This is a genomic window from Pseudomonas sp. PDM13, from assembly GCF_025685765.1.
Lineage (GTDB): Bacteria > Pseudomonadota > Gammaproteobacteria > Pseudomonadales > Pseudomonadaceae > Metapseudomonas > Metapseudomonas solani.
Genome location: NZ_JAOTQU010000017.1, coordinates 54,850 through 109,595 on the forward strand (window position 1 = coordinate 54,850; position 54,746 = coordinate 109,595).

52 protein-coding genes (2 of these 52 only partly in view) are annotated in these 54,746 nt (G+C 67.7%); 31 read left to right on the forward strand and 21 right to left on the reverse strand.

Annotated elements, in window-relative coordinates; genetic code table 11:
- On the forward strand, window positions 1–2,716 hold the 3' portion of the coding sequence (locus OEJ36_RS18025; RefSeq protein ID WP_263402677.1) for a LuxR C-terminal-related transcriptional regulator. Its footprint begins 23 nt before the window's first position; only the last 2,716 of its 2,739 coding nucleotides appear in the window; its start codon lies off the left edge, out of view; the stop codon is at window positions 2,714–2,716.
- A 3-nt stretch (window positions 2,717–2,719) separates the two neighbouring features.
- Here the strand turns inward: OEJ36_RS18025 and OEJ36_RS18030 are convergent, their stop codons facing one another.
- Entirely contained in the window at window positions 2,720–3,574 is an 855-nt protein-coding gene (locus tag OEJ36_RS18030) for a hypothetical protein (RefSeq protein WP_263402678.1), read from the reverse strand.
- 89 nt (window positions 3,575–3,663) lie between these two features.
- Here OEJ36_RS18030 and OEJ36_RS18035 point away from each other — a divergent pair, with 89 nt between their 5' ends.
- Window positions 3,664–4,329 carry a TetR/AcrR family transcriptional regulator gene (locus tag OEJ36_RS18035; RefSeq protein ID WP_263402679.1) on the forward strand — a complete coding sequence of 222 codons (666 nt, stop codon included), beginning with the start codon at window positions 3,664–3,666 and terminating at the stop codon, window positions 4,327–4,329.
- 70 nt (window positions 4,330–4,399) lie between these two features.
- Window positions 4,400–5,341 carry an alpha/beta fold hydrolase gene (locus OEJ36_RS18040; protein WP_263402680.1) on the forward strand — a complete coding sequence of 314 codons (942 nt, stop codon included), beginning with the start codon at window positions 4,400–4,402 and terminating at the stop codon, window positions 5,339–5,341.
- A 366-nt stretch (window positions 5,342–5,707) separates the two neighbouring features.
- Here the strand turns inward: OEJ36_RS18040 and OEJ36_RS18045 are convergent, their stop codons facing one another.
- The gene (locus tag OEJ36_RS18045; RefSeq protein WP_263402681.1) at window positions 5,708–6,541 is read right to left on the reverse strand and encodes a metal-dependent hydrolase; all 834 of its coding nucleotides are present in this window, start codon (window positions 6,539–6,541) and stop codon (window positions 5,708–5,710) included.
- Between the two features lie 133 nt (window positions 6,542–6,674).
- Between OEJ36_RS18045 and OEJ36_RS18050 the strand changes: the two genes are divergently transcribed.
- From OEJ36_RS18050 to OEJ36_RS18075, 6 genes are all read left to right on the forward strand, one after another.
- Window positions 6,675–7,694, forward strand: coding sequence for an AraC family transcriptional regulator (locus tag OEJ36_RS18050; RefSeq protein ID WP_263402682.1), 1,020 nt, complete (start codon window positions 6,675–6,677; stop codon window positions 7,692–7,694).
- A 48-nt stretch (window positions 7,695–7,742) separates the two neighbouring features.
- Window positions 7,743–8,387 carry an MBL fold metallo-hydrolase gene (locus OEJ36_RS18055; RefSeq protein WP_021222290.1) on the forward strand — a complete coding sequence of 215 codons (645 nt, stop codon included), beginning with the start codon at window positions 7,743–7,745 and terminating at the stop codon, window positions 8,385–8,387.
- Between the two features lie 82 nt (window positions 8,388–8,469).
- Window positions 8,470–9,168, forward strand: a complete 699-nt coding sequence (locus OEJ36_RS18060) for an OmpA family protein (RefSeq protein ID WP_263402683.1) — start codon at window positions 8,470–8,472, stop codon at window positions 9,166–9,168.
- A 191-nt stretch (window positions 9,169–9,359) separates the two neighbouring features.
- Entirely contained in the window at window positions 9,360–13,091 is a 3,732-nt protein-coding gene (locus tag OEJ36_RS18065) for a response regulator (protein WP_263402684.1), read from the forward strand.
- Window positions 13,072–15,207 (forward strand): putative bifunctional diguanylate cyclase/phosphodiesterase, encoded by a 2,136-nt coding sequence (locus OEJ36_RS18070; RefSeq protein WP_263402685.1) that lies wholly within the window; start codon window positions 13,072–13,074, stop codon window positions 15,205–15,207. The genes OEJ36_RS18065 and OEJ36_RS18070 overlap by 20 nt, the downstream gene beginning before the upstream one ends.
- Window positions 15,208–15,350: 143 nt before the next feature.
- A complete protein-coding gene (locus tag OEJ36_RS18075; protein ID WP_263402686.1) occupies window positions 15,351–15,662 on the forward strand; it encodes an EthD family reductase in 312 nt (103 codons plus the stop codon).
- A gap of 231 nt (window positions 15,663–15,893) precedes the next feature.
- On the opposite strand, the gene OEJ36_RS18080 is transcribed toward OEJ36_RS18075, so the two are convergent.
- From OEJ36_RS18080 to OEJ36_RS18095, 4 genes are all read right to left on the reverse strand, one after another.
- Window positions 15,894–16,802: an acyltransferase gene (locus tag OEJ36_RS18080; protein ID WP_263402687.1), complete on the reverse strand. Its 909-nt coding sequence runs from the start codon at window positions 16,800–16,802 to the stop codon at window positions 15,894–15,896.
- Between the two features lie 164 nt (window positions 16,803–16,966).
- Window positions 16,967–19,045, reverse strand: a complete 2,079-nt coding sequence (gene pta, locus OEJ36_RS18085; RefSeq protein WP_263402688.1) for a phosphate acetyltransferase — start codon at window positions 19,043–19,045, stop codon at window positions 16,967–16,969.
- A 9-nt stretch (window positions 19,046–19,054) separates the two neighbouring features.
- Window positions 19,055–20,239 carry an acetate kinase gene (locus OEJ36_RS18090; protein ID WP_263402689.1) on the reverse strand — a complete coding sequence of 395 codons (1,185 nt, stop codon included), beginning with the start codon at window positions 20,237–20,239 and terminating at the stop codon, window positions 19,055–19,057.
- On the reverse strand, window positions 20,239–20,538 hold the full coding sequence (locus OEJ36_RS18095) for a DUF3565 domain-containing protein (protein WP_021222298.1): 300 nt from the start codon (window positions 20,536–20,538) through the stop codon (window positions 20,239–20,241). Before OEJ36_RS18095 ends, OEJ36_RS18090 begins: the two co-directional genes overlap by 1 nt.
- On the opposite strand from OEJ36_RS18095, the gene OEJ36_RS18100 reads away from it, so the two are divergent.
- From OEJ36_RS18100 to OEJ36_RS18120, 5 genes are all read left to right on the forward strand, one after another.
- Window positions 20,537–21,022: a peptidylprolyl isomerase gene (locus tag OEJ36_RS18100; RefSeq protein ID WP_021222299.1), complete on the forward strand. Its 486-nt coding sequence runs from the start codon at window positions 20,537–20,539 to the stop codon at window positions 21,020–21,022. The genes OEJ36_RS18095 and OEJ36_RS18100 overlap by 2 nt on opposite strands.
- Before the next feature lie 136 nt (window positions 21,023–21,158).
- Window positions 21,159–21,641 (forward strand): glutathione peroxidase, encoded by a 483-nt coding sequence (locus OEJ36_RS18105; RefSeq protein ID WP_021222300.1) that lies wholly within the window; start codon window positions 21,159–21,161, stop codon window positions 21,639–21,641.
- A gap of 535 nt (window positions 21,642–22,176) precedes the next feature.
- Window positions 22,177–22,767: a TetR/AcrR family transcriptional regulator gene (locus OEJ36_RS18110; protein ID WP_184487417.1), complete on the forward strand. Its 591-nt coding sequence runs from the start codon at window positions 22,177–22,179 to the stop codon at window positions 22,765–22,767.
- 55 nt (window positions 22,768–22,822) lie between these two features.
- Entirely contained in the window at window positions 22,823–23,932 is a 1,110-nt protein-coding gene (locus OEJ36_RS18115; RefSeq protein WP_263402690.1) for an NADH:flavin oxidoreductase, read from the forward strand.
- A gap of 213 nt (window positions 23,933–24,145) precedes the next feature.
- On the forward strand, window positions 24,146–25,105 hold the full coding sequence (locus OEJ36_RS18120; RefSeq protein ID WP_263402691.1) for a DegV family protein: 960 nt from the start codon (window positions 24,146–24,148) through the stop codon (window positions 25,103–25,105).
- Here OEJ36_RS18120 and OEJ36_RS18125 read toward each other — a convergent pair whose 3' ends face one another.
- Together OEJ36_RS18125 and cysZ are read right to left on the reverse strand one after the other, a co-directional pair.
- A complete protein-coding gene (locus OEJ36_RS18125) occupies window positions 25,106–26,320 on the reverse strand; it encodes a glycosyltransferase family 4 protein (RefSeq protein WP_263402692.1) in 1,215 nt (404 codons plus the stop codon).
- Window positions 26,321–26,388: 68 nt separating this feature from the next.
- Complete coding sequence (gene cysZ, locus OEJ36_RS18130; protein ID WP_263402693.1) at window positions 26,389–27,138, reverse strand: sulfate transporter CysZ; 750 nt, start codon at window positions 27,136–27,138, stop codon at window positions 26,389–26,391.
- Window positions 27,139–27,415: 277 nt separating this feature from the next.
- On the opposite strand from cysZ, the gene trxB reads away from it, so the two are divergent.
- Entirely contained in the window at window positions 27,416–28,363 is a 948-nt protein-coding gene (gene trxB, locus OEJ36_RS18135) for a thioredoxin-disulfide reductase (protein WP_263402694.1), read from the forward strand.
- A 116-nt stretch (window positions 28,364–28,479) separates the two neighbouring features.
- Here the strand turns inward: trxB and OEJ36_RS18140 are convergent, their stop codons facing one another.
- From OEJ36_RS18140 to OEJ36_RS18170, 7 genes are all read right to left on the reverse strand, one after another.
- Window positions 28,480–29,082 carry a putative glycolipid-binding domain-containing protein gene (locus tag OEJ36_RS18140; RefSeq protein WP_263402695.1) on the reverse strand — a complete coding sequence of 201 codons (603 nt, stop codon included), beginning with the start codon at window positions 29,080–29,082 and terminating at the stop codon, window positions 28,480–28,482.
- Window positions 29,083–29,253: 171 nt separating this feature from the next.
- The gene (locus OEJ36_RS18145; protein WP_021217034.1) at window positions 29,254–29,592 is read right to left on the reverse strand and encodes a HopJ type III effector protein; all 339 of its coding nucleotides are present in this window, start codon (window positions 29,590–29,592) and stop codon (window positions 29,254–29,256) included.
- A complete protein-coding gene (locus OEJ36_RS18150) occupies window positions 29,589–29,882 on the reverse strand; it encodes a DUF1244 domain-containing protein (RefSeq protein WP_263402696.1) in 294 nt (97 codons plus the stop codon). Before OEJ36_RS18150 ends, OEJ36_RS18145 begins: the two co-directional genes overlap by 4 nt.
- A gap of 100 nt (window positions 29,883–29,982) precedes the next feature.
- A complete protein-coding gene (gene folX / locus OEJ36_RS18155; RefSeq protein WP_031286921.1) occupies window positions 29,983–30,354 on the reverse strand; it encodes a dihydroneopterin triphosphate 2'-epimerase in 372 nt (123 codons plus the stop codon).
- A 2-nt stretch (window positions 30,355–30,356) separates the two neighbouring features.
- Window positions 30,357–30,917 carry a GTP cyclohydrolase I FolE gene (gene folE / locus OEJ36_RS18160; protein WP_263402697.1) on the reverse strand — a complete coding sequence of 187 codons (561 nt, stop codon included), beginning with the start codon at window positions 30,915–30,917 and terminating at the stop codon, window positions 30,357–30,359.
- Between the two features lie 22 nt (window positions 30,918–30,939).
- A complete protein-coding gene (gene folM, locus OEJ36_RS18165; RefSeq protein ID WP_263402698.1) occupies window positions 30,940–31,647 on the reverse strand; it encodes a dihydromonapterin reductase in 708 nt (235 codons plus the stop codon).
- Window positions 31,648–31,783: 136 nt separating this feature from the next.
- Window positions 31,784–32,353, reverse strand: coding sequence for an antibiotic biosynthesis monooxygenase (locus OEJ36_RS18170; protein WP_263402699.1), 570 nt, complete (start codon window positions 32,351–32,353; stop codon window positions 31,784–31,786).
- Between the two features lie 285 nt (window positions 32,354–32,638).
- Here OEJ36_RS18170 and OEJ36_RS18175 point away from each other — a divergent pair, with 285 nt between their 5' ends.
- Window positions 32,639–33,589 (forward strand): MerR family transcriptional regulator, encoded by a 951-nt coding sequence (locus OEJ36_RS18175; protein ID WP_263402700.1) that lies wholly within the window; start codon window positions 32,639–32,641, stop codon window positions 33,587–33,589.
- Window positions 33,590–33,787: 198 nt separating this feature from the next.
- Here OEJ36_RS18175 and OEJ36_RS18180 read toward each other — a convergent pair whose 3' ends face one another.
- Window positions 33,788–34,231 carry a PAS domain-containing protein gene (locus tag OEJ36_RS18180; protein WP_263402701.1) on the reverse strand — a complete coding sequence of 148 codons (444 nt, stop codon included), beginning with the start codon at window positions 34,229–34,231 and terminating at the stop codon, window positions 33,788–33,790.
- A 102-nt stretch (window positions 34,232–34,333) separates the two neighbouring features.
- Here OEJ36_RS18180 and OEJ36_RS18185 point away from each other — a divergent pair, with 102 nt between their 5' ends.
- Window positions 34,334–34,786 carry a flavodoxin gene (locus tag OEJ36_RS18185; RefSeq protein ID WP_184487426.1) on the forward strand — a complete coding sequence of 151 codons (453 nt, stop codon included), beginning with the start codon at window positions 34,334–34,336 and terminating at the stop codon, window positions 34,784–34,786.
- Between the two features lie 22 nt (window positions 34,787–34,808).
- Here the strand turns inward: OEJ36_RS18185 and OEJ36_RS18190 are convergent, their stop codons facing one another.
- Window positions 34,809–35,699 (reverse strand): LysR family transcriptional regulator, encoded by an 891-nt coding sequence (locus OEJ36_RS18190; RefSeq protein WP_263402702.1) that lies wholly within the window; start codon window positions 35,697–35,699, stop codon window positions 34,809–34,811.
- Between the two features lie 98 nt (window positions 35,700–35,797).
- Here OEJ36_RS18190 and OEJ36_RS18195 point away from each other — a divergent pair, with 98 nt between their 5' ends.
- From OEJ36_RS18195 to OEJ36_RS18230, 8 genes are all read left to right on the forward strand, one after another.
- On the forward strand, window positions 35,798–36,178 hold the full coding sequence (locus OEJ36_RS18195) for a CidA/LrgA family protein (protein WP_021217024.1): 381 nt from the start codon (window positions 35,798–35,800) through the stop codon (window positions 36,176–36,178).
- Window positions 36,168–36,854, forward strand: a complete 687-nt coding sequence (locus tag OEJ36_RS18200) for an LrgB family protein (RefSeq protein ID WP_263402703.1) — start codon at window positions 36,168–36,170, stop codon at window positions 36,852–36,854. Before OEJ36_RS18195 ends, OEJ36_RS18200 begins: the two co-directional genes overlap by 11 nt.
- Before the next feature lie 101 nt (window positions 36,855–36,955).
- Window positions 36,956–37,738: a class II aldolase/adducin family protein gene (locus OEJ36_RS18205; RefSeq protein WP_263402704.1), complete on the forward strand. Its 783-nt coding sequence runs from the start codon at window positions 36,956–36,958 to the stop codon at window positions 37,736–37,738.
- Window positions 37,738–38,622, forward strand: a complete 885-nt coding sequence (locus tag OEJ36_RS18210; RefSeq protein ID WP_263402705.1) for an alpha/beta fold hydrolase — start codon at window positions 37,738–37,740, stop codon at window positions 38,620–38,622. The genes OEJ36_RS18205 and OEJ36_RS18210 overlap by 1 nt, the downstream gene beginning before the upstream one ends.
- Window positions 38,619–39,149, forward strand: coding sequence for a DUF1569 domain-containing protein (locus OEJ36_RS18215; protein ID WP_263402706.1), 531 nt, complete (start codon window positions 38,619–38,621; stop codon window positions 39,147–39,149). The genes OEJ36_RS18210 and OEJ36_RS18215 overlap by 4 nt, the downstream gene beginning before the upstream one ends.
- A 135-nt stretch (window positions 39,150–39,284) precedes the next feature.
- Entirely contained in the window at window positions 39,285–39,536 is a 252-nt protein-coding gene (locus tag OEJ36_RS18220) for a hypothetical protein (RefSeq protein ID WP_263402707.1), read from the forward strand.
- 150 nt (window positions 39,537–39,686) lie between these two features.
- Window positions 39,687–40,598 (forward strand): SDR family oxidoreductase, encoded by a 912-nt coding sequence (locus OEJ36_RS18225; protein ID WP_021217018.1) that lies wholly within the window; start codon window positions 39,687–39,689, stop codon window positions 40,596–40,598.
- 122 nt (window positions 40,599–40,720) lie between these two features.
- Window positions 40,721–41,491, forward strand: coding sequence for a crotonase/enoyl-CoA hydratase family protein (locus tag OEJ36_RS18230; protein ID WP_263402708.1), 771 nt, complete (start codon window positions 40,721–40,723; stop codon window positions 41,489–41,491).
- A 668-nt stretch (window positions 41,492–42,159) separates the two neighbouring features.
- Here the strand turns inward: OEJ36_RS18230 and OEJ36_RS18235 are convergent.
- From OEJ36_RS18235 to OEJ36_RS18245, 3 genes are all read right to left on the reverse strand, one after another.
- On the reverse strand, window positions 42,160–42,504 hold the full coding sequence (locus OEJ36_RS18235) for a cupin domain-containing protein (RefSeq protein WP_263402709.1): 345 nt from the start codon (window positions 42,502–42,504) through the stop codon (window positions 42,160–42,162).
- Between the two features lie 56 nt (window positions 42,505–42,560).
- Window positions 42,561–43,967 (reverse strand): NAD(P)/FAD-dependent oxidoreductase, encoded by a 1,407-nt coding sequence (locus OEJ36_RS18240; protein WP_263402710.1) that lies wholly within the window; start codon window positions 43,965–43,967, stop codon window positions 42,561–42,563.
- Between the two features lie 98 nt (window positions 43,968–44,065).
- Complete coding sequence (locus OEJ36_RS18245; RefSeq protein ID WP_263402762.1) at window positions 44,066–44,797, reverse strand: AraC family transcriptional regulator; 732 nt, start codon at window positions 44,795–44,797, stop codon at window positions 44,066–44,068.
- Between the two features lie 293 nt (window positions 44,798–45,090).
- Here OEJ36_RS18245 and OEJ36_RS18250 point away from each other — a divergent pair, with 293 nt between their 5' ends.
- The 3 genes from OEJ36_RS18250 (at window position 45,091) to OEJ36_RS18260 (ending at window position 51,007) form a co-directional block, all read left to right on the forward strand.
- On the forward strand, window positions 45,091–46,884 hold the full coding sequence (locus OEJ36_RS18250; RefSeq protein ID WP_263402711.1) for a DUF1302 domain-containing protein: 1,794 nt from the start codon (window positions 45,091–45,093) through the stop codon (window positions 46,882–46,884).
- A 19-nt stretch (window positions 46,885–46,903) separates the two neighbouring features.
- Window positions 46,904–48,271 (forward strand): DUF1329 domain-containing protein, encoded by a 1,368-nt coding sequence (locus OEJ36_RS18255; RefSeq protein WP_263402712.1) that lies wholly within the window; start codon window positions 46,904–46,906, stop codon window positions 48,269–48,271.
- 186 nt (window positions 48,272–48,457) lie between these two features.
- Window positions 48,458–51,007: a LuxR C-terminal-related transcriptional regulator gene (locus tag OEJ36_RS18260; RefSeq protein ID WP_263402713.1), complete on the forward strand. Its 2,550-nt coding sequence runs from the start codon at window positions 48,458–48,460 to the stop codon at window positions 51,005–51,007.
- 133 nt (window positions 51,008–51,140) lie between these two features.
- On the opposite strand, the gene OEJ36_RS18265 is transcribed toward OEJ36_RS18260, so the two are convergent.
- A complete protein-coding gene (locus tag OEJ36_RS18265) occupies window positions 51,141–51,950 on the reverse strand; it encodes a SirB1 family protein (RefSeq protein ID WP_263402714.1) in 810 nt (269 codons plus the stop codon).
- 123 nt (window positions 51,951–52,073) lie between these two features.
- On the opposite strand from OEJ36_RS18265, the gene OEJ36_RS18270 reads away from it, so the two are divergent.
- The 3 genes from OEJ36_RS18270 to OEJ36_RS18280 all read left to right on the forward strand — a co-directional run.
- A complete protein-coding gene (locus OEJ36_RS18270) occupies window positions 52,074–53,093 on the forward strand; it encodes a Glu/Leu/Phe/Val dehydrogenase family protein (RefSeq protein WP_043239942.1) in 1,020 nt (339 codons plus the stop codon).
- Window positions 53,094–53,215: 122 nt separating this feature from the next.
- Window positions 53,216–54,310 (forward strand): pyruvate dehydrogenase (acetyl-transferring) E1 component subunit alpha, encoded by a 1,095-nt coding sequence (pdhA, locus tag OEJ36_RS18275; protein ID WP_263402715.1) that lies wholly within the window; start codon window positions 53,216–53,218, stop codon window positions 54,308–54,310.
- A protein-coding gene (locus OEJ36_RS18280) for an alpha-ketoacid dehydrogenase subunit beta (RefSeq protein ID WP_263402716.1) crosses the window boundary here: on the forward strand, window positions 54,303–54,746 show its 5' end (the start). Its footprint extends 555 nt past the window's final position; only the first 444 of its 999 coding nucleotides appear in the window; the start codon lies at window positions 54,303–54,305; the stop codon falls past the right edge of the window. Before pdhA ends, OEJ36_RS18280 begins: the two co-directional genes overlap by 8 nt.

The following is a 54,746-nucleotide window of genomic DNA, read 5'->3' on the forward strand; positions in this document are numbered from 1 at the left end:
TTCCTTCGCGCCCGCTGCCGTACCGGTAGCCGGCGAACGCTTTTTCCGCCCCCCGCTGCCGGCCGGGCACCTCTCGCGCCCGCGCCTGTGCGACCGCCTGGCCGCTGGCCTGGGTGGCCGTCTGTTGCTGGTCAGCGCCCCCGCCGGGTTCGGCAAGAGCTCGCTGGCCATCGAGTTCTGCGAGGGGTTGCCGGAGGGCTGGCAGGCGCTCTGGCTTGGATTGGGGCGACGCGACATCGACCCCGGACGCTTCCTCGAACGCCTGCTGGAAGGGCTGCGCCAGTTCTTCCCGGGCATGGGCGAGGAGGCCATGGGCCTGCTGAAGATGCGCCAGCGCCACCAGCCCTTCGCCTTCGAGGAATGGATCGACGGCCTGCTCGACGAGCTGGGCCAACGCCTGGACCGCCAGCAGCCACTGTTGCTGGTGCTCGACGACTACCACCTGGCCCAGGGCGCGGTGCTCGACCGCTGCCTGCAGTTCTTCCTCAACCACCTGCCGGAAGGCCTGGTGCTGCTGGTCACCAGCCGCCAGCGCCCCGACTGGCACCTGGCGCGCCTGCGCCTGTCGCGGCAACTGGTGGAACTCAACGAACACGACCTGCGCTTGACCGATGCCGAAAGCACCGCGTTGCTCCAGGCCCAGGGCGCGCGGCTGGATGGCGCCCACCTGGAGAACCTGCTGCAACGCAGCGAGGGCTGGGCCGCCGGCCTGCGCCTGTGGTTGCTGGCCAGCCAGGACGAAGGCGACGCCCATGCCCTGGCGCGCGGCCCCCACGGTGACGAGGGGCTGATCCGCGAATACCTGCTGGAAGAGGTGATCGACCGGCAGAGCGCCGAGGTGCAGGCCTTCCTTTATGAGACCGCCTGCCTCGACCGCTTCTGCGCCGAGCTGTGCGATGCGGTGCGCGACGGCCATGGCAGCGCCGGCATCCTCCAGCACCTGCAGGCCCACCAGGTGTTCCTGGTGCCGCTGGACGAGCACGGCCACTGGTTCCGCTATCACCACCTGTTTTCCGATTTGCTGCGGGCCCGACCGGCCCACGCGGCGACCATTCCCCAGGCCAGCCTGCACCTGCGCGCCTGCCGCTGGTTCAGTGCCCAGGGGCTGCTGGACGAAGCCATCGAACAGGCCCTGCGCGCCGGCCAGCCGGATGTCGCTGCCAGCCTGGTGCAGAACCTCTCCGAAGAACAGCTGCTGGCCGAGCAGAACATCGCCATGCTGCTGCGCTGGAAGATGGACCTGCCCGACAGCCTGCTGGTCAGCACGCCGCGGCTGATCATGCTCTACAGCATGGCCCTGGCCCTGGCCTGCCAACTGGACGCCGCCGAAGAACTCGGTGGCCAGCTGGCGCGCTTCCTGCCGGCCCCCAACGCCCAGACGCAACAGGGGCTGATCGCCCAGTGGCTGGCCCTGAGCGGGGTCATCGCCCGGGGCCGTGGCGATATCGTCCTGGCCGAGCGGCACTGCGCCGAGGCACTTACCGCGTTGTCCCAGGAGCGCTATGGCCAGCGCCTGCTGTGCCTGTCCACCCTGGCCAACATCGCCGTCGCCCGGGGCGACCTGTGGCGCGCTCGGGGCCTCAACCGCGAGGCGCTGGAGCTGGCGCAACGGGTTGGCAACCCGCTGTTCGAAGCCCTGGCCCATTACGACCGCGCGCGGGTGTTGCAGGCCCGTGGCGAAATCCTTCGTGCGCTGGATGAGGTGCGCCAGGGCCAGGAGCGCCTGCGCGGCCTGCCGTCCCAGCGCTTCTATGCCGCCCGGGCACGGCTGGCCATCTACGAGGGCTACCTGCTCTGCGTGCGCCTGCAACCCCAGGCGGCGCGCAGCCGCCTGCTGGCCGGGATCGCCGAGGCGCGTGCCTGTCGCGACATCAGCCTGTTGATCGGCTATGGCGTGCTGGCCAGCCTGGAGGGCCGGGAAGGGCGCCTGTCCGCTGCCTTCGCCCTGCTTGGCGAGGCGGAGCGGCTGATGCACATCTGGGACGTGCCGCCGGTCTACTACCTGGCCATGGTCACCCTGGTGAAGTGCGAACTCTGGCTGGTGCAGGGGCAGGTCGAACTGGCCTCGGCCTGGCTGTCGCGCCTGGCGGAAACCTACAGCGGCGAGCAGGCGGCTGCCGCTCCCGAATTCCATCCACAGCTGCCGTTGCACATCGAGTTGCAGCAGGCCGCCCTGGCCCGGATCGAAGGGCGCAGCGGCGAGGCCGAGCGGCGTCTGCGTGCCCTGGTGCAGCGGGCCAAGGAAAGCGGCGGCGTGCTCATGGCCCAGATAGCGCAGTTGCACCTTGCGCAGCTGCTGCAGGCCGGCGGTCGTGAGCGTGACGCCAGTGCGTTGCTGGGCAATGCGTTGGAGCCGATGGCCGGCGGGGCCTTGCTGCCCTTCCATGAGCTGCTGTCGCACCAGGGCCCCTGGCTGCGGGAGCACCTGCTGGTGCGCTCGGCCCCTGAGGCCGCGGCATTGCTGGCGCTGTTGCCGGAGACGGAGAAACCGACCACCAGCGAAGCGCCGCTGGCCGGCGGTGATGCGTTGAGCACACGCGAGCTGGCGGTGCTGCAACTGATCGCCCAGGGCTGCTCCAACCAGGAAATCAGCGAGCGGCTGTTCATCTCCCTGCACACGGTCAAGACCCACGCCCGCCACATCAACGGCAAGCTCGGCGTGGAGCGGCGCACCCAGGCGGTGGCCCGGGCCAAGGCTCTCGGCCTGCTGTGCTGAGGGCTACTGCGGCGCGGCCGGTGCCGAGAGATCGAGTGCCGGCTTGGGCTTGCCGGCCGGCAGCGGTTGCGCCAGTTGTCGCTCCACATCCTGCTGGATGGCCGCCAGCATCGGTAGCAGGTCGGCCATGCTGCTGCGCACCTCCGCATAGGGGTGCTTCTCTGCCAGTTCGCCCACCCGTGCCATCAGTTGCGCGCGCACGTCGCTGCGCAGGTGGATGAACAGCTCGGGCATCTGCTTGCCCAGTTCGGCGGCGTAGAGCACCAGGTCTTCACGGTTGAACTGCTTGGTCAGCCCCAGGTAGTCCAGCGCGCTGGAGGTCAGCATCGCCGCGGCGTCCTTGGTTTCCTGCAGGCCCTGCAAGCGCACCGGCTTGCTCTGCTCGCTCTCCGACAGGGTCATCCAGAACTCCACCGTGAGGGTGAAGAGGATCGCCTGCTGGCGCATCGAATAGCTCATCAGCCCCAGGGCTTCGGCGCCGTAGGGCTGCTGTGCGGCCTTGAAGTCGAAGTACAGGCGCATCAGTTCCTTGAGGCGGAACAGCACCTCGCGTGCCTCGTTCTGGCGCAGCTCCAGGGGCGCGTAGATGTTCAGCTGCGGCTTGAAGTTCTCCTCGCTGATCATCCGCGTGTAGATGGGCCCGGTGAACTCGCCGCTGCGGCGGGGCAGGGCGTTGACCTGGGTGCGGTCGACCTTGTCCAGGGCATCGATCAATTGCTGGTAGTCGTGGCTGTTCCACGGGCGCTGGATGTCGGGAATCTTCTGCCCCAGGTAGAACAGTTCGGCGGCCGGGGCGGGCAGCGTCAGGACCAGCAAAAGGATGGCCAGCGGCCAGGGCAGGCGGCGTGATAGCTTCATCGACACGGAAGATTCCAGCGGGAAGGGGCGCGCCAAGAGTAACGGGGCGGTGGCGCTCCGTCACCCGCGCCTTGGTTGGGGTGAGGGTGATGGAAGAGAGCGAGCGCGGGGCGATCTTCGCGGTATTCGAAGACCTCGGTGGCTACGGTGCCGTGGCGCGCCAGCAGGCCGAGGCGGAAGGCCCGCTGGTGGGGCACCTGCTGCGCACCAACATCCAGTTGGCGGCCATCCCGGTGTTCGCCCGCAAGGGCATCGGCGAGACCACGGTCAACGACCTGCTGGAAGCGGCCCAGGTCTCGCGGCGCACCTTCTACAAGCACTTCTCCAACAAGATGGATGTGTTGGAAAGCATCTACCAGACCGCCGTGGTGCTGCTGCTCAACCGCTTCCGTGGCATGCGCGCCGCTGCCGGCAGTGATGAGGCCTGGCTGCGCGACATGGTGCGCTGCTTCTTCGACTATCACCTGGCCGTGGGGCCCATCATCCGCCTGATGCAGGAAGAGGCCATGCGCACCGACTCGCCCCTGGCCGCCCACCGCCAGCGCGCTCACCTGGAAATGGCCGCGCTGCTCGCCGAACGCCTCCAGGCCACCGGCCAGGTGGTGGACCCGCTGACCTTCCGCGCCCTGATCTGGGCCCTGGAGGCCGCCTCCATGGACCTGCTCGGCGGCGCTGCCAGCCGCCAGCGCATCGAGCACGCCCGCGCGGTGCTGGGCGACCTGCTGATCGCCGCCTTGCGTCCACGCTCTACCTAGGTTGGGGCGCATGGCCAGCAACCCCGTGATCTGATAAGGGCCTCGACAATAACAATCACGAGGTGCCTGCATGTCCGCTACCAGCCTGCCGATGTCGCCGCCGCTCGCGGCCGGCTTTTCCCGCCTGGGCTTCGGTTCCCTGCCACTGGATCGCCTCAAGGCGCGCTACGCCAGCGCCGACAGCGGCTCGCGCTTCATCGAGCTGGACGGCTTCAACGTCCACTACCGCGACGAGGGCAGCCGCGACAAGCCGGTGCTGGTGATGATCCACGGCGTGGTCGCCTCCCTGCACACCTGGGACGACTGGGTACCGGCCTTCGCTGCGCACTACCGCATCATCCGCTTCGACGTACCGGGCTTCGGCCTTACCGGCCCCAAGCGCAGCGGTGACTATTCCGGCGAGCGGATGATCCGCATCTTCGGCCTGCTGCTGGACCACCTGCGCATCGACAAGGTCTCCATCGCCGGCAACTCCCTGGGCGGCTACATCGCCTGGAACTTCGCCCTGGCCCAGCCCGCGCGCGTCGAGAAGCTGGTGCTGATCGACCCGGCCGGCTACCAGATGCGCAAGGTGCCCTGGATGATCGCCTCCGCCGCGCTGCCTGGTTCCACCGTGGCCATGCCCATGTGGATGCCGCGCGCACTCATCGCCCAGGGCATCAAGGAAGTCTACGGCGAGCCCGGGCGCATCAAGTCCGGCGTGGTGGACCGCTACTACGACCTGAGCCGCCGCCCGGGCAACCGCCGCGCGATGATGGAAATCTTCCGCGTGCTGCTCAAGGTCAACAAGGACGAGCTGGAAGGCACCGGCCAGCGCGTCGCCGCCATCAAGGCCCCGACCCTGCTGATGTGGGGCGAGCGCGACCGCTGGATCTCGCCCAAGCACGTGCCGCTGTGGCAGCGCGACCTGCCGGGCATCCAGGTGCGCACCTACCCTGGTGTGGGGCACATCCCCATGGAGGAGATCCCCGAGCAGACGGCAGCGGATGCGCTGCGCTTCCTGCAGGGCTGACGCCCGCTAGCGAAGGCTCGACCGAGCGCTGCTCCCGGTTGTGGATAACATCCCGGTGAGCAGCGTTTTTGCGTGGGCGTAGGGTGGGCTTCAGCCCACCGCTCTTTTTGTGGTTCGTTCGGAGGGCTTCGCGAGCAGAGCTAGCTCCTACGGGTGGGACACTCCTGCGCGGAGCTCGAAGCCCCGTCGTAGGGTGTGCTGCGCGCACCGGGAAATTGGAGCGCACACCCATCCAGAACCAGGCGAAGACGTTGGAGCAGAGAGAGTGAACGGTGGGCTGAAGCCCACCCTACGCCCACCCTATGATCCCCTTCCACCCCCAAACGAAAACGGCCCCGAAGGGCCGTTGCGTTAACACCGAGGAAATCACGCCGCCGCAGGTGCGCCGTCGAACTCCTCGCGGGTCTTGTGCAGCAGCTCGAGGTTGTCGTGCTGCCAGGGGTGGAAGCCTTTCTTGAAGAAGTCCATGTACGCCGGGATCAGCTGGCGGAACATGCCGTTCTTGCCCCACATCCAGCTCAGGCCGTCGCGCCAGACCCGCCAGTTCCACAGCAGGCCGTCGCGCTTGAGCATGTGGATGAGGCCGCGGTGGGTGTCGAGCATGAAGAAGAAGGTGCCCATGATCATCGCCCGGCGCAGCAGGGTACGGCTGCCGCAGACCTGGTTGTAGACGTCGAAGGCCACCGCCTTGTGCTCGGTTTCCTCCAGCGCGTGCCAGCGCCACAGGCGGGCCAGGGTCGGGTGGGCGCCAGCGATGTGCTCGGGGTTCTTCAGCAGGCCGTCGGCCATGATCGCGGTGATGTGCTCCAGGGCGGCAGTGGCGGCCAGCTGGCGGCGCTTGGAGAACTTCTTCTGGGTGTAGCGGATGCGTGCCTGGGCGCGGCGCTCGATGCGGCCGATGTCGTAGCCGAGGTCGCGCAGCCGGTTGCTGTATTCCAGGTGTTCGCGGCTGTGATGGCCTTCCTGGCCGATGAAGCCGCGGATCTGCTCCTTCAGCACCGGGTCGGTGATTTCCTCGCGGAAGTTGCGCACCGAGTCGATGAAGAAGCGCTCGCCGTCGGGGAAGAGCACCGACATGGCGTCGAACAGATGGGTCTTGAAGGCATTGCCACTGTGCCAGTGGCGCGGCAGCGGATTGGGCAGGTCGAAATCCATGTGACGCGGGCGGATTACCAATCCTTCTGGGGTCGTGCTGGTCATGGGGACTCCCTGAGTCTATGCAGAAACCACGCTCCAACTTTGGCTTGCCGGGTTTTGTCGGACAAGGTTATCTTCTGCCAATAACGGGGTCATATCCGGCCACCGCTGATCCAGCTGACCAATAAGAAGAACGATGAAACAGCCACTGACCTTCTCCGCCGAACTGGTGCCCGTCGCCTATGCCGAGGCCCTGCTGAGCCTGGCCGAAGAGCTGGGCGTGCCCCGTGAAACGCTGTTCGCCCAGGCCCGGGTGCGCCCGGAAATCCTCCAGAGCCCCAACGGCCGCCTGTCCTTCATCGACTTCAACCTGCTGGCCAGCGCGGCCCTGGTGCTGTGCAACGAGCCGGCGCTGGGCCTGGTGCTCGGCCAGCGGCTGAATGTGTCCACCCACGGCATCCTCGGCTACGCGGTGCTCTCCAGCGCCAACCTGGGCCGTGCCCTGCAATTCGCCATGAAGTACTACCGGGTGCTCGGCCTGGCCTACGAACTGGAGCTGGTGGAGCAGGGCGAGGACCTGCAGATGCGTGCCGTCGAATCCTTCCCCATGGGGCCCCTCGGGCGTTTTGCCGGGGAGGGGCTGATGACCAGTTTCTGCACCATCGCCCGCTTCCTTCTGGGCGAGGAGCTGCACGGCCTGCGCGTGGGCTTCGCGCACCCGGCGCCGGCCTACGCCGCGCGCTATGTCGAAGTGTTCGGCGCCCCGGTCGAGTTCGAGCAGCCGTACCACTGGATGACCCTGCCCAAGCACTACCTCGACCGCCCCATGGCCCTAGCCAACCCGGCCACGGTACAGATGTGCGAGCAGCAGTGCGAAGCCCTGCTGGCCACCCTCGATGTGCAGGACGCCCTGCTCACCCGCGTGCGGCGCCTGCTGCTGGCGCGCCCCGGGGACTTCCCCGACCTCGACAGCGCCGCGCGCTCGCTGCACACCAGCGGCCGCAGCCTGCGCCGCCACCTGGCGTCCATGGGCACCAGCTACCAGCAGGTGCAGGACGAGGTGCGCAAGGGCCTGGCCCTGCAGTACCTCACCACCACCCACCTGCCGCTGTTCGAAATCGCCAGCCTGCTGGGTTTCAGCGACCCGTCGAACTTCCGTCGCGCGTTCAAGAAATGGACGGGCAAGCTGCCCAGCGATTATCGTGCTGACCCCTGATCCGACCGGCCCGCACAGAGGCCGGCGACCTGGCCTGGAGGACCGGCAATGACCGCAGCGCACCCCACCCTGATCCGCGAGACCTTTCCCGTCGGCCCGTTGCAGTGCAACTGCACGCTGATCGGCGACCCCATCAGCAAGAAGGCCATCGTCGTCGACCCGGGCGGCAACCACGAGCAGATCATCGCGCGGCTCGAGGCCCATGGCCTGAAGCTGGTGAGCATCATCCATACCCACGCGCACCTGGATCACTTCCTCGCTTCCGGCGAGCTGAAGAAGGCCACCGGCGCCACCCTGCACCTGCACAAGGAAGACCAGTTCCTCTGGGACAACCTGGAGATGCAGTGCCGCATGTTCGGCGTGCCCTACAAGCCGGTGCCGGCGCCCGACCAGTGGCTGGCCGACGACGAGGAGCTGGCCTGCGGTTGCGGCGTGGCCCTGCACACCCCCGGGCACACGCCGGGCTCCATGAGCTTCTGGTTCCCCGAGGCGCGCCTGCTGATCGCCGGCGACACGCTGTTCCGCCGGGGCATCGGCCGCACCGACCTGTGGGGCGGCGACTACGCCACCATCGAGCGCTCTATCCGCCAGCGCCTCTACAGCCTGGACGAGGAGGCCACCGTGGTCACCGGCCATGGCCCGGACACCCGACTGGGCGACGAGATGCGCGAAAACCCGTTCATCCGTGCCTGAGGCCACGGAATTTCCAGCTTGGGCCATGCTCTAATCGTCGTCAGTCCATCGGGACTGCCGAGAATTCAGGAGTAGAAAGTCCATGTTCACCACGCGTCGCCTGATCATCGCCGCTACCGCCGTCGCCTTGCTGTCGGGCTGTGCTTCGCAGAACCCCTATGAGAACCAGGCCCCCAGCCAGGGCGTGAGCAAGACCGCCACCTACGGCGGCCTGGGTGCGCTGGCCGGCGCCATCGCCGGTGCCGCCATCAACCACGACAACCGTGGCAAGGGCGCGCTGATCGGTGCGGCCGTGGCCGGCGCCGCCGGTGCGGGCTACGGCTACTACGCCGACAAGCAGGAAGCGGAGCTGCGTCGCAGCATGGAAGGTACCGGTGTGCAGGTGCAGCGTCAGGGCGACAACATCAACCTGGTGATGCCCGGCAACATCACCTTCGCCACCAACTCGGCGGACATCGCCAGCAACTTCTATACGCCGCTGAACAACCTGGCCAACTCCTTCAAGCAGTACGACCAGAACAGCATCGAGATCGTCGGCCACACCGACAGCACCGGCAGCCACCAGTACAACGTCAACCTCTCGCAGCTGCGCGCGCAGAGCGTGGCCAACTACCTGATGGCCCAGGGCGTCAACGGTGCGCGCCTGAGCTCCCGTGGCATGGGCCCGGACCAGCCGGTGGCGAGCAACGCCACCGATGCGGGCCGCTCGCAGAACCGCCGCGTGGAGATCAAGCTCACCCCGCTGCCCAACGCCCAGGTGCCCCAGCAACAGGGCTACTGATTCCCCCGCTCCAGCATAGGGCCCCCATTCGGGGGCCTCGTCGTTTCATGCCGTCCGTCGTCTCTCTGCTGGCGCAAGGCCATGGTGCCGATTCCTGACTAGACTGCCGACATGGTTCCCGCGAACCATGATTTGCCGGTCGGATGCCCCTCCAAGGCGGGCTCCCGGACAAGGAACGGACAGGAGCATGCATGGACGAGCGTACCGGCACCTCCGCGAGGAAACCCTGGTTGCCCCTGGTGGTGGCGCTGGCCTTGTTGGTGGGGCTTGGCGGCCTGGTGCTGTGGCAGTGGCTGGCCCTGGAGAGCCGCAACCAGGCGGAGTACCAGCGGCGTTTCGGCCTGGAAAGCGAAGAGATCGCCGAGCGTCTCGCGACCCGCATGCGCGCCTACGAAATGGTGCTGCGGGGTATGTCCGGCCTGCTGGTGGGCAGCTCCGATGTGCTTCCGGACGAATGGGCCAAGGCGGCCGACCAACTGCACCTGCAAGACCGCTACCCGGGCATCCAGGCGCTGGCCTGGGGCCGTTTCGTCAAGCGTGACGAACTCAACGACTTCATCGGCACCACCCAGGCCGATGGCCGCCGCGACTTCCGCGTCTTCCCGCCCGGCCCGCGTGACGAGTATGTGGTGGTGGACTACACCAGCCCGCTGGACTGGCGCAACCGCCGCACCCTGGGCTTTGACATGCTCAGCGAGCCGGTGCGGGCGCAGGCCATCGAGCAGGCCCGGGAAAGCGGCGAGGCACGCCTCACCGGCCCCCTGAGGTTGAAGCAGGAGACCGATCAGGACCTGCAGAGCGGTGTGCTGCTGTACATGCCCGTGTACCGTTCGAGTGCCCCGGCGACTACCGCTGACGAGCGGCGCGAGGCCTTCATCGGCGCGGTGGCCGGGGCCTTTCGCCTGCATGACCTGATGGACGGCATCCTCGGCAACCGGGCGCGCCTGTACCGCATCGGCGTCAGCGACCTGGAGGCCGGGGCCGTGCTGCTCGACGACACGGTCGACAACGGCCTCTCGCCGCGCTTCGAGGAGCAGCGCCAGATCAAGCTGTTCGGCCGTACCTGGGCACTGAAGGTCAGCAGCACCGCCGACTACGAAGCCCTGCTGGTGGATGATCGCCTCAGCTACAGCCTGTGGACTGGCCTGGCCGCCGCGCTGCTGTTATCGCTGCTGGTGGGCGGCTACCTGCACCTGCGCGAGCGCCAACTCTCCGCCAGCGACCAGGCATCCTCCTTGCTGCGCGAGCGCGAGGAGCGCTTGCGCATCCTGGTCGAGCGCCTGCCCGTGGCGACCCTGTTGTGCGACGCCCAGGGCCGCATCGAGATGGCCAACCGCAGCGCCGCCGAACTGTTCGGCTGCGAGTCCGACCTGCTTTCCGGCCAGCGGGTGCGTCGCTACCTGCCACGCCTGCTGGACCTCAGCGAAGAGCGGCTGCGCAGTGGCGAGGAAGAGTTCCAGATCCAGCGCGACGATGGCGGCGATGGCCTCGCCTCCCTGAGCCTGACCTCCTTGAACCAGCGGGACGGCACGCGCTACCTGATCAACCTGGTGGACCTGCAGGCACGCCGCACCGCCGAGGAGCGCTTCCGCCTGGTGGTGGAGGCTTCGCCCAACGCCATCATCCTGGTGGACCTGCGCGGCAGCATCGTCATGGTCAACCGCCAGGCCGAGCAGATGTTCGGCTACAGCCGCCAGGAACTGCTCGGCGCGACCGTCGAGCGCCTGCTGCCGGAAGCCCTGCGCGAGGCCCACGTGGGGCTGCGCGAAGGCTTCCAGAAGAACCCCGAACCCCGGCGCATGGGCAACAACCGCGAGCTGTTCGGCCAGCACCGCGACGGCCGCATGATCCCCCTGGAGGTGGGCCTGTCGCCGATCCGCAGCGGCCGCGAGACCTGGGTCCAGGCGGTGGTCATCGACATCAGCGAGCGCAAGGCCGCCGAGCAGCGCCTGCGCGACCAGGCCGAGCAACTGATCCTGGCCAACCGCTACAAGTCGGAATTCCTCGCCAACATGTCCCACGAGCTGCGCACGCCGCTCAACAGCATCCTCATTCTCAGTGACCAGTTGCGCCAGAACAGCGCCGGCAACCTCACCGAGAAGCAGTCGCGCCATGCCGACATCGTCCACCGTGCTGGCAGTGACCTGCTGCAGCTGATCAACGACGTGCTCGACCTGGCCAAGGTGGAAGCCGGGCGCATGCAGCTCAAGCTGGAGCCACTCAATGTGCAGGACGTGCTGGTGGAGCTGGATGCCAGCCTGCGGCCCATGGCCGAGATCAAGGCCCTGCGCCTGATCACCGGGGTGGAGCCCGGCGTGCCCCGGGTCATCCACAGCGACCGCGTGCGCCTGCACCAGATCCTGCGCAACCTGCTGTCCAATGCCTTGAAATTCACCGAGCAGGGCGAGGTGGAGCTGAGCGTCGGGGTCATCGATCGCACCGATGGCGATGGCCGCGAGATCATCCGCTTCACCGTGCGCGACACCGGCATCGGCATCCCCGCCGAACAGCACGAGCGCATCTTCCAGGCCTTCCAGCAGATCGACGGCTCCACCAGCCGGCGCTTCGGCGGCACCGGCCTGGGCCTGGCCATCACCCGCCAGCTGGTGCTGGCCCTGGATGGCCAGATCCGCATCACCAGCACACCGGGGCAGGGCTCCAGCTTCATCGTCGAACTGCCGGTGGCGGTGGTCTTCGAGGCGGAGAAAGAGGCTGCCGGCGAGGCGCTGCCGGTACGCAACGGCACCGGGCCGGCGGTGCTCATCGTCGAGGACGACGGTGATTTCGCCAGCGTCATCGCCGAAGCCGCGCAGAGCCATGGCTATGCCACCGTGCTCTGCGGCAGCGGCCGACAGGCGGTCGCCCTGCTGCAGCAGGAGCGCTTCGCGGCGGTGATCCTCGACATCCTCCTGCCGGACGTCAGCGGCTGGCAGATCTACCGGCGCCTGCGCAGCCAGGCCCTGCACCGCGGCACGCCGGTGCACATCATCTCCTGCGTGCCGCAGCCGACAGATTGGTTGGACGATTCCACCCGTTACCTGGTCAAACCCATCGCCCGGGAAGATCTGGAGCGGGTCTTCAACGACCTCGAAGCCAATGTGCCCCCGGATCCGCATCGCCTGCTGCTGGTGGAGGACGTCGCCATCGAACGTGATCACTACCGCGACCACCTAGAGGAGCTGGGTTTCTCCGTAACGGCCGCAAGCAGTGCCGAAAGCGCCCGCCAGGCCTACGCGGACGGGCGCTTCGCTGCGCTGGTGATCGACCTCGACCTGCCCGACCAGGATGGTTTCGACCTGCTCGACAGCCTCGATCGACAGCGTCCGCTGGCTGACTCGCGTGTGGTGATCAACACTGGGGTGGACGTCACCTTGCAGACCCTGCAGCGACTGCGCCGTTATTCGGCGGTGGTGGTGCGCAAGGCGGGGGATGACCTGGGTGGGCTGAGCTCGGCGGTGCAGGGCTTTCTCGGCAGTGTGCGTGTCCTCGCCGGGCAGGCGCCGGGAGAGGCCGCAAGCCGCTCGCTGCAAGGGCTGCGCGTGCTGTTGGTGGATGACGATGTACGCAATATCTATGCGCTCAGCGCGCTGCTGGACGAGGTCGGCCTCGAAGTCAGCGCCGCGCGGGATGGCCTGGAGGCCATCGAGAGTTACCAGCGTGAACCCTTCGACCTGATTCTGATGGATATGGCGATGCCCAACATGGACGGATACACCGCAACCCGCCTGCTCAAGGACGAGCATGGCTGCAACATCCCGATCATCGCGCTCACCGCCCATGCGATGAAGGGGGACCGGGAGAAATGCATTACCGCAGGTGCCGACGACTACCTGGCAAAACCCGTGAGCCGCCAGGAACTGATCGACCTGCTCCATCGCTGGCTGGACGTTTCCGGAGGCAGCAATGATGCAGCCACTGCCTAAGCTCAAGGGACCCGAAAACATCCTCCTGGTGGTCGATGACCGCCACGAGAACCTCGCCGCCATGGAGGCGGTGCTGGACGACTCCACCTGGGACGTACGCACCGTCGACTCGGGGGAGGCGGCCCTGCAATGCCTGCTGGAGGAGGAGGTGGGGCTGGTGCTGCTGGATGTGCAGATGCCGAAGATGGACGGCTTCGAAGTCGCCCGGCTGATGCGCGGCAGCCCGCACACTCGCTACACGCCGATCATCTTCATCTCCGCCATTGCCCACACCCAGGAAGCCGTGCTGCGTGGCTACGCCAGTGGCGCGGTGGATTTCATCCTCAAGCCCTTCGACCCGCAGGTGCTGCGGCACAAGGTGCAGTCGCTGCTGGAGCACGAGCGCAACCGCCGTGACCTGCTGCAGCTGACCCAGCAGCTGGACAGCGCCCGCGCCTTCAACGCCTCGGTGCTGGAGAACGCCGCCGAAGGCATCCTGGTGGTGGGCGAGGACGGCATGGTCAACTTCGCCAACCCAGCCATGGCGCTGATGCTGCAGGGCTCGGTCACCGACCTCGAAGGCAGCCCCTTCCTCTCGCTGCTCTCCAGCCCCGAGATCGTCGGCGACTGGCGCCTGTCGGAGTTCTACCGCCACTGGAAGCGCGGCGAGCCCTACCGCCTGCACGATGCGGTGCTCAACACCCTCAATGGCGGCACGCTGCCGGTAGCCCTGTCCTGCGCGCCGCTGCCCCGGGCCCAGCGCTCGATGGTGGTGATCAGCCTGGACATGTCCGCAGTGCGCCAGCTGCACGCGCAGCTCGAATCCCAGGCCATCACCGATGCGCTCACCGGCTTGCTCAACCGCCGTGGTTTCCACCAATCGCTGGATGCGGCGCTGGCGCGCATCGAGCGCAGCGGCAAGCGCATGGCGGTGCTCTACCTCGACCTCGACGGCTTCAAGCGCATCAATGATTCCCTCGGCCACGACGCCGGCGACCAGGTGCTGCGGCGCGTTTCCGAACAGCTGAAGACCTGCCTGCGCCCCTACGACATCCTCGCGCGCATGGGCGGTGACGAATTCACCGCGCTGATCGACTCCCTGGAACACCCGGAAGACGCGGCGCGGGTGGCCGAGAAGCTCATCGAGCTGGTGTCGGTGCGCTACCGCATCGACGGCATCGACATCACCCTTGGCGCCAGTGTCGGCATCGCCTGCTTCCCCGAATGCGGGCAGACCGTGGACGGCCTGTTGCGCGCGGCGGATATCGCCATGTACGAGGCCAAGCGTGCCGGCCGCCAGCAGTACCGCTTCTTCTCCCCGGAAATGAACGGCCGCGCACGCTCGCGGCTGATGCTGGAGGAGAGCCTGCGCAACGCCATCGAGCAGGACGATTTCGTGCTCGTCTACCAGCCGCAGATCTACCTCGACAGCGGTCGCCTGCGCGGCTTCGAGGCGCTGCTGCGCTGGGAGCACCGGGTCGCCGGCACCGTCGCCCCCAACGTGTTCATCCCGCTGCTGGAGGAGACGCGCCTGATCAACCGCCTGGGCGACTGGATCCTCGAGCAGGGGGTCAACCAATGCACCCAGTGGCGGGAGCGCTTCGGCGAAGACCTGGTGATCAGCATCAACTTCAGCCCGGTGCAGTTCGGCATGCCGACCCTGGTGGATGACCTGCGCGAGGTGCTGGAGACGCACCAGCTCAAGCCCTCGCAGATCGAGGTGGAGGTCACCGAAAGCGCGCTGATGCAGGACCTCGACAACACCCGCGAGCAACTGCGCCAGCTGCGTGAACTGGGGGTGCGCATCGCCATCGATGACTTCGGCACCGGCTACTCATCCCTGGCCTACCTGCGCCACTTCGAGCTGGACACGCTGAAGATCGACCGCCTGTTCATCTCCAACATGCTGGAGTCGCCGCGCGATGCGGCGGTGGTCAGCACCATCATCGACCTGGGCGCCCACCTGGGGCTGGAGGTGATCGCCGAGGGCGTGGAAACCCTGGCCCAGCGCGACTGGCTGATCGACCATGGCTGCTCGATCATGCAGGGCTTCCTGGTCTCCCCGGGGCTGCCGGTGGCCAAGGCCGAGCACTTCCCCCTGCAGGTGGACTGGGCGAGCTTCAAGCCGCAGAGCTGAAGCCGAGGCGCGGCGCCCGCCTCGGGCGCCGCGCACATACCCATCCGCGACTACGACCAAATGATGGCAAGCGCCGGTCATGGGGCGACCTACACTTGCCCCACGGCGCGCCCGTGCCGCCGGCCAACCCAAGGAGTTTTCCCATGCATTGCCTGTTTGTGGCCTATCCGAACAACGAGGGCGGCACCTTCGATTTCACCTACTACCTGGAAAAACACATCCCCATGGTCAGCGAGATGCTGGGGGACAACTTCGTCAAGGCCGAAGTCCGCAAGGGCCTCGCCTCCGGCGACGGCTCCGCCGCGCCCTTCCTCTGTGTGGCCAATATCTGGATCAAATCCATCGACAGCCTCCAGGCCACCCTGCGCAAGCACGGCCAGGCGATCAACGAAGACATTCCCCGCTACACCAACATCGCCCCGCTGCTGCAGGTGGATGAGGTGATATCGGGTTAAGGCAGACATCCGTAGGTCGGCGCCGAGCGCAGCGAGGCCCAACGCAGCAGGGCCCGGCATCGCTACATTGGGTGTGTGGCGGGTAGGGCGGGTGCAACCCGACGCCTCTCCGTGCGCTATCTCGCGGGTTTCACCCGCCCTACGGGGCTGGCTCATGGAACCCGCCGATCGAATACCGCGCCCATGAAAAAGCCCGCCAATTGGCGGGCTTTCGCGTTCCGGGGCGCTGCCTCAGCGGCTTGGTGGGAACTGCTGGTGCAGCTGCTCCAGCTCGGCGTCCTTGGTTTCCCACAGCTGGTTGACCCAGAGCTGGAAGGTCTTGCGGTAAGCCTCGTCCTGGTCGTAGCTGCGGCCGATGAATTCCTGGGGAATCGGCATCGCCTGGATACGCACGATCACCTCGGGGATGTTCCCGGCCATCAGGGTCCAGAAGCTCGGGTTGCCTTCGGGGTAATGGATGGTGACGTTGAGCAGCGCCTGCATCTGCTCGCCCATGGCGTCGAGGACGAAGGCGATGCCGCCGGCCTTGGGCTTGAGCAGGTACTTGAAGGGCGAGTTCTGCTCACGATGCTTCTGCTCGGTGAAGCGCGTGCCTTCGAGGAAGTTGAAGATGCCCACCGGGTTGTCGCGGAACTTGTCGCAGGTGCGGCGGGTGGTTTCCAGGTCCTTGCCCTTCTTCTCCGGGTGCTTGGCCAGGTAGGCCTTGGAGTAGCGCTTCATGAAGGGGAACTCCAGCGCCCACCAGCACAGGCCGATCACCGGGACCCAGATCAGCTCCTGCTTGAGGAAGAACTTCAGCGGGCGGATGCGGCGGTTGAGCACGTATTGCAGCACCAGGATGTCCACCCAGCTCTGGTGGTTGCTGGTGACGAGATAAGAGTGCTGGTAATCGAGGCCTTCGAGGCCCTCCACCCGCCAGCGGGTGTCGCGCACCTGGTTCATCCACACCTTGTTACAGCTCACCCAACCCTCGTGGATGAAGTTCACCACCCAGTTCAAGGCCAGGCGCACGGGGCGGAAGGGCAGGGCCATCTTCAGCAGGCTGACGGCGAACAGCGGCCAGCACCAGAACAGGGTATTGAGCGCCAGCAGCAGGGAGGCGATGACGCCGCGCACGGAAGCGGGAAGGAAACTCAGCATGGAAGGTCGGGACCTCGTTCCTGGACGGTCTCTGCCGCCCTGTTGAGGGGACGCTGCGAACGCAGCAGGGCCAGTGGTGGCACAGGTTAACGCCTGTTCACTGAACTGCAAGCGGCAAGGGTGACCGCCCGGTCGGGCAGCGCGGCCACCCGCCGGGCAGGGTCTTAGTCGCGGGTCGCCGCCTGGATGGCGGTGAGGGCGATGGTGTAGACGATGTCGTCCACCAGGGCGCCGCGGGAGAGGTCGTTCACCGGTTTGCGCAGGCCCTGCAGCATGGGGCCGACGCTGACCACCTGGGCGCTGCGCTGCACCGCCTTGTAGGTGGTGTTGCCGGTGTTCAGGTCGGGGAACACGAACACCGTGGCATGGCCGGCCACCGGGCTGTTGGGCGCCTTCTGCCGGCCGACGCTGTCGATGGCGGCGGCGTCGTACTGCAGCGGCCCGTCGATCAGCAGGTCGGGGCGTGCGGCACGGGCCAGGCGGGTGGCTTCGCGCACCTTCTCCACTTCCTCGCCGCTGCCGGAGTCACCGGTGGAGTAGCTGATCATCGCCACCTTGGGCACGATGCCGAAGGCGGCGGCCGAGTCGGCGCTCTGCAGGGCGATCTCCGCCAGCTCGGCGGCGCTCGGGTCGGGGTTCACCGCGCAGTCGCCATAGACCACCACCTGCTCCGGCAGGAGCATGAAGAACACCGAGGACACCAGCTTGTAGCCCGGCGCGGTCTTGATCAGCTGCAGGGCCGGGCGAATGGTGTTGGCGGTGGTGTGCACGGCGCCGGAGACCAGGCCGTCCACCTCGCCCAGGGCCAGCATCATGGTGCCCAGCACCACGCTGTCCTCCAGCTGCGCAGCGGCCATGGGCGCATTGAGGCCCTTGCCCTGGCGCAGTTCCACCATGGGGTCGACGTAGCGCGGGCGCACCAGGTCCGGGTCGAGGATTTCCAGCCCCTCGGGCAGCACGATGCCCTGGGCGACGGCCACGGCCTGCACCTCTTCGGGCTTGGCCAGCAGCACGCAGCGGGCGATGCCACGGGCCTGGCAGATGGCGGCGGCCTGTACGGTGCGCGGCTCGGCGCCTTCGGGCAGGACGATGCGCTTGCCGGCCAGTTGCGCCCGCTTCACCAACTGGTGGCGGAAGGCCGGGGGCGACAGGCGCAGCTCGCGCGGGGTGCCGCAGCGGTCGCGCAGCCATTCCTGGTCGAGGAAGCGGGCGACGAACTCGGTGACCTTCTCCGCGCGCTCGCGGTCGTCCACCGGGATTTCCTTGTTCATGCGGTTGAGGTTGGTGGCCGTGTCGTAGGAGCCGGTGGCCACGGCCAGCACCGGCAGGCCGCCCTGCAGGGCGCCGCGGCACAGTTCCATGATGCGCGGGTCCGGCGGGAAGTCGCTGCACAGCAGCAGGCCGGCCAGGGGCACGCCGTTCATGGCGGCGAGGCTGGCGGCGAGGATGATGTCGTCGCGGTCCCCCGGGGTCACCACCAGCACGCCCGGCTTGAGCAGCGGCACGGTGTTGGGCACGGCACGGGCGCAGAGGACGATGGTCTGCACCCGGCGCTGTTCGTAGTCGCCGGCGTTGATCACCCGCGCGCCCAGCAGGTCGGCCACGTCGCGGGTGCGTGCGGCGTTCAGCTCGTCTTCCCAGGGGATGCAGCCGAGCAGGCGGAAGTCGTCGCTGCGCAGCAACGAGGAGTTCTCGCGGATCTGCGTGGCGAAGTCGGCCTCGCGCACCTTGTTGAGGATCACCCCGAGCACCTTCGGGTCGCGCGGCCCGCCGAACAGCTGGGCCTGGATCTCGATGCGGTCGGAGAGCTCGGTGATGGTTTCGTTTTCCGGGGCCGAGACCAGGATCACCTCGGCATCCAGGCTCTTGGCCAGGTGGAAGTTGACCCGTGCCGCGTAGCTGGCGTGGCGGGTGGGCACCATGCCTTCGACTATCACCACGTCCTTGCCTTCGGCGGCCTGCTGGTAGCGGCTGACGATCTCTTCCAGCAGCTCGTCGAGCTGGCCGTCGCCGAGCATGCGCTCGACCTGGGACAGCTCCAGCGCCTTGGGCGCGGTGAGGCCGTGGGTGCGGGCGATCAGTTCGCTGGAGCGCTCGGGGCCTCGGTCGCCCGGGTGGTGCTGGGCGATGGGCTTGTAGAAGCCGACCTTGAGGCCGGCCAGCTCCAGGGCGCGGACCAGGCCCAGGCTGATGGAGGTGAGGCCGACGCCGAAACCGGTGGGGGCGATGAAGAATGTATGCATGGAGCCGCCTTAGTTGAGCAGGGCGAGGGTGTCGAGGGCGATCTGCCGCTCCTCGTTGGTCGGGACCACGAGGATGCGTGTGTGACCGTATTTGTGGATCGGGCCGGCGATGCCGCGGATGCAGCGGGCATTGGCCTCCTTGTCGATGGCCAGGTCGAAGAGCTTCAGGTGCGCCACCGTCTTGCTGCGGATCAGCGGCGAGTTCTCGCCGATGCCGCCGGTGAAGATCAGGCCATCGAGCTGGGGCAGGGCGCAGCTCATGGCAGCCAGGCTCTTGGCCAGGCGGTAGCAGAACACCTCGATGGCTAGGGTGGCACCGGGGTGGCCCTGTTCGCGGGCCTGTTCCAGGGCGCGCATGTCGTTGGACAGGCCGGAGAGCCCCTTGAGGCCGCTCTCGCTGTTGAGCACACGGGTGATCTCTTCCAGGCTCCAGCCCAGGGTGCTGGCCAGGTGGCTGTGCAGGTTGGGGTCGATGTCGCCGCTGCGGGTGCCCATCGCCAGGCCTTCCAGGGGCGTCAGGCCCATGCTGGTGTCGCGGCTCTGGCTGTTGACGATGGCGCAGGTGGAGCAACCGTTGCCCAGGTGCGCCGAGAGCCAGCTGCTGTCGCCGATGGACAGCCCGGCGATCTCCGCAGCACGGTGGCTGACGTAGCGGTGGCTGGTGCCGTGGAAGCCGTAGCGGCGCACGCCGTGGTCGCGGTAGAGGTTTTCCGGTACGGCGTAACGGTAGGCGTGCTCGGGCAGGCTCTGGTGGAAGGAGGTGTCGAACACCGCCACCTGGGGCAACTGCGGGTAGACGCTCATGGCGGCTTCGATGCCCTGCAGCGCTGCCGGGTTGTGCAGCGGGGCGAGGGGGGCGATGGCGCGGATCGCCGCGATCACCTCGTTATCCAGGCGGCGCGCCGAGGTGAAGCGCTCGCCGCCGTGCACCACGCGGTGGCCGATGCCGTGCAACTTGCCGCCGGTGGCCGCTTGCACCAGGGGCAGCAACTGCGAGAGGGCGACGCGGTAATCGCCGTTGGGGATCATCAGGCTGTCCTTGTCGCCGCCGCGCTGCCAGCGCAGTTCGGCGTCGCGGCTGCCCAGGCGCTCGGCGATGCCGAACAGGGGGAACTGCGAATGGGCCTCGCTGACCAGGGCGAACTTGATCGACGAACTGCCACAGTTGATCACCAGAATGTTGCGTGAGGGCATCATTGCTCCTTGGTTGGTTCGGGGTCCGCGCCACGGGCGCACCAGCCGCAGGAAAAGGGCTGTCCACGCCGTGCTTCGCGTTGTGCCGGGTCCAGCACCCAGGCGCGCGACTGCCAGGGCGGCTGGTGGCGCAGGTGCTGGGTATGGCCGCAGGACAAGACTGCCACCCAATGGCCTTCGTCATCCTGGCGGAAGTCAAGTAAGCGTACGATCCGTCCGTCAGCCTTCGGGTCGCAATCGGCCGTCTTGGCAGTTAGACTTGCACGTTCTTCAATCTTCTCCAAAAGGTCTTGCACCATGCTGATTGCCGCCAACAAGGCTGTCTCCATCGACTATACGCTCACCAACGACGCCGGTGAGGTCATCGACAGCTCCGCTGGCGGCGCGCCGCTGGTGTACCTGCACGGTTCCGGCAACATCATCGTCGGCCTGGAAAAGGCCCTCGAAGGCAAGCAGGCCGGTGATGCGATCAAGGTCGCTATCGAACCGGAAGATGCCTACGGCGAATACAGCGCCGAACTGGTTGCCACCCTCAGCCGCGCCATGTTTGAAGGCGTCGATCAGCTGGAAGTGGGCATGCAGTTCCATGCGTCCGGCCCGGACGGCGGCATGCAGATCGTCACCATCCGCGACATCGATGGCGACGACGTGACCGTCGACGGCAACCACCCGCTGGCCGGCCAGCGCCTGAGCTTCGACGTGAAAGTGGTCAACGTGCGTGAAGCCAGCGCCGAAGAGATCGCCCACGGCCATATCCATGGCGAAGGCGGTCACCACCACTGATCGGCGGGCAGCCAGGCGACTTGCGGCAACGCTCGGTCGCCATCGGGCTGCTAAGCTCTGATCAACCGAAAAGGCGCCCACGGGCGCCTTTTTTGTCCCGCTGCGATGTTCCCTTGCGACGATCCAGGAGTTTGTCATGAGTGCATTCCACGACCTCAACCTGCGTGCCCTCGACGGTCAGGAGCTGCCTCTGGCGCCCTACAAGGGGCAGGTGGTTCTGGTGGTCAACGTCGCCTCCAAGTGCGGGCTGACACCGCAATACGCCGGGCTGGAAAAGCTCCACCAGCAGTACCGCGACAAGGGCTTCACCGTGCTCGGCCTGCCGTGCAACCAGTTCGCCGGCCAGGAGCCTGGCAGCGAAGACGAGATCCGCGAGTTCTGCAGCCTCAACTATGGCGTGAGCTTCCCCCTGGGCAGCAAGCTGGAGGTCAACGGCCCCGGCCGTCATCCGCTGTATCGCCTGCTGGCGGGCGAGGGCGCTGAGTTCCCGGGCGACATCACCTGGAACTTCGAGAAATTCCTCGTCGGCCAGGACGGCCGTGTGCTCGCCCGCTTCTCCCCGCGCACCGCCCCGGACGACCCGGCCCTGGTGCTGGCCATCGAGAAGGCGCTGGGCTGAGTCGCTCCTCCCCCTGATGGCGGGACCTGCGTAGGGTGGATGGCGCTTTTTCATCCACCAGGCGGTGCCACCGGGAATTCCTGTGGTGGCAGTCCTGCGGCCTGCTCGGCGACTGAAGTCGCCCCTACATGGGCCGTGGTGGGGATTGTAGGTCGGGTGCAACCCGACAACGCCGCACCCACCCTTCGCGGGTTTCACCCGCCCTACGGCCTGAAGTCGCCCCTACATGAATCGTGATTGGGCGGCGCATTCCGTGGGAGCGAATTCATTCGCGATGGAGCCCCAGTCACTCGCAGCCAGGTGCCGGCGACGGGTCTTTCGCGGCTGAAGCCGCTCCCACAGGGGGCTCGCAGCGGGGCCGAACATCGCTGCGTTGGGCCTCGCTGCGCTCGGCACCAACCTGTGGCGCCCACACCCGCCCTTACCTTCACGACAGGCCATTACCGCCGGGTAAGGCGCGCCTGCTTTCTGACCCAAAATCACCCTGATCAATAGTGCTGTGCCGAGCGAGACGACCGGTCATATGCTCGGCGCCATGAACAGCATCCGACTCGACAAGCGTGACCTGATCCTGGCCAAGGGCACCGGCGTGATGACCCGCGCGGGCTACCACGGTACCGGCGTGCAGGAGATCGTCCAGGCAGCGGGGATTCCCAAGGGGTCCTTCTACCACTACTTCGCCAGCAAGGAAGATTTCGCCCTGCAGGCGCTGGACTATCTCTACTCGCCGCGCCTGGAGCGCTACGCCCAGGCCCTGTCCGATCCGGCGAAGAGCCCGGCCCAGCGCATCCTCGACTACTACGGTGAGCTGGTCAGCCACTTCACCCGCCACGAGAAGCTGGAGTACCACTGCTTCATTGGCAGCCTGAGCTTCGAGATGGCCGAGCTGTCGCCCGCCATCGGTGCCCAGGTGGACGCCATCCTGCAGCGCTCCGCCGACACCCTCCAGGCCTGCCTGGAAGAGGCCCAGCGTGCCGGTGAGCTGCCGGCGGACGAAGACTGCGCCAACCTCGCCAGCTTCATCGCCAATGCCTGGCAGGGCGTGCTCACCCGCCTCAAGGTCGGTGCCGGCGCCCGGCCGCTGTTCGACTTCATGACCCGCCTGCAGCGCCTGCTGCGGGTGTGACCCCTAAAGCCCGTAAACGAGACGACCGGTCATGTGGCCGGATCAGGAGACCCCGATGACCGCTTCCGCAGACGCCCTGTTCGCCCCCTTCCGCCTCGGCGCCCTCGAGCTGCCGACCCGTGTGGTGATGGCGCCCATGACCCGCTCCTTCTCCCCGGGCGGCGTGCCCACCGAGCAGGTGGTCGAGTACTACCGCCGCCGCGCTGCCGCCGGCGTCGGCCTGATCGTCACCGAAGGCACCACCATCGGCCACCAGGCCGCCAACGGTTACCCCCATGTACCGCGCTTCTACGGCGAAGACGCCCTGGCCGGCTGGAAGACCGTGGTCGACGCCGTGCACGCCGAAGGTGGCAAGATCGTCCCGCAGCTGTGGCACGTGGGTAACGTCCGCCGCCTGGGCACCGAGCCGGACGCCAGCGTCCCCGGCTACGGCCCGAGCGAGAAGCTCAAGGACGGCCAGGTGGTGGTCCACGGCATGACCCAGCAGGACATCGACGAGGTCGTCGCCGCCTACGCCCAGGCCGCCCGTGACGCCAAGGCCATCGGCATGGACGGCGTCGAGCTGCACGGCGCCCACGGCTACCTGATCGACCAGTTCTTCTGGGAAGGCACCAACCAGCGCACCGACGGCTACGGCGGCGACCTGGCCCAGCGTTCGCGCTTCGCCATCGAAGTGGTCAAGGCCGTGCGCGAGGCCGTCGGCCCCGACTACCCGATCATCTTCCGCTTCTCCCAGTGGAAGCAGCAGGACTACACCGCCCGTCTGGTGCAGACCGCCGAAGAGCTGGGCGCCTTCCTCAAGCCGCTGTCCGATGCCGGCGTGGACATCTTCCACTGCTCCACCCGCCGCTTCTGGGAGCCGGAGTTCGAAGGCTCCGACCTCAACCTGGCCGGCTGGACCCGCAAGCTCACCGGCAAGCCCACCATCACCGTCGGCAGCGTCGGCCTGGATGGCGAGTTCCTGCAGTTCATGGTCAAGACCGACAAGGTCGCCCAGCCGGCCAACATCGAAGGCCTGCTGGAGCGCCTGAACAATGAGGAATTCGACCTGGTGGCCGTGGGCCGCGCCCTGCTGGTGGACCCGGACTGGGCGACCAAGGTCCGCGAAGGCCGCATGCAGGACATCCTGCCGTTCAGCCGCGACGCCCTGACCAGCCTGGTCTGAGCATTCGTCCCCCGGTGCGTCGGCCCTGTCGGCGCACCCATTTCCAGCCCCGTCTCGTGCGGGGCTTTTTTATGCCCTGGCGCCTGGGTGGCGAAGGAATGATCCGCGCGCCGGTGAAACCCTCAATCGGTTGGGCTGACTTGCGGGCGGGCAAGGCGCAAGGTCGCGAACATCACAACAAGCGCCGGTTCACCGGCCGAAGGAGTAGTCGTCATGCGCACTGGACTGGTAGTGGATGCCACTTGTGACCTGCCTCAGGAATTCCTCGCTGCCCACGGCATCCGTGTGCTGCCGATCCGTATCCACCTGGGGCGCGAGGCCCTGGTGGACCGCCGTGTACCCGAGGCCACCCGGCAGTTCTATGCCGAGCAACTGGCCAAGGTCGGCCCGGAGGACCACAGCGACGCGCTGTCGGTGGCGGAGATGCAGCAGTGGTTTCTCGAAGAGCTGGTGACCGCCTACGACCATGTCATCTGCCTGACCATCTCCAGCCTGCGCAGCCCGATCTTCGAGCACGCCACCCAGGCCTCCTTCAGCCTGCTCCAGCACTACCGCGAACGCCGCGCCGAGGCCGGCCTCAACAGCCCCTTCGCCATGCGCGTGGTGGATGGCCGCAGCATGTTCGCCGGCAGTGCGGTGCTCGCCGCCGAGGCGGCCCGGCTGGTCGCCGGTGGCGCCCACCCGAGCGCGGTACGGGCGCGGCTGGAGCAGCTGTCGGAGAGCGTCTGCACCTTCCTCATCGCCGATGACCTCGGCCACCTGCGCCGCCGTGGTTTCCAGAAGGGCGAGCGCGGCGGCCTGCTCGACCGCATGCGCGGCGCGGCTCTGGGGCTGGGCTCGCTGCTGGATGTGAAACCGGTGATCAGCGTGCAGCAGGGCGAAGACAAGCCAGTGTCCCTGGCGCCCAGCTTCGAGCGTGCGGCGGAGAAGCTGCTGGCCCACGCCACCGCCCAGGTGCTGGCGGGCGAGTTGCTGGCACCGCAGCTGTGCCTGAGCTACGCCGGGGACCTGTCGGTGGTGCGCGACCTGCCGGGCTTCGCCCAGCTGGAATCGGTGTGCGCCCAACGCGAGGTGAACCTGCAGGTGGCGATGCTCAGCCCCACCGGCGCCATCAACCTCGGCAAGGGCGCGCTGAGCCTGGCCTTCGCCGCGGCGGCAAGGCCCTTCGGCTGATCAGCGCTGCAGGCGGTCCAGCCCCGGCGCCACGCGGGGCTCGGGCAGCGCCTGGTGGACGTCGTGCAGGTGCTGCTCGAACTGCTGGATGATCGCCTCCCAGCCCTGGCGGCCCGCATGCTGGCGCGCGTTCAAACGCACCCGGCGCAGGGTCTCGCTGTCTTCCAGCAGCCAGCAGGCGGCATCGCTGAAGGTCACCGGTACGTCCGGCATCGCCAGGGCGCCGTTGTGCCCGTGGCGGATGTGCTGCGCCGCTGCGGCCTGGTCGAAGGCCACCACACCGAGCCCGGAGGCGAGGGCTTCGAGCACCACGTTGCCGAAGGTTTCGGAGAGGCTGGGGAACAGGAACAGGTCGCTGGAGGCGTAGTGCTTCGCCAGCTCCTCACCCCGTTGCAGTCCACAGAACAGCGCCTCGGGCAGTTCCGCCTGGAGCTGTGCGCGTTGCGGCCCGTCGCCCACCAGGATCAGCTTCATGGTCTTCTCTGGATGGGCTTGCTGCAGGGCGTGGAAGGTCGGGCCGAGCAGCCTGAGGTTCTTCTCCGGGGCCAGGCGGCCGACGTGCAGCACGGCGATATCGTTCGGCCCCAGGCCCCAGGATTCCCGCAGCGCCGCGCAGCGTCTGGCGGGGTTGAACAGCTGGCCATCGACCCCGCGGGAAAGCAGGGCCAGGCGCTCGAAGCCACGGCGCTGCAGCTCCTCGCGCTGGCTGGCGCTGGGCACCAGGGTCAGTTGCGAGGCGTTGTGGAACCAACGCAGGTAGTTGGTCATCAGGCGGGTCAGCAGGCCGACGCCGTAGTGCCCGGTGTACTGCTGGAAATTGGTGTGGAAGCCGCTGATCGCCGGGATGCCCAGGCGCCGCGCGGCACGCAGGGCGGAGAGGCCGAGCGGGCCTTCGGTGGCGATGTAGAGCACGTCCGGGCGCTTGCGCTTCCAGCGCGAGATCAGCTTGTGCAGGCTCGACTGGCCCCATTGCAGGCCGGGGTAGCCGGGCAGCGGCCAGCCGCGCACCAGCAGCAGTTCGTCGCTGCTCTTCACGCCCTGGTCGCAGGCCTGGCGCGGGCGCACCAGCTGCAGGCGGTGACCACGGGCGCGCAAGCCGTCGCACAGGCGTGCCAGGGTGTTGGCGACGCCGTTGATCTCCGGCAGGAAGGTTTCGCTGATCAGCGAGATGTTCAGGGGCAGCAGGCTCATGGATGCAGTGTCGAACAGCGCCATGTAGCCAGTGTGAAGTTTGCGTGACGACTGGGTGACAGCCCCGGCGCACGTGGCCGGGGCAGGGTGGTTCAGGCCTGCGGCAGCGCCTTCTCACCGCCTTCGCGCACCCAGAAAAGCGTGGCGCCGGCGACGGCGGCGGGCATCATCACGATGTTGACGAAGGGGATCAGCAGCGCCAGGTACACCGAGCCGCCGAAGCCCAGGCTCTGCCAGCGCTTCTCGCGCAGCCAGGCGAGCATCTCGTTCCAGCCCAGCTTGTGGTTGTCCGCCGGGTAGTCGATGTACTGCACCGCCATCATCCACACGCCGAAGAGGAACCACAGCGGCGTCGCCACCAGGTTCACCCCGGGGATGAAGCTGAGGATCAGCAGACCGATGGCACGGGGCAGGAAGTAGCCCAGCTTGCGCAGCTCGCGGCCGACGGTGCGCGGCACCATGGCGGTGAGTTCGGCCCAGCTGAAGGCGGGGAAATCGTCCTGGCCACGCACCACCACTTCCACCTTCTCGGCGAGGAAGCCGTTGAAGGGCGCGGCGATGATGTTGGCGATCATGGTGAAGCTGAAGAACACCATCAGCAGCACCAGCACCACGAACAGCGGCCAGATCAGGTATTCGAGAAAGCTTGCCCAGCTCGGCAGGCTGGGCATGAAGGCGTCGACCCAACCGCTGAACTGCTGCATGGCGAAGCCGATCAGGGCGATGAACAGCACCAGGTTGAGGGTCAGCGGCAGCAGCACGAACAGGCGCAGGCCGGGGCTGAGGATGAGTTTCAGGCCTTCGCCGAGGTATTGCGGGCCGGACAGGGCGGGGGCGGGCATCGAGGGCTCCAGAGGGTGGACATGGCGCGACCTTACCGGCTTTGCGTGACCGGTAAAAGCGCCTGGGTCGCGCTTCCCATCCTGCGATAGGACGGCCCTATGGTCGGGATAAGGAATACACATTTCCCGGCCCAGGGGGCGCTCGGTAGCCTTGCCAGCAATTTCGGGGCTCCGGCAGTCGCCAGGCCGGCCCCACCGGTTCCCGAGGTCGCTGCATTCCTGAAAGCCTTCCCCAAGTGCCCGCAGTGACCTCCTTTTACTTCACGAGGTGTCAGCCATGTCCGCCACGCGCCATTCCCGGGTCATCATCCTCGGCTCCGGCCCCGCCGGTTACAGCGCCGCCGTCTATGCCGCGCGGGCCAACCTCGAGCCGCTGCTGATCACCGGCATGCAGGCCGGCGGCCAGCTGACCACCACCACCGAAGTCGACAACTGGCCCGGCGACCCCCATGGCCTCACCGGCCCGGCGCTGATGCAGCGCATGCAGGAGCACGCCGAGCGTTTCGAGACCGAGATCGTCTTCGACCACATCAATGCCGTGGACCTGGCCGGCAAGCCCTTCACCCTGCGCGGTGACAGCGGCACCTACACCTGCGACGCGCTGATCATCGCCACCGGCGCCAGCGCCCGTTACCTGGGGCTGCCGTCGGAGGAACGCTTCATGGGCAAGGGCGTGTCCGCCTGCGCCACCTGCGACGGCTTCTTCTACCGCAACCGCGAAGTGGCGGTGGTGGGCGGCGGCAACACCGCCGTGGAAGAGGCGCTGTACCTGGCCAACATCGCCAGCAAGGTGACCCTGGTGCACCGCCGCGAGACCTTCCGCGCCGAGAAGATTCTCCAGGACAAGCTCAAGGCACGCATCGCCGAAGGCCGCATCGTGCTCAAGCTCAACGCCCAGGTGGGTGAAGTGCTGGGCGACGACATGGGCGTGACCGGCGTGCGCCTGCGCAACAACGACGGCAGCGCCGACGAGCTGAAGGTGGACGGCCTGTTCGTCGCCATCGGCCACACGCCCAACACTTCGCTGTTCGAGGGCCAGCTGACCCTGCGCGACGGCTACCTGGTGGTCAACGGCGGCCGTGACGGCAACGCCACCGCCACCAACATCCCCGGCGTGTTCGCCGCCGGCGACGTGGCCGACCACGTGTACCGCCAGGCCATCACCTCGGCCGGTGCCGGCTGCATGGCGGCGCTGGATGTGGAGCGCTACCTCTACGAGGTCTGAGGAATGTGGCTGTCCGGGTGTTGGGCCTCGCTGTGCTTGGCGCCAACCTACGGTTGCACGTCATCCTCGTGAACAAAAAAGCCCCGCTTCGGCGGGGCTTTTTCATGGCGGGGGATTCACACCAGTGTGCTGATGGGCAGTTCGTCCAGGGTCAGGGTGCGTGCGGCGAGACGCAGGAACTGGTCGCTGGCCTTGAGCACCAGGCCATTGCGGTCGAGGGCCAGCTCGGTGCTGTGGCGGCCCTGGGGTTCGCAGCGGTAGAGGGTCTGCTCCCCTTGCTGGCGCAGGCACTGGTAGCGCTGGCCACGGGCCTGCACGGCGAGGCTGGGCAGGTCGATGAAGGCGACCTGAAGCTCTTCGCTCTGCCCGCACTCGAGAGCGCTGCGCTGCAGGATCGGCGTGTGGGTGAAGGGGCTGGCGGAGAGCAGCACCTGCTGGCAGGCGTCGAGGTCGCCGCGCGGCTGGCCGTCCAGGCGCCACTGGCCACGGATGTCACGCTGCAGGCGCAGGCTGCTCTGGCCGTGGTTGTCGACCTTTATCCACAGGCTGCGGAAGCGCCAGCAGGGGTCGTAATCGAGCACGTAGGTGGCGGCGAAACTCTGCCCGCCGGCGCTCAGCATCAGGTGGCTGCTGGCGTGAATGCCGGCGCCATCGACATGCAGGCGCAGGTTTTCGATGCCGGGGTTGGTCCAGGGTTTCCACACGAGGGTCTGTTGCATCCATGCGACTCCGAAACTGCACGGGAAGGGGAAACGCACAACGGGCGTATATGCGTAGGACACCGTCCCTGGTGTTCCCGTTACGTCGCGCAGGATACGTTGTTCCCTTTGTGACGTATGTCAGCTTTTTCTGACAGATGAGCGGCGCGCATGGCGCCGTTCCGACCCGCCTCAGGCCTTGCGCTTGAGCGGTTCGCCGTCGAGGCGCACACCGGCCAGGCCGGTTTCCATCAGGGCGCGGATATTGCCGTGGTCGCTGCCTTCCGGGGTGGCGAGCACCGCGCGGTAATGCTCGCCGAAGGCCAGCAGCGCTTCGTCCAGGCCCAGGCCTTCGAGCAGGACCAGGCCGAGGGTCTTGCAGGAGCCCTCGTTCTGGCCGGCGGCGTTCTCCACCTTGCCGTTGACGAAGGCGGTGGGCTGGTAGTCGTAGCCCTCGGCGATGAAGGCCAGGGTGTCGGCGAAGGCATGCTGGCCGCTACGCAGGCGGGCGCGGAAATCGATCAGGGTCATTCTTTGTTCGCTTTGTTGAAGGCCGCTTGCTGCTCGGCACTGGCTTCTTTCTGGTACTTGGTTTTCCACTCGGCATAGGGCATGCCGTAGACCTCTTCGCGGGCCTGGTCCTGGGTGACCTCGACACCGAGGTCGTCGGCGGCGGCCTTGTACCACTTGGACAGGCAGTTGCGGCAGAAGCCGGCGAGGTTCATCAGGTCGATGTTCTGCACGTCCGGGCGGCTGCGCAGGTGCTGGACCAGTCGGCGGAAGGCGGCGGCTTCGAGTTCGAGGCGTTCTTGCTCGTTCATCGCAGGTTCTCCTGGGCTCGGGGTGGCGGGGCGCCGGGATGATATGAGCGGCTCCCGGCGGCGGCAATGCCCGGCGAGCGGCCGGGCATCACGGGTTCTGTCAGCGGTGGCCGGCGAGGGTGATGGACACCGACTCGGCGAAACGCAGGGCGTGGGGCTTGTCCACTTCCACTTCGGCGTAGCGCACGCTGGGGTTGGCCATGACCAGGTCGAGAATCTCCTGGGTCAGGCGCTCCAGCAGGGCGAAGCGGTTCTCTTCGACGTGGCGGATGATCGCCTTGGTGATGGTGCGGTAGTTCAGCGCGTGCTCGATGTCGTTGCCTTCCACGGCCTCCACGGCGGGGTAGAGGATGGTCAGGTTGATCAGCACGTCCTGCTTGTTGAGGATCTCTTCTTCCTTGATCCCGATGAAGGTGCGCAGGCGCAGGTCCTTGACGCGGATTCGCGCCATTCCGGGCTCCAGTCGCGGCATTGTTACTTGCTCCGTCCAATCAGTTGCAGGAATTCGTGGCGGGTGGTCGAGCTGTCGCGGAAGGCGCCGAGCATCACCGAGGTGAGCATCTGCGAATTCTGCTTCTCCACGCCACGCATCATCATGCACATGTGCTGGGCCTCGATGACCACGGCGACGCCGGCGGCGCCGGTCACGCTCTGGATCGCCTCGGCGATCTGCCGGGTGAGGTTCTCCTGGATCTGCAGGCGCCGCGCGAACATGTCGACGATGCGCGCCACCTTGGACAGCCCCAGCACCTTGCCGGTGGGAATGTACGCCACATGGGCCTTGCCGATGAAGGGCAGCAGGTGGTGCTCGCAGAGGGAATAGAGCTCGATGTCCCGCACGATGACCATCTCGTCGTTGTCGGACGCGAACAGCGCACCGTTGACGATCTCATCCAGCGATTGCTCGTAGCCGTGGCACAGGTAGCGCATGGCCTTGGCAGCGCGCTTGGGGGTGTCCAGCAGGCCTTCGCGCTGCGGGTCTTCGCCCAGGCCGAGAAGGATCTCCCGGTAATGGTGGGGCAGTTGTTCGCTCATCGATCGTGTCCTCGCGGCCGCCTCACTTGAGGTGGCGGCCACCGTTCAGTGTCAGGGTGGTGCCGGTGACGTAGGGGTTGTCCAGCAGGTAGCGCAGGCCCTGGTAGACCACCTCGGCGCCCGGCTCGATGCCCAGCGCGGATTTGGCCAGGGTCTTCTCGCGGTACGCCGCGTCGTCGTTGTCGTTGAACATCACCAGCGCCGGGGCGATGCCGTTGACCTTGATCGCCGGCGCCAGGCGCGCGGCGAAGGACAGGGTCAGGCTTTCCAGCCCGGCCTTGCTGGCGCAGTAGGCCATGTGGCGGGCGCTGCCCTTGCGGGTGACGTCGTCGCTGAAATGCACGATATCGGCCGGGCCCGGCCCCAGCAGTTCGGCGCAGTGCAGGTTGATCAGGTAGGGCGCGAGCATGTGCACGTTGATCATGCGGGCGAAGGCCTGGGTTTCGTCGCCCGGGGTCTCGGCGAGCCATTCCGAGGCGTTGTGCACGATGGCGCGCAGGCGCGGCGCCTTGGCCTTCAGCTCATCGATGAAGGCGAGGATGCCGGCTTCGCTGGAGAAGTCCGCCTGGATCGCCACGGCGCCACGCTCGCGCAACTGCGCCACCCCCTCACGCTCGCTGCGGTAGCTGAAGACCAGCGGGTGGCCGTCGTCCAGCAGGCGCAGGGCGCAATGCAGGCCGACGCGCTGGCCGGCGCCGGTGATCAGGATAGGTGCGTTGGAACCGACCATGGAGGTCTCGCGGCAGGGGAGGGGGAGCGCCCCGCTCGGGGGCTGGATCGGGCCACGTTACCCCAGCCCCCCTGGGCAAACAACCCTGCGCCGGACGTGGGTTTCCGGGTGGAAACCCCGAGGCGCGCAGGGTGCTTCAGCGGGTGTGGGCGGTGTGCTCGGCGCGTTCCACCCGCGACGGGCTGGCGTGCAGCCAGGGGGCGAGCAGGCGGGTGGACAGGGGGATGAACCAGTAGGTCATCAGCGGCGTCAGCGCCAGGGTGCTGAGCAGGATGCGCAGGGTCAGCGGCAGGTCCGCCAGCCAGGGGCCGAAGCACAGGTTGAAGGCCAGCGACACCGGGAAGAACGCCAGCCAGATGGCCACGCTCTGTTTCCAGCGCGGCGGGCGCTTGTCGGCGCTGCCGAACCAGGCGTCGAGGCCCAGGGCGCGGTGCTCCTGGGGCTGCTCGAAGAGGCCGGCGCCACGGGCCAGCCAGGCGCGGCGGGAGGCGGAGTCTTCCCAGGCGGCCATGGTCGGCTCGTCCGCAAAGCGGAAGATCATCTGGAATTCGTCGTCATCGGGCGGCGGGGCCAGTACGCCGGAACCGAGGTAGCCGGGGAAGTCGGCGGCCAGCAGCTCGCCTTCGCGCAGCCAGGACATGAACTCGGTGTAGCGCTCGCGGGGCACGCGGCGCGCCACCATGAGGGTGACGGGATCGGCAGACATCGTGTATCTCCACTAGCCGGGGCGCCCGGCCGGGTAGGCGGGGCGCGAAACGCAGCCCGGGGTGTTGGGCTGCGTATTTACAGAGGCAAGGATTATTCCGGTTTCGCGGAAAAGTGCCAGAGCCGCATGTGATCGCGGCGTGCAGGCAGACGGCCGGTCGCCTGCCGGCGGGTTCCGATGCCGAGCCGCACCGGGGTGGTGCAAGGCGCCCAACGAGCGTGCAGTCGAGCGCTCCCGCCAGGCTGGGTTAGACTTTGCTCCATCGTCCATCTTCGACAGTCCACCATGACCGAAACCGCCGTCGCCTCCCAGGCCGTCATCGCCATGCAGCAGGAAGAGTTGTTCCCGATCCGCGAGGTTTCCCGGCTCACCGGCGTCAACCCGGTGACCCTGCGTGCCTGGGAACGACGCTATGGCCTGATCCAGCCGACCCGCACCGACAGCGGCCATCGCCTCTATTCCTTCGCCGACATCGAGGCGGTGCGCAGCATCCTCGCCTGGATCGATCGCGGCGTGGCGGTTAGCAAGGTGGGCAAGATCCTCGCCCGCAGCGCCCAGGCCAAGGCCCCCGTGGCACCGGCCTACCAGGGCGTGGCGACGACGGAGTGGGTCGAGCTGCAGGTGCAGTTGCGCCGGGCCCTGGCGGCCTTCGACGAAGACGCCATGGAGCGCCTCTACGGCCAGGTGTTCTCCACCTACCCGTTGCCGGTGGTGTTCCAGGATGTGCTGATGCCGGTGTGGCGCGACCTGCTGCTGCGCCACGACGAGTACGGCGTCGCCAGTGAATGGGCCTTCCTCGATTCCTTCATGCGGGCGCGGGCATTGCAGCGCCTGCAACTGGCGCGCAATCGCGCGGACGACCGCGTGCTGCTGGCGCCCATCCCCGGCGAATGCCGTGAGCTGGAACTGCTGGTGGCGGGCTTGCTGATGGGCAGCGAGCAGGTGGCGGTCAGCGTGCTGGGCCATGGCCAGCCGTTGCAGGAGCTGGCGCTGGTCTGCGAGAAGATGCGGCCCCAGGCGCTGGTGCTGTTCTCCAACCACCCGCCGCAGGACGACGCCGCCACCCGCCTGTCGCGCCTCGCCCTGACCCTGGACTGCCCCCTGGCCCTGGCCGGCGAAGCGGCGGACCTGCTGGTCGACAGCCTCGACGGCTCGGCGGTGGCCTGCCTGGGCAGCGACGGCCGCTCGATGCAGCGCCGCCTGGCGCAGTTCCTCGCGGGGCACCTGGATACTTGACACGGCCGATGCCCGGGGATTTTTGTACCTTTACCTGTACAAATCGATTTTCTGTACAAGACTCAAGGTGACTCTTCCAACTGCGCAACCGGCCGCCAGCGCGTCCCCACACTGTCCCTATTCGGCCGCCGGTCTTTTATTCCTGCAAAACGCCCCGCCTTCGAGCGGGGCGTTTCGTTTCAGTGGTGGCGGGTTCCTTCAGCCCTTGGCTGCCAGCTCCGCCTTCAGTGCCGCCACTTCCGCCTCCAGTTCGCGCACCCGCTGGCGGGCCTCGACTTCGACGGTGACGTTCTTCTGGATGCCGATGAAATAGGTCAGCTGGTCACCCTCGTTGAACACCGGGGTGATGGACAGCTCGTTCCAGAAGGGGCTGCCGTCCTTGCGGTAGTTGCGCAGGATCTGCCGGCACGGCTCGCCCTTGCGGATCGCCTGGCGGATGGCGGCGAGGCCGATCTGGTCGCGGTCGTCGCCCTGCAGGAAGCGGCAGTCCTGGTAGAGGATGTCGTCGCGGGCATAGCCGGTGAGTTGCTCGAAGGCGCGGTTGGCGTAGATGAGGATGTTGTCCTCGCCCTCCTGCTCGGCGACGACGATGCCGTCGTTGGACGCGTCGATCACCAGTTGCAGCAGCTTGGCGTTGATCATGGAAGGGCTCTCGGTTCGGTGGCTCGGAGATTCTAAGACATCGGCCCGGGCTTTCCACTTGCGGCATAATGCGCGCCGTTTGCCAACGTTTCAGGAGTTGTCATGAAAGTCGCCATTCTCTCCGGGTCGGTGTACGGCACCGCCGAAGAAGTCGCTCGCCATGCCGAGCGCCTGCTCAAGGCCGCCGGTTTCGAGGCCTGGCACAAGGCCCACATGGGGCTCGACGAGCTCAAGGCCTTCGCCCCGGACGCCTTCCTCACCGTGACCTCGACCACCGGTATGGGCGAGCTGCCGGACAACCTGCTGCCGCTGTACCACAGCATCCGCGACCAGCTTCCCGACTGGCGCGGCCGCCCCGGTGCCGTGCTGGCCCTGGGCGACTCCAGCTACGACGTGTTCTGCGGCGGCGGCGAGCAGGTGCGCGAGCTCTATGCCGAGCTGGGCATCCGCGAAGTGGTAGAGATGCTGCGGGTGGATTCCAGCGAAACCGTCACCCCGGAAGTCGACGCCGAGCCTTGGATCGCCGAGCTCATCCAGGCCCTGCGCAGCGCCTGACCTTCCCCGACACGCGGCCCGGTCAGCTCCGGGCCAGCGGTCCCTTCTCCCGCAGCAGCGCCAGCCAGGCCTGCGCCGCATTCGACAGATAACCCCCGCGTCGCCAGACGAAGGCGATGTCCCAGCGCAGGTCCGGTTCGCGCAACGGCAGCCGGACGATGCCCGGCCGCTCCAGGTGCCGGGCGACGATGCGCGGCAGCAGCACCACGCCCTGGCCGGCCGCCACCAGCGCCGCGAGGAAATCCGCCTGGCCACTGCGCCCGGCTTCCCGTGGGGTGAAGCCGGCCTGCTTGCACGCCTGCAGCAGGCGGTCGTTGAGGGTGAAGCTCTGCTGGTAGAGGAGGAAGGCCGAGTCGGCGAGCTGGGCCAGGGCCAGGCTCGGCTGGTCGTGCAGCGGGTGATCGGCCGGCAGCAGCACATCCAGCGGTTCGTTGCAGAACGGCTGGTGATCGAAGGCCGGGTCGCTGGGAGTCAGGCCGCCGCTGAGTTCCAGCTCGCCCTGGAGGATCGCCTGCTCCAGCAATTTGCTGCCGCCCTCGGCCAGGTGCACGTTGATGTTCGGGTAGCGCCGGCGGTACTCGCTGAACAGCTCGGCGAAGAGCACTTCGCCCCCCAGCAACGGCAGACCCAGGCGCAGCTCGCCGCGCTGCAGCTGGCTGAGGTCGTGCAGCTCGCTCTGCAGGTCCTGGCGCAGGCGCAGCATCTCCTCGGCGCGGCGCAGTACCAGGGCGCCGGCCTCGGTGAGGCGCAGGTTCGGGCCGTTGCGCTCCAGCAATTGCACGTCGAGGCGCTGTTCGAGCTGGGCCACCTGCTTGCTGATGGTCGACTGGGTGGCGTGCAGGGCGCGCCCGGCCTGGGTGAAGCCGCCCTGGCGGACGACCTCGACAAAGCTGCGGAGCTGGTTGAATTCCATGGCTGTATTCCAATATCGAATGGCTGCAAGTCGAACAATTCGCTTTTGGGATGATAGGCGCGGTTCTAAGCTGGTGACCAGTTCCGGAGTCACCCGCCATGCCCCGTCTCATGCACCTTTCCCGTCTTTGCCTGCAACTCGCCGTGCTTATCGGCCTGTACCTGCTCGGCTGCCAGATCGCCGCCTGGCTGGCCTGGCCGATTCCCGGCGGGGTGATCGGCCTCGGCCTGCTGCTCGCCGCCTTCGCCAGCGGCCGGGTGCAGCCGGGCGCGCTGCAACTGGGGGCCGGCCTGCTGATGGCGGAGATGCTGCTGTTCTTCATTCCCGCGCTGATGAGCCTGCTGGACTACGGCGCCCTGTTGCGCAGCGAGGGCTGGCGCATCCTCCTGGTGATCGGCGCCAGCACCCTGCTGGTGATGCTCGCCACCGCGCTGACCGTCGAGTTCGTCTGCCGCTGGAGCGATGGCCGTGAACATTGAACCCATGTCCTGGTTCTGGCTGGCGCTGACCCTGGGCGGCTACCTGCTCAGCCGCTGGCTGTACCGGCGCAGCGGGCGTTACCTGCTGTCGCCGCTGATCCTGGTGCCGGCGCTGCTGCTGGCCGTGGCGGTGCCGCTGCACACCGGCTACGCCGAATACTCCGGCGCCACCCACTGGCTGATGCTGTTGCTCGGCCCGGCCACCGTGGCCTTCGCCGTGCCCATCTGGCAGCAGCGCGCCTTGCTGGCGCGGCACTGGCCGGCGCTGTCGCTGGGCATGCTCATGGGCAGCACCGTGGCCATCGCCAGTTCCTGGTGGCTGGCCCACGCGCTGTCCCTGGAAGCTTCGGTGAGCCTGTCGCTGGTGCCGCGCTCGATCACCACGCCCTTCGCCATGCCGTTGGCCCAGGGGCTGGGTGGCGTGCCGGAGCTCACGGCGGTGTTCGTGATGATCACCGGCGTCTTCGGCGCCCTGGCCGGCAGCCTGCTGATCCGCTGGCTGCCCCTGCGCAGCACCCTGGCGCGGGGCGCGCTGTTCGGCGTCGGCGCCCATGGCGCCGGGGTCAGCCGGGCCCAGGAAGTGGGGCGCGAGGAAGGCACCGTGGCCGGCCTGGTGATGGTGCTGATGGGCCTGCTCAACCTCTTCGCCGCGCCCCTGGTGGCCGTCCTGTTGTGACTCCTGCGGTCATTCGGATGGCTGCCAAGGCGACTATCGGATCGCCACGCCCTCGCTAGACTCCTGGGTCATCGCACACAACAAGAACCGAGGTGATTACCGTGACCGCTGCCCAATCCCTGCACCCGAACTCCGTCAAGAGCCAGGTTTCCGCCGCCGAGTGGCAGACCCGCGTCGACCTCGCCGCCTGCTACCGGCTCATCGCCCTGTACGGCTGGGACGACCTGATCTTCACCCACATCTCCGCCAAGGTGCCCGGCACCGAAGACTTCCTCATCAACCCCTACGGGCTGATGTTCCACGAGATCACCGCCTCCAGCCTGGTGAAGGTGGACCACTCCGGCAAGAAGCTGATGGACAGCCCCTACGACATCAACCCGGCCGGCTACACCATCCACAGCGCCGTGCATGAGGTGCGTCACGACGCCAACTGCGTGCTGCACATCCACACTGCCGCCGGCATCGCCGTCTCGGCACAGAAGCAGGGCCTGCTGCCGTTGTCCCAGCAGTCGTTGTTCGTGCTCGCGAGCCTGGCCTACCACCAGTACGAAGGCGTGGCGCTGAACCACGAGGAAAAGGCCCGCCTGCAGGCCGACCTGGGCAACGCCAACTTCCTGATCCTGCCCAACCACGGCCTGCTCACCGCCTTCGGCAGCATCGCCGACGCCTTCCTCGGCATGTTCACCCTGCAGCGCGCCTGCGAGATCCAGGTGATGGCCCAGAGCGGCGGTGCCGAACTCATCCACATCCCGCAGCAGATCCTCGACGGCGCCCGGGCGATGATCGCCGGCGTGATGAAGACCTCCCAGGGCATGGGCGGCTCGCTGCCTTGGCCGGCGCTGCTGCGCAAGCTCGACCTGCAGAACCCGGGATACGCCGACTGATGGCCCTGGCGGGCATTCCCCTGGGCGACTGGCGCGCCCAGGGCCGCGACCTGCTGTTCCATCGCCACCGCATCCGCTACTGGGAAGCCGGGCAGGGCGAGCCGCTGCTGCTGATCCACGGCTTCCCCACGGCCTCCTGGGACTGGCACTACATCTGGAGCCCGCTGGCCGAGCGCTACCGGGTGATCGCCTGCGACATGCTTGGTTTCGGCGACTCCGACAAGCCCCGTGGCCATGACTACCGGCTGCTGGAACAGGCCGACCTGCAATTGGCGCTGCTGCGTCACCTGGGCATCGTGGGCCCGGTGCACCTGCTGGCCCACGACTACGGCGACAGCGTCGCCCAGGAGCTGGTGGCGCGGCACCACGAAGGGCGTTGTGCCCTGGGCAGCTGCGTGTTCCTCAATGGCGGGTTGTTCCCCGAGACGCACCGCCCGGTGCTGGTGCAGAAGCTGTTGCTCAGCCCGCTGGGGCCGCTGATCGGCCGGGGCTTTTCCCGCGCCAAGCTGGGGGCGAACTTCGGCAAGGTGTTCGGCCCCGCGACCCAGCCCAGCGAGGCGGAGCTGGACGACTTCTGGAGCCTGATCGCCCAGCAGCAAGGGCCGCGCGTGATGCACCGGTTGATCCGCTACATCCCCGAACGCCGCGAGCAGCGCGACCGCTGGGTGGCCGCCATGCAGAAGGGTGGGCTGCCGCTGCGGGTGATCGACGGCGCGGTGGACCCGATCTCCGGGGCGCATATGGTGGCGCGCTACCGCGAGCTGATCCCGCAACCGGACACGGTGCTGCTGGACGGCATCGGCCATTACCCGCAAACCGAGGCGCCCGACGCGGTGCTGGAGCATTACCTGGCCTTCCGCCAGGCCCTGGAGGCACGTTCGTGAACCGCCGGCAGTTGCTGAAATTCACCGCTGTTGCCGGTGTGGCCGGTGCCGGGGCGGGCTTCTGGGCGCTGCCCCGTGGCCCGAGGCCCGGTACCACGGACCTCGCCGACGCCCAGCGGGTATTGGCGGGCCTGGTCGACAAGGCCCTGGTGAGCATCCGTGGCTGGAGCCCGGCCGAAGTGTTCAACCACTGCGCCCAGAGCATCGAGTACTCCATGAGCGGTTACCCCGAGCTCAAGCCGGCCTGGTTCCGTGGCAGCGTCGGGCCTGTGGCCTTTGGCCTGTTCACGGCGCGCGGGGCCATGCGTCACCCGCTGGACGAAGCCATCCCCGGTGCCCGGCCCCTGGACGTGCCTGCGTCCCAGGCCGAAGCGCTGGACCGCCTGCAACTGGCCTTCGCCGACTTCGCCGCCTACCAGGGCGAGCTCAAGGCGCATTTCGCCTACGGCGCGCTGAGCCACGAGGACTACGCCCGGGCCCATGTCATGCACCTGTACGACCACCTGAGCCTGATCCGCCCGGCCTAGGGCCACGCCCAGTATCCGAGCCATCCGTCAGCGCCTGTCGACCCGCCCCGGCAGCCGCTGACGGGGCGGGGCCTTAGCATCGCGACTCCACTCAATGACGCAGCGCCGGGCCCGCCCTGGCGCCTGGAGATCGTGATGTTTTACAAGCTGCTGGTGTTCCTCCACCCCTTCATCAACGGTCCGGGGCGGCCCCTGGCGCTGCTTCTGCTGCTTGGCAGCATCGGCCTGGTGCTCTATGGCTGCTATGTCGAAAGCAGCCCGCGTATCTGGTGGTCGGCGGCCGGTTCCTTCTTCGCCTGCCTGGCGCTGACGCTGCTTTGCACCTTTCATAACTGGTGGCTGTTCAAGTTTCGGCCCCGGGGTCGCATTTTCATGCCCTTCGAATAGCGGCGCGGGTCGCTGGGCGGGGCGGTTTCAAGCGGCCCGCTATCCCCTGGCGTTATCGGCCACCATTCATGCCCGCCGCCTTTCCTTGTGGGGCGGGGCCGGGCTGCAGGAAACTCGGCCGATACCAAAAACTGCCCTGGAGTCCATTGCATGAGCGAGTCGATCCGTTTCGAAGACAAAGTGGTCATAGTCACCGGCGCCGGTGGCGGCCTGGGTCGCGCCCATGCGCTGTTGTTCGCCAAACACGGCGCCAAGGTGGTGGTGAACGACCTGGGCGGCAGCACCCACGGTGAAGGCGCCAACGCTTCGGCCGCCGACCGTGTGGTGGCGGAGATCCGCGAAGCCGGCGGCACTGCCGTGGCCAACCATGATTCGGTCACCGACGGCGACAAGATCGTGCAGACCGCCCTCGACACCTTCGGCCGCATCGACGTGGTGGTGAACAACGCTGGCATCCTGCGCGACAAGACCTTCCACAAGATGGAAGACGCCGACTGGGAGCTGGTCTACAAGGTCCACGTCGAAGGCGCCTACAAGGTGACCCGCGCCGCCTGGCCGCACCTGCGCGAGCAGGGCTTCGGCCGGGTGATCTTCACCTCGTCCACCTCCGGCATCTACGGCAACTTCGGCCAGTCCAACTACGGCATGGCCAAGCTCGGCCTCTACGGCCTGACCCGCACCCTGGCCATCGAAGGCCGCAAGAACAACATCTTCGTCAACGCCATCGCCCCCACCGGCGGCACCCGCATGACCGAAGGCCTGATCCCGCCGCAGGTGTTCGAGCAGCTCAAGCCCGAGCTGGTCAGCCCGCTGGTGGTCTACCTCGGCAGCGAGCAGTGCCAGGAAACCTCCGGCCTGTTCGAAGTGGGCGGCGGCTGGATCGGCAAGGTGCGCTGGGAGCGCAGCCTGGGCGCCGGCTTCGACCCGCGCGAAGGCTTCAGCGTCGAAGACGTGGCCGCCAGCTGGAAGCAGATCTGCGACTTCGAAGGCGCCGCCCACCCGGCGGACAACGTCGAAGCGCTGAAGGAAATGATGGCCAACCTGCAGAAATACGTGGGCTGATCCCGCCAGACTCCTTGGGAGTTCCGCCAGTGGGCTGAACATCTCCCCGGGGACGCACTATGTTGAAGGCCGGCACTCTTGCCGGCCTTTTTCATGCCCGCGTTTCAACCCGAGGAGTCCCGATGAGCATCCGAGTCGAGAAGAACGGCCCCGTCACCACCCTGATCATCGACCGTCCCCAGGTGCGCAATGCCGTCGACCGGCCCACCGCCGAGGCGCTGGCCGATGCCCTGCGCGCCTTCGAGGCCGATGACGCGGCGCGTGTGGCGGTGCTCACCGGCGCGGGCGGCACCTTCTGTGCGGGGGCGGACCTGGCGGCGGTGGCCGAGGATGGCGCGCGGCGCAACCGCCTGGAGGTGGATGGCGACGGGCCCATGGGGCCGAGCCGCATGCAGCTTTCCAAGCCGTTGATCGCCGCCATCGAAGGCTATGCCGTGGCCGGCGGCCTGGAGCTGGCGCTGCTGGCGGACATGCGGGTGATGGCCGAGGACGCCGTGTGCGGGGTGTTCTGCCGGCGTTTCGGCGTGCCGCTGATCGACGGCGGCACCGTGCGCCTGCCGCGCATCGTCGGCCAGGGGCGGGCGTTGGACCTGATCCTCACCGGCCGCCCGGTGCAAGCTGAGGAAGCCTTGGCCATGGGTTTGGCCAACCGCGTGGTGCCATCCGGTACGGCACGCGAGGCAGCGGAGCGGCTGGCCCTGGAGATCGCCGCCTTCCCGCAACGCTGCATGCTCGCCGACCGTGCCAGTGCCTATGCCCAGTGGCAGCTGCCGTTCGAGGTGGCCATCGCCAATGAATTCGAAGGCGGGCTCGAGGTTATCCACAGCGGCGAAACCCGCACCGGCGCCCAGGCCTTCAGCGGCGGCAAGGGGCGTCACGGGCAGTTTTCCTGACGACGGCCATGGGCGCGAACCCATCCGACGAACCCCGTCCGTGGGAGCGAATTCATTCGCGAATGGACAGGCTCGGTGCGTCGGGTTGCACCCGACCTACGGCGTATGGCACGGCTCCTGCGCTCTACCCTGTAGGGGCGAATTCATTGGCTCTGTTTGCAGTAAGTGCTGCTAGAGAATTTGGGCCCAGTTGATTGCTGAGTTCTGGTGACGCTTCTGGTTTCGCCCCCCCGGGCGAGTCTCTTTTGGCAGTCGCCCCAAAAGAAACCAAAAGGGCTTGCCCCTGCATACGGGTCTGGCTTCGCCAGACTTCCCTCGCTCCATCATCGTTCCAGGGGCACGCCGCGAAGGGCCATCCCTGGCCCATCGCGGCTCTCGCGACATCCATGTCGCTCAACCCCCTACACGACGATTCGCTCGGCCTTCTGAAAGGGGCGTTTGGCGGCTGCTCCAACGTTCTCCGCCCAACGAATGACCACGTGGTGCGCACGGGCTTTCGTAGGATGGGTAGAGCGGAGCGAAACCCATGCGGTGGAAGTGGCAGAGGTCTATAAATTCCCGGAAAGCACCGTGCTTGAGCGCTTGCTTTAAGCCCACAACACTTAACGCAGACATAGCGAATTCATTCGCCCAGGAGCGCTCAGCGCTCCCAGGCTGCACCGCCAGAATCAGCGGCTGATGATCACGTAGGTCTTGCGCAGGGTTTCCTTCACATCCCAGATGCCCAGGCTGTTGGCGGGCAGCAGCAGGGCGTCGCCGGCTTTGATCTCGATGGGCTCGCCGCCGTCCGGGGTGAAGGTGCAGCTGCCGTGGGTGAAGTGGCAGAACTCCTGCTCGACGATCTGCCGGCGGAACTTGCCGGGGCTGCATTCCCAGACGCCGGTTTCCACGCCGTCGGTGCGCTCCACCGAGTGCACGCGGGTGTGCGGCACGGGCTCGCCCACCGGGACGGGCACCGGGGCCGGTTCGGAGAGCGGCAGTTCGTGGGTGTTCTTCAGCAGGGTGGCTTTCATGCAAGGGCTTCCAGTCGCGTTGTCGTTTGGGGGCAGGTGAGCGGGCATCGCCCGGCTCAGCGCATCAGGCTTTCCATGAACCCGGCCAGGCGGCTGGCCAGGGCGCGGCGCCAGGGGGCGCTGTGGGGGTTGGCCAGCACCCGGTCCTCGTGGACGAAGCTGCGGATGATGGCGTTGTAGCCGAGCCAGCGGCAGGGCTCCGGCTCCCAGGCGGAGAGCCGGTTCAGCGGCCCGTCGCCCAGCACCCAGGGCTGGCGGGTGAGCAGGGTTTCGCGGCCGAGGATCAGGTCGGCCAGGGTGCGGCCGCCGAGGTTGGTGGCGCCCACGCCCTCGCCGCCGTAGCCGCCGGAGAGGGCGATACCGCTGGCGCGGTCCACCAGCATGTGCGGCTGGAAGCGCCGCGCCATACCCAGGTTGCCGCCCCAGCTGTGGGTCAGGCGCACGTTGCGCAGCATCGGGAACAGCTCGCCGAACAGGTAGCGGCGCAGGGCGATCTCGTCGTCGTCGAGCTGGAAGTTCTCCCGCAGCTTGCCGCCGAAGCGGTAGCCGCCCCGGGCGCCGAACACCAGGCGGTTGTCGGTGGTGCGCTGGCCATAGGTGACCTGGCGGCTGTTCTCGCTGAAGGCCTGGCCCTGTTCCAGGCCGATCTCGGCCCAGGTGGCTTCCGGCAGCGGCTCGCTGGCCACCAGCAGGCTTTGCACCGGTAACTGGTAGCGGCCGAGCGGGGGCAGGGCGGCGGCGTAGCCTTCGATGGCGGGCACCACCCAGTGGGCTTTCACTTCGCCTTGCAGGGTGGTGATGCGGCCGGGCTGCCAATCGGTGACGCGGCTCTGTTCGAACAGTTGCACGCCCATGCGCTCGACGGCGCGGGCCAGGCCGCGCACCAGGCGCGCCGGCTGGATGGTGGCGCAGTGCGGCGTGAAGATTCCGCCCAGGGCGCCGGTCACGCGGATCTGCCGGCCCAGCTCCGGCGGGGTCAGCCAGCGGTAGTCGTCCTCGCCCAGGCCCTCGGCGTGCAGGTCGCGCAGTTGCTGGCGCAGGCGCACTTCCTGCTCGGGGTAGCGGGCCGCGCAATAGAGCACGCCGCCCTTGCGGTAGTCGCAGTCGATGCCTTCGCGTTGCAGCACCTCGGCCACTTCGTCGGGAATGCCGTGGAGCAGCTCCAGGGAAGCGCGGCGCTCGTCACGGGAGAGCTTCGCCAGGGCGCGGTCTTCGCCCAGCAGGTTGCCCATCAGCCAGCCGCCGTTGCGCCCGCTGGCGCCGAAGCCGGCGATCTCGGCTTCGAGGATGGCGATGCGCAGCTCGGGCGACTGGCGCTTGAGGTAGTAGGCGGTCCACAGGCCGGTGTAGCCGGCGCCGATGATGGCGACATCCACCTCCAGGCTGCCGCCCAGGGCGGGGCGCGGGGTGAGCGGCTCGTCGAGCTGGTCCATCCACAGGCTGATCGATTGCCAGGCCGGCATAGCGGGGCTCCCAGTTGGAAAGGTTCGGATGGCGGCAAGACTAGAAGCTGGCGCGGGCGCTGTCGTGTGTGCGTGCACGCCGGGACTCGGCGTGCCGCTCAGAGAGAGGCTTTTAGCTGCTTCAAGTAAGCCTTCGGCGACAATCCCGTGTGCTGGCGGAAGCAGCGATAGAAGGCCGAGAGGGAATTGAAGCCGGCGGCGAAGGCGAGTTCGTCGATGCGCGGCGAGGCCGGTCCCTGCTCCAGTTGCGCCAGCAGGTGGTCCAGGCGGGCCTGGTTGACGTACTGGTAGAAGCTCTGACCGAGCATCTGGTTGAGCAGGTAGGAAATCTGGTTACGGGTGTAACCGGTGGCGGCGGCGACCTGGTGCAGGTCCAACGCCGGGTCGAGGTAGGGCTGGCTGTGCTGGAAGTAGTCCTCCAGGTCCCGCGCCAGCAGGCTCAGCTGCCGGGCCGAAAGTCCCAGGCGGCTGGCGGCGGGGCGTTGCAGGCGGTCGCCGGCCTCGCGCTTGTCCTGGATCAGCAGGGCGTATTCGTTGATGCGCCAGATCAGGCCGTCACGGACGGTAATGGCCTCGCTGGTACGAAAGGTACCGCTGTGGCCCAGGCGCAGGCTGTACTGGATGAAGGCGGTATCGCCGTCCACGCGGATGCGGTCGCTGTGCTCCAGGTACTCGTCCGGCCCGCTGGGCATTGTGGCGCGCACGTAGTCGCCGAGCTCCGCACGGTGCAGGCAGCGGTTCTGGAAGTAGTCGTTGTATTCCACGTCCGGGTGGTAGAGCGCCAGCACCGCGTCGATGTCGCGGGCCTTCCAGCTCAAGTGGTAACGCATCACCACTTCGCGGGTGGCGGCGGTGTCGTGGTCGGGCTCGGTCATGGTCGTTCGATAGTCGGCAAGTGGCTCAGGATGCCAAAGCCGTGGCCCTGAGGGTAGGGGGAGGCGAAGGTTCCATCCATGCTCTCGATGGTGCGCCATAGCGCTGCCGGATAATGGCCCGGCAAGGAGTGTTCCAGAGCATGGATTCACTCTTTCGAGCTACAGGATGAATCCCTCCTTGGTGCGCTTATCGCCTGTGCGGGTGACTGGTTAGGGTGTGCTCCTCCTTCACCAACCAGGAAAGCCGCATGACAAAAACAACAATGCGCGCAGTTTTCCGGCCGCACGCGCTGGCCGCCGCCGTAGCCTTGGGATTTGCCACCCAGGCCCACGCCGTCAACTTCAACATCGGCGAGATCGAAGGGCAGTTCGACTCCTCGCTGTCGGTGGGTGCCAGCTGGTCCATGCGCGGCGCCGATCCGGATCTGGTCAGCACCGTGAACGGCGGCAAGGGCCAGTCGTCCACCGGTGACGATGGCCGCCTCAACTTCAAGAAGGGCGAAACCTTCTCGAAGATCTTCAAGGGCATCCACGACCTCGAACTCAAGTACGGCGACACCGGCGTGTTCGTTCGTGGCAAATACTGGTACGACTTCGAACTGAAGGACGAGAACCGCCAGTTCAAAGACATCAGCGACCACAACCGCAAGGAGGGCTCCAAGTCCTCCGGCGCGCAGCTGCTGGACGCCTTCGTCTACCACAACTACAGCATCGCCGACCTGCCGGGTAACGTCCGCGTGGGCAAGCAGGTGGTGAGCTGGGGCGAAAGCACCTTCATCGGCAACAGCATCAACTCGATCAACCCGGTCGACGTCTCCGCCTTCCGCCGCCCTGGCGCGGAGATCAAGGAAGGTCTGATTCCGGTCAACATGTTCTACGTGTCCCAGACCCTGACCGACCAGCTCAGCGTCGAAGCCTTCTACCAGTTGGAATGGGACCAGACCGTCCTGGACAACTGCGGCACCTTCTTCGGTGGCGACGTGGCCTCCGACGGCTGCGAAACCGGCTACACCGTGGGCTCCCCGGCCATCGCGCCGCTGCAGCCTGTGGCGGCCGCCTTCGGCCAGGGCTTCGAGGTCACCTCCGAGGGTGTGATCCTGCCCCGTGGCGGCGACCGCGACGCCCGTGACAGCGGCCAGTTCGGCGCGGCCCTGCGTTGGCTGGGCGACGAAACCGAATACGCCGCCTACTTCATGAACTACCACAGCCGTACCCCGTTCGTGGGCACCAAGACGGCCAGCGCCGCGACCCTCGCCGCACTGCCCAGCATCATTTCCACTGCCAACGGCATCGTCGCTGGCTCCGGTGCCGGCCTGGCGCAGAGCACCATGCTCGGCAACGGCCAGTACTACCTGGAATACCCCGAGGACATCCAGCTCTACGGCCTGAGCTTCTCCACCACCCTGCCCACCGGCACGGCCTGGAGCGGCGAGATCAGCTACCGCCCGAACGCCCCGGTCCAGCTCAACACCAACGACGTGACCCTGGCCCTGGTCAACCCGATCGCCGGCGGCACCGCCTCGCCGATCGCCACTGCGCCGGGCGCCGACAACACCGGCTACAAGCGCAAGGAAATCACCCAGGTGCAGACCACCCTGACCCACTTCATCGACCAGGTACTGGGCGCCGAGCGCCTGACCCTGGTGGGCGAAGTCGGCGTGGTGCACGTCGGTGGCCTGGAGAACGCCAGCGAGCTGCGCTACGGCCGTGACTCCGTGTATGGCGCCTACGGCTTCGGCGGCGACACCCATGGCTTCGTCACCAGCACCTCCTGGGGCTACCGCACCCGCGCCATCCTCGACTACGCCAACGTCATCGCCGGCATCAACCTGAAGCCGAACGTGGCCTGGTCCCATGACGTCGACGGCTACGGCCCCAACGGTCTGTTCAACGAGGGTGCCAAGGCGCTCAGCATCGGTGTCGATGCCGACTACCAGAACACCTACACCGCCAGCCTCAGCTACACGGACTTCTTCGGTGGCAAGTACAACACCCTGGTCGACCGCGATTTCCTTGCCGTCAGCTTCGGCATGAACTTCTGAGTGAACAGAGAACATGACTATGCGTAAGACGATCCTGCACAGCACCGCCCTGGTTCTCAGCCTGCTCGCCGCCAACGTGATGGCTGCCGTGTCCGCTGACGAAGCCGCCAAGCTCGGTACCAGCCTCACCCCGCTGGGTGCGGAGAAGGCCGGCAACGCCGACGGCAGCATTCCCGAGTGGACCGGCGGCATAGGCAAGGACGCCGGCGCGGTGGACGCCAAGGGCTTCCTCGCCGACCCCTTCGCCAGCGAGAAACCGCTGTTCACCATCACCGCGGCCAACGTCGACCAGTACAAGGACAAGCTGTCCGACGGCCAGGTGGCGATGTTCAAGCGCTACCCCGAGACCTACAAGATCCCGGTGTACCCGACCCACCGCACCGTCGCCGTGCCCGCCGCGGTCAACGAGGCGGCGAAGAAAAGCGCCGTCACCGTACAGCCGATCAACGACGGCAATGGCCTGGCCAACTTCGCCGACAGCCGCTACTACGCCTTCCCGATTCCGAAGAACGGCGTGGAAGTGATCTGGAACCACATCACCCGCTACCGTGGCGGCAACCTGCGTCGGATCATCACCCAGGCCACTCCCCAGGTGAACGGCTCCTACACGCCGATCCGCTTCGAGGAAGAAGTGGCCGTGCCCCAGGAGATGCCGGACCTGCCGTCGGGCAAGGGCGAGAACGTGCTGCTGTTCTTCAAGCAGCAGGTGACCGCTCCCTCGCGCCTGGCCGGTAACGTCCTGCTGGTGCACGAAACCCTGGACCAGGTGAAAGAACCGCGCCTGGCGTGGATCTACAACGCCGGCCAGCGCCGCGTGCGCCGTGCGCCCCAGGTCGCTTATGACGGCCCGGGTACCGCCTCCGACGGCCTGCGTACCTCCGACAACTTCGACATGTTCTCCGGAGCCCCGGATCGTTACGACTGGAAGCTGGTGGGCAAGAAGGAGATGTACATCCCCTACAACAGCTACAAGCTGGACTCGCCCTCGCTCAAGTACGACGACGTGATCAAGGCCGGCCACATCAACCAGGACCTGACCCGTTACGAGCTGCACCGCGTCTGGGAAGTGGTCGCCACCGTGAAGAGCGGCGAGCGCCACATCTACGCCAAGCGCCACATGTACATCGACGAAGACAGCTGGCAGGTGGCCCTGGTGGACCATTACGACGGTCGCGGCCAACTGTGGCGCGTCGCCGAGGGCCACGCCCAGTTCTATTACAACCAGCAGGTTCCGGCCTACACCCTGGAAGCCCTGTACGACATCATCGCCGGCCGCTACCTGGCCCTGGGCATGAAGAACGAAGAGAAGCACAGCTTCGAATTCGGTTTCGTCGGCAAGGCTGCGGACTACACCCCCGCCGCGCTGCGTAACGCCGGCGTCCGTTGATGTCCCACGCGCACAGGGACGTGCGCGCCCCCATCTTGTGATTGCGACGCTCCCACCTTCGAGGCGGCCATTGGCCGCCTTTTTTATGGGCTTGGATCATTGCCCTGAATGATCCTTCAAGAGGCCCGTGCCAGAGACCTAGGCTGGCGCCCTGAGCAGCCGAACAAGAACAATGAGGCGTGCCGCATGTCCGCCATGACCCGTTTCGATTCCCACGCCTACCTGCCGCGCCTGCCCGCGCTGCATGTGGAGCGCCCCCGCCTGAGCGGCCCCCTGGTCAGCTCCACGGCGCGCCTGCGTTTGCTCTGCGCCTCCGCCGGCAGCGGCAAGAGCGTGCTGCTGATGGAGTGCGTGCAGCGCTGTCCGGCCGACTACTCGGTGCACTGGCTGCCCCTGGGCGGCGTCACCCTTTCGCCCGCCGGCTTCTGTGCGGGCCTGGCCGCTGTCATGGGGCTGGAGGAGGCCGACGAGGCCAGCGTGCAGCGCGCCCTGGCGCAATGGGCGATGCCCGGCTGGATCATCCTCGACGACTACTGCCGGCAGCCCAACCCCGAGCTGGATGCCTGCCTCGACCGCCTGCTGTCCACCAGCAGCCCCGCATTGCAGTGGTGGATCAGCGGCCGGCGGCGCCCCGCCTGCAACCTGCCCCGGCTGCTGATCGACGGCGAACTGCTGGAGATGGACGCCGCCCAGCTCACCCTGGAAACCGACGAGCTCGCCCGCCTGCTCGAGCTGTCGCGCCACGGCTGGCCCCACGACGCCCCCTCGCGCCTGCTGGAAAGCACCGGCGGCTGGTGCGCCGGCGTGCGCATGGCGTTGCTGGAACCGGTGGACTGGGGCTTCGCCGACCCGCTGCAGCGCGGCGGCCACTCCGCCACCCTGGCGGCCTACCTCGATCACGAACTCTTCGCCGGCCTCGGCCCCGAGCAGGCCGAAGCCTGGCTCGCCCTCGCGCACCTGCCGCGCTTCAACGCGGCGCTCTGCGAATACCTGTTCGGCCCCGGCGAAGGCGCCCGGCTGCTGCGCGAGCTGGATGCCCTGGGCAGCTTCATCGAACCCCTGGGAGATGCCCCCGGCTGGTTCCGCGTCTTCGCGCCGCTGGCGGTGCAGATGCGCCACCGCGATGCCCACTCCGGGCGTGGCTGGCACCTGCGCGCCTGCCAATGGTTCGCTGCTGAAGGTGACTGGCAGGCCGCCGCCGAACACGCCCTGGAAGCCGAGCAGCCCGAAGCGGCCGTGAGCCTGCTGCAGCATTTCGGCGTGCAGCACCTGTTCCAGGGGCGCAACGTCGCCCTGTTGCTGCGCCTGCACCAGGAAGTGGAAGAAAGCCTGCTGCTGGTCTCCCCGCATTCCCTGCGCCTGCTCGCCGGTGCGCTGCTGTTCTCCGGCAAGCTCGATGAGGCCGCGCGCTGCATCGCCGAGCAGGGCCGCTTCCTGCCCCAGCCCGATGCCGAGCGCCAGCGTGACCTGGTGTCGTACTGGCAGGCCCAGTACGGCCTGCTCGCCCACCTCCAGGGCGACGGCCCCGGTGCCCGCCTGCACTTGGGCGAGGCCCTGGCGACCCTGGCCGACGACGCCTGGGAACAGAAGCTGATCTGCTATTCCGGCCTCACCCAGCAGGCGCTGCTGGCCGGTGATCTCGATGCCGCCCAGGAGCTGAGCCGCGAGGCCCTGCAACTGGCGCGCAGCCACGGCAGCCTGCTGCTGGAGGCCTTCCTCGAGCTCGACCACTCGCAACTGCTGGAGCATCGCGGCGCCCTGCTGCGGGCCGATGCGGTGCTGGAGCGTGCCCAGGAGTTCCTCATGGGGCAGGGCCGGAATGCCAGCCCGCTGCTCGGCCGGCTGGCCCTGCGCCGTGGCCGGCTGGCCCTGCGCCAGGGGCGTGACGAGGAAGCCCGCAAGCACTACCAGTACGGGCTGCAGGAAGCGCGCAACTGTGGCGACTACCGCGCCCTGTTCGGCTACCTCGGCCTAGCCACGCTGGACGCCAACCGCCGCGAATTCGACCGCGCCTTCGATCGCCTACGTGAAGCCGAACGGCTGATGCAGATGCGCCATATCCCCGAGCGGGTCTACCGCGCCGTGCTCCTGCAGGTCAGCAGCAGCCTGCTGCTCATGCAGGGCCGCGCCGGCCAGGCGCGCCATGCCCTGTTGCGGGTGCTGCGGCACTTCCGGGGCGAGCACGCGGTGCAGGCGCCCCCGGCGACCCTCGACCTGATCCCGCGCATCGAATGGCAACTGGCCCTGGCCGAGCTCTACGAGGGCGAAGCCTTCAATGCCCGCCAGCGCCTGCTGGGCCAGCTGCACAAGGCCCGGGAAAACGGTATGCACGCCCTGGAAGTGGAAATCCACCTGGCCCTGGCCGAGGCGGAATACCTCGGCGGCGACCTGGACCAGGCCGCCACCACCCTGCGCGACGGCCTCACCCTGGCCGAGCAGTTCAACCTGCACCAGCCCCTGCGCGAACTGCAGCTGCGCCAGCCGGCCATGCTCAAGGCGCTGGACATGGACCCGGGCGAGGAGCCCGAAGACGGCATCGTCGGTGGCCCGCTGAGCCAGCGCGAACTGGAAGTGCTCGGCCTCATCGCCCAGGGCAGCTCCAACCAGGAAATCGCCGAGCGCCTGTTCATCTCCCTGCACACGGTCAAGACCCACGCCCGGCGTATCAACGGCAAGCTCGGCGTCAAGCGCCGCACCCAGGCCGTCGCCCACGCCAAGGCGCTGGGCCTGATGTAGGCCAGGGCGGGCGTAAGGCGGCGCGGGGCGACGTAGGGTGGGCTTCAGCCCACCGCTGCTTTCTGTAGGGGACTTCAGTTCGTAGGATGGGTAGAGCGAAGCGAAACCCATCACCAAGGGGCGACAGGCCCACTCAATGCAACGCCGGCGTCGCCTCGTGGCCGAGCTGTTCCAGGCGCTGGGTCAGCAGCAGGCGCTGGGCAGTGTCTTCACAGAGCAGCAGGGCGCGCTGCAGGTCGAAGCGTTCGGCCTGGGGGCATTCCAGCTGCTTGTAGATATCGGCGCGGGCCAGGTGGTCCACCAGGTTGGCAACGCCCAGTTCCAGCACCCGTTCGGCGTCCTTCAAGGCTTCCAGCGGCTTTTCCGCCTGCAGGTGCAATTGGCGCAGGTTGCGTGACAGCCGCTGCAGCTGCTCGCGGGCGTCGCACTGGCGCAGGTGCGAGGCCTGCAGCTCGGCCTTGGGGCCGAGGGTACGCAGCAGCAGGTCGCGGCAGTCGCGGGTATAGAGGCGACGGCCGCCGCAAGGGTCCAGCAGGTGATCGGCACCGGGTACGCGCAGCAGGAAGTGCCCGGGGAAGTTCACCCCCACCAGCGGAATATCCAGGCGTGCGGCCAGCTCCATGGCCAGCAGCGCGAGGGACAGCGGCTGCCCACGACGGCGTTGCAGCACCTGGTCCAGCAGCGCGGCGCGGGGGGCGGGAGGCTGGTCGTCGTCCTCGTTGAAGTCCAGCTCGCTCAGGCGGCGCAGCAGCGGTTGCGCCAGCTCGATGGCCGGCAACTGCGGCAAGCCCGCCGCCACCTGCTGGGTGAGGCTCGCCACATCCCGCAGCACCGTTGCCGGGTTCACCGTCGGGTCATGCTCGGCGGCAACCCATAACGCCGCTTCCAGGGCGGAGGGCGGGTTGGTTTCGAGGCAGGCGAGGCAACGTTGGCGAGGGTTCATGGCGCATCTCCGGTTCGCCCCACGGTTGTAGCTGGCGGCCGGATTTTCGTCCAGTGGGCGGGCGGCGACCCGGTGCCGCGCCCGCCGCCTATACTGGCTCCTAACCTCACCAAGGGGCTCGCCATGTTCAACATGATGGAGACCGCGCGGCTCGAAGCGCTGCATCTCGCCCAGGACCCGGTCACCGGGCTCAAGGCCGTGATCGCGATCCACGACACCCGGTTCGGCCCGGCCCTCGGCGGCTGCCGCTACCTCGCCTACCCCAATGAAGAAAGCGCCATCCGCGATGCCGTGCGCCTGGCCCAGGGCATGAGCTACAAGGCCGCGCTCGCCGGCCTCGAACAGGGGGGCGGCAAGGCGGTGATCATGCGCCCCGCCCATGTGGATAACCGCGCCGCGCTGTTCGAAGCCTTCGGCCGCATGATCGAATCCCTCGGCGGGCGTTACGTCACCGCCGTCGACAGCGGCACCTCCAGCGCCGACATGGACTGCATCGCCCAGCACACCCGTCATGTCACCAGCACCAGCTCCGCCGGCGACCCCTCGCCGCACACCGCCATGGGCGTATTCGCCGGCATCCGCGCCAGCGCCCAGGCGCGCCTCGGCAGCGACGACCTCGAAGGCCTGCGCGTGGCCATCCAGGGCCTCGGCAACGTCGGCTACGCCCTGGCCGAGCAACTGGTGGCGGCCGGTGCCGAACTGCTGGTCAGCGACCTCGACCCCGGCCGCGTGCAGCTCGCCGTGGAGCAGCTCGGGGCCCAGCCGGTGGCCAGCGAAGCGCTGCTCACCACGCCCTGCGACATCCTCGCGCCCTGCGGCCTCGGCGGCGTGCTCAACCCGCAGACCATCCCCCAGCTGCGTTGCGCGGCGGTGGCCGGGGCTGCGAACAACCAGCTGGCCAGCGCCGACAGCGCCGACGGGTTGGAGGCCCGCGGCATCCTCTATGCCCCCGATTACGTGATCAACTCCGGCGGGCTCATCTATGTCGCCCTCAAGCACAAGGGCGACGAGCTGCCCGCCATCACCGCGCACCTGTCGCGCATCGGTCAGCGCCTGACCGAAATCTACGCCCACGCCCAGGCCGACAAGCGCTCACCCGCGCGCGTTGCCGATGCCCTGGCGGAGCGCCTGCTCTACCGTTGAGCAGGGCCTCCCGCGCCCGTCGCGGGAGCCGGGACCAGGGCCGTGATCCGGCCCACCGTCCCGCCATGCGGCGCCACGAACGCCGCCACCCTTGAAGCACCCACGAGGTGAGGAGGAGTGACATGCATAACCCAAGGATCGACATCCCCTACACGCGCCACCTGGACCCCGAAGGGCGCCTGCTCGGCGAGCTGCCCGCCTGGGCCGACGACTTCAACCTGCTGACCCGGCTCTACCGGCAGATGGTCCTGACCCGCCTGTTCGACCAGAAGGCCGTGGCCCTGCAGCGCACCGGCCGCATCGGCACCTACGCACCCACCCTCGGGCAGGAGGCGATCGGCGTCGCCATCGGCAGCCTCATGGGCGCCGAAGACGTGCTGGTGCCCTATTACCGCGACACCGCCGTGCAGCTCATGCGCGGCGTGCGCATGGAGGAAATCCTCCTTTACTGGGGCGGCGACGAGCGCGGCAGCGCCTACGCCGATCCGGCCGTGGCGCAGGACTTTCCCCTCTGCGTGCCCATCGCCACCCAGGCCCTGCATGCCTGCGGGGTGGCCACCGCGTTCAAGATCCGTGGCGAGCACCGCGTCGCCGTCACCACCTGCGGCGACGGCGCCACCAGCAAGGGCGACTTCCTCGAAGCACTCAACGTCGCCGGTGCCTGGCAGCTGCCCATGGTCTTCGTGGTCAACAACAACCAATGGGCCATCTCGGTGCCGCGCAGCATCCAGTGCGGCGCCGCCACCCTGGCGCAGAAGGCCATCGGTGCCGGCTTCCCCGGCGAGCAGGTGGACGGCAACGACATGCTCGCCGTCTACGACCGCATGCGGGCGGCCCTGGACCGTGCCCGCCACGGCAAGGGCCCGGTGCTGCTGGAGTGCATCAGCTACCGCCTGGGCGACCACACCACCGCCGACGACGCCACCCGCTACCGCAGCGCCGACGAGGTGAAGAAGGCCTGGCAGGAGGAACCCATCAAGCGCCTGCAGGCCTACCTCGCCGCCAACGCGGTGTGGGACGAAGGCCGCGAGCAGGCGCTGATCGCCGAGTGTCAGAAGGAGGTCCAGGCCGCGGTGGAACGCTTCGACTCGGCCGGCACCCAGCCGGTGGAATCCATCATCGACCAGGTCTATGCCCGCTGGCCGGCGGCCCTGTCCGAGCAACGCGAAATGCTCCTCGAGCGCGCCGCCCGTCGCGAGGTGAACCGCCATGAATAAGCCCGAAGTGATGGAGAAACGCGCCCTGCTCGAAGCGGTCAACCTGGCCCTGCACCGCGCCATGGAGGAAGACCACAACGTCGTGGTGCTGGGCGAGGACGTCGGCGTCAACGGCGGCGTGTTCCGCGCCACCCTCGGCCTGCGCGAGGCCTTCGGCTTCAAGCGGGTGATCGACACGCCGCTGGCGGAAACCATGATCGCCGGGCTCTGCGTCGGCATGGCCGCCCAGGGCCTCAAGCCGGTGATGGAAATCCAGTTCCTCGGCTTCATCTATGCCGCCATGGAGCACCTGGTGTCCCACGCCAGCCGCCTGCGCAACCGCACCCGTGGGCGCCTCGGTTGTTCCATGGTGCTGCGCAGCCCCATGGGCGCCGGTATCCGCGCGCCGGAACACCACAGCGAAAGCACCGAGGCGATCTTCGCCCAGATACCCGGC

What these genes read in the sequence shown, in the direction of transcription:
- pdhA (WP_263402715.1), top strand. Translation starts at nt 53,216, where the DNA reads ATGCATAACCCAAGGATCGACATCCCCTACACGCGCCACCTGGACCCC.
- OEJ36_RS18060 (WP_263402683.1), top strand. Translation starts at nt 8,470, where the DNA reads ATGTTCACCACGCGTCGCCTGATCATCGCCGCTACCGCCGTCGCCTTG.
- OEJ36_RS18225 (WP_021217018.1), top strand. Translation starts at nt 39,687, where the DNA reads ATGAGCGAGTCGATCCGTTTCGAAGACAAAGTGGTCATAGTCACCGGC.
- folE (WP_263402697.1), bottom strand. Translation starts at nt 30,917, where the DNA reads ATGAGCGAACAACTGCCCCACCATTACCGGGAGATCCTTCTCGGCCTG.
- OEJ36_RS18245 (WP_263402762.1), bottom strand. Translation starts at nt 44,797, where the DNA reads ATGCGTTACCACTTGAGCTGGAAGGCCCGCGACATCGACGCGGTGCTG.
- folM (WP_263402698.1), bottom strand. Translation starts at nt 31,647, where the DNA reads ATGGTCGGTTCCAACGCACCTATCCTGATCACCGGCGCCGGCCAGCGC.
- OEJ36_RS18195 (WP_021217024.1), top strand. Translation starts at nt 35,798, where the DNA reads ATGCCCCGTCTCATGCACCTTTCCCGTCTTTGCCTGCAACTCGCCGTG.
- cysZ (WP_263402693.1), bottom strand. Translation starts at nt 27,138, where the DNA reads ATGCCCGCCCCCGCCCTGTCCGGCCCGCAATACCTCGGCGAAGGCCTG.
- OEJ36_RS18210 (WP_263402705.1), top strand. Translation starts at nt 37,738, where the DNA reads ATGGCCCTGGCGGGCATTCCCCTGGGCGACTGGCGCGCCCAGGGCCGC.
- OEJ36_RS18035 (WP_263402679.1), top strand. Translation starts at nt 3,664, where the DNA reads ATGGAAGAGAGCGAGCGCGGGGCGATCTTCGCGGTATTCGAAGACCTC.
- OEJ36_RS18240 (WP_263402710.1), bottom strand. Translation starts at nt 43,967, where the DNA reads ATGCCGGCCTGGCAATCGATCAGCCTGTGGATGGACCAGCTCGACGAG.
- folX (WP_031286921.1), bottom strand. Translation starts at nt 30,354, where the DNA reads ATGCCGCGACTGGAGCCCGGAATGGCGCGAATCCGCGTCAAGGACCTG.
- OEJ36_RS18145 (WP_021217034.1), bottom strand. Translation starts at nt 29,592, where the DNA reads ATGACCCTGATCGATTTCCGCGCCCGCCTGCGTAGCGGCCAGCATGCC.
- OEJ36_RS18260 (WP_263402713.1), top strand. Translation starts at nt 48,458, where the DNA reads ATGTCCGCCATGACCCGTTTCGATTCCCACGCCTACCTGCCGCGCCTG.
- OEJ36_RS18180 (WP_263402701.1), bottom strand. Translation starts at nt 34,231, where the DNA reads ATGATCAACGCCAAGCTGCTGCAACTGGTGATCGACGCGTCCAACGAC.
- OEJ36_RS18090 (WP_263402689.1), bottom strand. Translation starts at nt 20,239, where the DNA reads ATGCCCTCACGCAACATTCTGGTGATCAACTGTGGCAGTTCGTCGATC.
- OEJ36_RS18045 (WP_263402681.1), bottom strand. Translation starts at nt 6,541, where the DNA reads ATGACCAGCACGACCCCAGAAGGATTGGTAATCCGCCCGCGTCACATG.
- OEJ36_RS18190 (WP_263402702.1), bottom strand. Translation starts at nt 35,699, where the DNA reads ATGGAATTCAACCAGCTCCGCAGCTTTGTCGAGGTCGTCCGCCAGGGC.
- OEJ36_RS18175 (WP_263402700.1), top strand. Translation starts at nt 32,639, where the DNA reads ATGACCGAAACCGCCGTCGCCTCCCAGGCCGTCATCGCCATGCAGCAG.
- OEJ36_RS18265 (WP_263402714.1), bottom strand. Translation starts at nt 51,950, where the DNA reads ATGAACCCTCGCCAACGTTGCCTCGCCTGCCTCGAAACCAACCCGCCC.
- OEJ36_RS18040 (WP_263402680.1), top strand. Translation starts at nt 4,400, where the DNA reads ATGTCCGCTACCAGCCTGCCGATGTCGCCGCCGCTCGCGGCCGGCTTT.
- OEJ36_RS18050 (WP_263402682.1), top strand. Translation starts at nt 6,675, where the DNA reads ATGAAACAGCCACTGACCTTCTCCGCCGAACTGGTGCCCGTCGCCTAT.
- OEJ36_RS18075 (WP_263402686.1), top strand. Translation starts at nt 15,351, where the DNA reads ATGCATTGCCTGTTTGTGGCCTATCCGAACAACGAGGGCGGCACCTTC.
- OEJ36_RS18100 (WP_021222299.1), top strand. Translation starts at nt 20,537, where the DNA reads ATGCTGATTGCCGCCAACAAGGCTGTCTCCATCGACTATACGCTCACC.
- OEJ36_RS18080 (WP_263402687.1), bottom strand. Translation starts at nt 16,802, where the DNA reads ATGCTGAGTTTCCTTCCCGCTTCCGTGCGCGGCGTCATCGCCTCCCTG.
- OEJ36_RS18250 (WP_263402711.1), top strand. Translation starts at nt 45,091, where the DNA reads ATGACAAAAACAACAATGCGCGCAGTTTTCCGGCCGCACGCGCTGGCC.
- OEJ36_RS18120 (WP_263402691.1), top strand. Translation starts at nt 24,146, where the DNA reads ATGCGCACTGGACTGGTAGTGGATGCCACTTGTGACCTGCCTCAGGAA.
- OEJ36_RS18070 (WP_263402685.1), top strand. Translation starts at nt 13,072, where the DNA reads ATGATGCAGCCACTGCCTAAGCTCAAGGGACCCGAAAACATCCTCCTG.
- OEJ36_RS18255 (WP_263402712.1), top strand. Translation starts at nt 46,904, where the DNA reads ATGCGTAAGACGATCCTGCACAGCACCGCCCTGGTTCTCAGCCTGCTC.
- OEJ36_RS18140 (WP_263402695.1), bottom strand. Translation starts at nt 29,082, where the DNA reads ATGCAACAGACCCTCGTGTGGAAACCCTGGACCAACCCCGGCATCGAA.
- trxB (WP_263402694.1), top strand. Translation starts at nt 27,416, where the DNA reads ATGTCCGCCACGCGCCATTCCCGGGTCATCATCCTCGGCTCCGGCCCC.
- OEJ36_RS18150 (WP_263402696.1), bottom strand. Translation starts at nt 29,882, where the DNA reads ATGAACGAGCAAGAACGCCTCGAACTCGAAGCCGCCGCCTTCCGCCGA.
- OEJ36_RS18230 (WP_263402708.1), top strand. Translation starts at nt 40,721, where the DNA reads ATGAGCATCCGAGTCGAGAAGAACGGCCCCGTCACCACCCTGATCATC.
- OEJ36_RS18095 (WP_021222298.1), bottom strand. Translation starts at nt 20,538, where the DNA reads ATGGTGCAAGACCTTTTGGAGAAGATTGAAGAACGTGCAAGTCTAACT.
- OEJ36_RS18110 (WP_184487417.1), top strand. Translation starts at nt 22,177, where the DNA reads ATGAACAGCATCCGACTCGACAAGCGTGACCTGATCCTGGCCAAGGGC.
- pta (WP_263402688.1), bottom strand. Translation starts at nt 19,045, where the DNA reads ATGCATACATTCTTCATCGCCCCCACCGGTTTCGGCGTCGGCCTCACC.
- OEJ36_RS18055 (WP_021222290.1), top strand. Translation starts at nt 7,743, where the DNA reads ATGACCGCAGCGCACCCCACCCTGATCCGCGAGACCTTTCCCGTCGGC.
- OEJ36_RS18170 (WP_263402699.1), bottom strand. Translation starts at nt 32,353, where the DNA reads ATGTCTGCCGATCCCGTCACCCTCATGGTGGCGCGCCGCGTGCCCCGC.
- OEJ36_RS18235 (WP_263402709.1), bottom strand. Translation starts at nt 42,504, where the DNA reads ATGAAAGCCACCCTGCTGAAGAACACCCACGAACTGCCGCTCTCCGAA.
- OEJ36_RS18115 (WP_263402690.1), top strand. Translation starts at nt 22,823, where the DNA reads ATGACCGCTTCCGCAGACGCCCTGTTCGCCCCCTTCCGCCTCGGCGCC.
- OEJ36_RS18030 (WP_263402678.1), bottom strand. Translation starts at nt 3,574, where the DNA reads ATGAAGCTATCACGCCGCCTGCCCTGGCCGCTGGCCATCCTTTTGCTG.
- OEJ36_RS18185 (WP_184487426.1), top strand. Translation starts at nt 34,334, where the DNA reads ATGAAAGTCGCCATTCTCTCCGGGTCGGTGTACGGCACCGCCGAAGAA.
- OEJ36_RS18270 (WP_043239942.1), top strand. Translation starts at nt 52,074, where the DNA reads ATGTTCAACATGATGGAGACCGCGCGGCTCGAAGCGCTGCATCTCGCC.
- OEJ36_RS18105 (WP_021222300.1), top strand. Translation starts at nt 21,159, where the DNA reads ATGAGTGCATTCCACGACCTCAACCTGCGTGCCCTCGACGGTCAGGAG.
- OEJ36_RS18220 (WP_263402707.1), top strand. Translation starts at nt 39,285, where the DNA reads ATGTTTTACAAGCTGCTGGTGTTCCTCCACCCCTTCATCAACGGTCCG.
- OEJ36_RS18065 (WP_263402684.1), top strand. Translation starts at nt 9,360, where the DNA reads ATGGACGAGCGTACCGGCACCTCCGCGAGGAAACCCTGGTTGCCCCTG.
- OEJ36_RS18125 (WP_263402692.1), bottom strand. Translation starts at nt 26,320, where the DNA reads ATGGCGCTGTTCGACACTGCATCCATGAGCCTGCTGCCCCTGAACATC.